At 52.9% G+C, this 57671-nt stretch carries 38 protein-coding genes (2 of these 38 only partly in view); 18 read left to right on the top strand and 20 right to left on the bottom strand.

Features of this window, described 5'->3' with window-relative positions; translation table 11 throughout:
- The 3 genes from dnaJ to AB1L42_RS02000 all read left to right on the top strand — a co-directional run.
- Positions 1-537, top strand: partial view of a molecular chaperone DnaJ gene (dnaJ, locus tag AB1L42_RS02010; protein WP_367050618.1) — the 3' portion only. Its footprint begins 582 nt before the window's first position; the window shows 537 of its 1119 coding nt (coding positions 583-1119); its start codon lies beyond the left edge, outside the window; it ends in the stop codon at positions 535-537.
- A 275-nt stretch (positions 538-812) separates the two neighbouring features.
- Positions 813-1385 carry a nucleotide exchange factor GrpE gene (gene grpE, locus AB1L42_RS02005; protein ID WP_367050616.1) on the top strand — a complete coding sequence of 191 codons (573 nt, stop codon included), beginning with the start codon at positions 813-815 and terminating at the stop codon, positions 1383-1385.
- A gap of 95 nt (positions 1386-1480) precedes the next feature.
- A complete protein-coding gene (locus AB1L42_RS02000) occupies positions 1481-1765 on the top strand; it encodes a zinc ribbon domain-containing protein (RefSeq protein ID WP_367050614.1) in 285 nt (94 codons plus the stop codon).
- 312 nt (positions 1766-2077) lie between these two features.
- Here the strand turns inward: AB1L42_RS02000 and AB1L42_RS01995 are convergent, their stop codons facing one another.
- Positions 2078-2734 (bottom strand): hypothetical protein, encoded by a 657-nt coding sequence (locus tag AB1L42_RS01995; RefSeq protein ID WP_367050612.1) that lies wholly within the window; start codon positions 2732-2734, stop codon positions 2078-2080.
- A gap of 457 nt (positions 2735-3191) precedes the next feature.
- On the opposite strand from AB1L42_RS01995, the gene AB1L42_RS01990 reads away from it, so the two are divergent.
- Complete coding sequence (locus tag AB1L42_RS01990; RefSeq protein ID WP_367050610.1) at positions 3192-4373, top strand: DUF3500 domain-containing protein; 1182 nt, start codon at positions 3192-3194, stop codon at positions 4371-4373.
- Positions 4374-4424: 51 nt separating this feature from the next.
- Here the strand turns inward: AB1L42_RS01990 and AB1L42_RS01985 are convergent, their stop codons facing one another.
- From AB1L42_RS01985 to glpK, 3 genes are all read right to left on the bottom strand, one after another.
- A complete protein-coding gene (locus tag AB1L42_RS01985; protein WP_367050608.1) occupies positions 4425-5546 on the bottom strand; it encodes an isoaspartyl peptidase/L-asparaginase in 1122 nt (373 codons plus the stop codon).
- Positions 5543-7036 carry a type VI secretion system contractile sheath large subunit gene (locus AB1L42_RS01980; RefSeq protein WP_367050606.1) on the bottom strand — a complete coding sequence of 498 codons (1494 nt, stop codon included), beginning with the start codon at positions 7034-7036 and terminating at the stop codon, positions 5543-5545. The genes AB1L42_RS01985 and AB1L42_RS01980 overlap by 4 nt, the downstream gene beginning before the upstream one ends.
- A 262-nt stretch (positions 7037-7298) precedes the next feature.
- A complete protein-coding gene (glpK, locus tag AB1L42_RS01975; protein WP_367050604.1) occupies positions 7299-8789 on the bottom strand; it encodes a glycerol kinase GlpK in 1491 nt (496 codons plus the stop codon).
- A 372-nt stretch (positions 8790-9161) separates the two neighbouring features.
- Here glpK and lpdA point away from each other — a divergent pair, with 372 nt between their 5' ends.
- Positions 9162-10586 (top strand): dihydrolipoyl dehydrogenase, encoded by a 1425-nt coding sequence (gene lpdA, locus AB1L42_RS01970; protein WP_367050602.1) that lies wholly within the window; start codon positions 9162-9164, stop codon positions 10584-10586.
- Between the two features lie 436 nt (positions 10587-11022).
- Here lpdA and AB1L42_RS01965 read toward each other — a convergent pair whose 3' ends face one another.
- The gene (locus AB1L42_RS01965; RefSeq protein WP_367050600.1) at positions 11023-11250 is read right to left on the bottom strand and encodes a carbon storage regulator; all 228 of its coding nucleotides are present in this window, start codon (positions 11248-11250) and stop codon (positions 11023-11025) included.
- Positions 11251-11833: 583 nt separating this feature from the next.
- On the opposite strand from AB1L42_RS01965, the gene dnaK reads away from it, so the two are divergent.
- Both dnaK and AB1L42_RS01955 read left to right on the top strand, forming a co-directional pair.
- A complete protein-coding gene (dnaK, locus tag AB1L42_RS01960) occupies positions 11834-13741 on the top strand; it encodes a molecular chaperone DnaK (protein ID WP_367050598.1) in 1908 nt (635 codons plus the stop codon).
- 192 nt (positions 13742-13933) lie between these two features.
- Positions 13934-15322 (top strand): heterodisulfide reductase-related iron-sulfur binding cluster, encoded by a 1389-nt coding sequence (locus AB1L42_RS01955; RefSeq protein ID WP_367050596.1) that lies wholly within the window; start codon positions 13934-13936, stop codon positions 15320-15322.
- Positions 15323-15468: 146 nt separating this feature from the next.
- Here the strand turns inward: AB1L42_RS01955 and AB1L42_RS01950 are convergent, their stop codons facing one another.
- Entirely contained in the window at positions 15469-16620 is a 1152-nt protein-coding gene (locus AB1L42_RS01950) for a hypothetical protein (protein ID WP_367050594.1), read from the bottom strand.
- A 473-nt stretch (positions 16621-17093) separates the two neighbouring features.
- On the opposite strand from AB1L42_RS01950, the gene rplU reads away from it, so the two are divergent.
- A complete protein-coding gene (gene rplU / locus AB1L42_RS01945) occupies positions 17094-17459 on the top strand; it encodes a 50S ribosomal protein L21 (protein ID WP_367050592.1) in 366 nt (121 codons plus the stop codon).
- A gap of 221 nt (positions 17460-17680) precedes the next feature.
- Here the strand turns inward: rplU and AB1L42_RS01940 are convergent, their stop codons facing one another.
- Positions 17681-18796 carry an aminotransferase class V-fold PLP-dependent enzyme gene (locus tag AB1L42_RS01940; RefSeq protein WP_367050590.1) on the bottom strand — a complete coding sequence of 372 codons (1116 nt, stop codon included), beginning with the start codon at positions 18794-18796 and terminating at the stop codon, positions 17681-17683.
- A 200-nt stretch (positions 18797-18996) separates the two neighbouring features.
- Here AB1L42_RS01940 and AB1L42_RS01935 point away from each other — a divergent pair, with 200 nt between their 5' ends.
- Positions 18997-19716 carry a lysophospholipid acyltransferase family protein gene (locus AB1L42_RS01935; RefSeq protein WP_367050588.1) on the top strand — a complete coding sequence of 240 codons (720 nt, stop codon included), beginning with the start codon at positions 18997-18999 and terminating at the stop codon, positions 19714-19716.
- A gap of 85 nt (positions 19717-19801) precedes the next feature.
- On the opposite strand, the gene AB1L42_RS01930 is transcribed toward AB1L42_RS01935, so the two are convergent.
- Entirely contained in the window at positions 19802-20362 is a 561-nt protein-coding gene (locus AB1L42_RS01930; RefSeq protein ID WP_367050586.1) for a hypothetical protein, read from the bottom strand.
- 160 nt (positions 20363-20522) lie between these two features.
- Positions 20523-21215 carry a tRNA (adenosine(37)-N6)-threonylcarbamoyltransferase complex dimerization subunit type 1 TsaB gene (gene tsaB, locus AB1L42_RS01925; protein ID WP_367050584.1) on the bottom strand — a complete coding sequence of 231 codons (693 nt, stop codon included), beginning with the start codon at positions 21213-21215 and terminating at the stop codon, positions 20523-20525.
- Positions 21216-21465: 250 nt separating this feature from the next.
- On the opposite strand from tsaB, the gene AB1L42_RS01920 reads away from it, so the two are divergent.
- Positions 21466-22767 (top strand): NAD(P)/FAD-dependent oxidoreductase, encoded by a 1302-nt coding sequence (locus AB1L42_RS01920; protein ID WP_367050582.1) that lies wholly within the window; start codon positions 21466-21468, stop codon positions 22765-22767.
- 76 nt (positions 22768-22843) lie between these two features.
- Here AB1L42_RS01920 and AB1L42_RS01915 read toward each other — a convergent pair whose 3' ends face one another.
- The 6 genes from AB1L42_RS01915 to AB1L42_RS01890 form a co-directional block, all read right to left on the bottom strand.
- A complete protein-coding gene (locus AB1L42_RS01915; protein ID WP_367050580.1) occupies positions 22844-26989 on the bottom strand; it encodes a c-type cytochrome in 4146 nt (1381 codons plus the stop codon).
- 83 nt (positions 26990-27072) lie between these two features.
- Entirely contained in the window at positions 27073-28677 is a 1605-nt protein-coding gene (locus tag AB1L42_RS01910) for an amidophosphoribosyltransferase (protein WP_367050578.1), read from the bottom strand.
- Positions 28678-28820: 143 nt separating this feature from the next.
- Positions 28821-31739, bottom strand: coding sequence for a PQQ-dependent sugar dehydrogenase (locus tag AB1L42_RS01905; RefSeq protein WP_367050575.1), 2919 nt, complete (start codon positions 31737-31739; stop codon positions 28821-28823).
- A gap of 178 nt (positions 31740-31917) precedes the next feature.
- Positions 31918-33648 carry an SMP-30/gluconolactonase/LRE family protein gene (locus tag AB1L42_RS01900; RefSeq protein WP_367050573.1) on the bottom strand — a complete coding sequence of 577 codons (1731 nt, stop codon included), beginning with the start codon at positions 33646-33648 and terminating at the stop codon, positions 31918-31920.
- A gap of 259 nt (positions 33649-33907) precedes the next feature.
- Positions 33908-34210, bottom strand: coding sequence for a Dabb family protein (locus tag AB1L42_RS01895; RefSeq protein ID WP_367050571.1), 303 nt, complete (start codon positions 34208-34210; stop codon positions 33908-33910).
- Between the two features lie 404 nt (positions 34211-34614).
- Positions 34615-35328 carry a CvpA family protein gene (locus tag AB1L42_RS01890; protein WP_367050569.1) on the bottom strand — a complete coding sequence of 238 codons (714 nt, stop codon included), beginning with the start codon at positions 35326-35328 and terminating at the stop codon, positions 34615-34617.
- 409 nt (positions 35329-35737) lie between these two features.
- Between AB1L42_RS01890 and AB1L42_RS01885 the strand changes: the two genes are divergently transcribed.
- The 3 genes from AB1L42_RS01885 (at position 35738) to AB1L42_RS01875 (ending at position 39183) form a co-directional block, all read left to right on the top strand.
- Positions 35738-36547 carry an HAD-IIB family hydrolase gene (locus AB1L42_RS01885; RefSeq protein ID WP_367050567.1) on the top strand — a complete coding sequence of 270 codons (810 nt, stop codon included), beginning with the start codon at positions 35738-35740 and terminating at the stop codon, positions 36545-36547.
- Positions 36548-36604: 57 nt separating this feature from the next.
- Positions 36605-37822, top strand: coding sequence for a glycosyl transferase (locus AB1L42_RS01880; protein ID WP_367050565.1), 1218 nt, complete (start codon positions 36605-36607; stop codon positions 37820-37822).
- Positions 37823-37953: 131 nt separating this feature from the next.
- Entirely contained in the window at positions 37954-39183 is a 1230-nt protein-coding gene (locus AB1L42_RS01875; RefSeq protein ID WP_367050563.1) for a cytochrome P450, read from the top strand.
- Positions 39184-39259: 76 nt separating this feature from the next.
- Here AB1L42_RS01875 and AB1L42_RS01870 read toward each other — a convergent pair whose 3' ends face one another.
- The 3 genes from AB1L42_RS01870 to AB1L42_RS01860 form a co-directional block, all read right to left on the bottom strand.
- Positions 39260-42571 carry a TlpA disulfide reductase family protein gene (locus AB1L42_RS01870; RefSeq protein WP_367050561.1) on the bottom strand — a complete coding sequence of 1104 codons (3312 nt, stop codon included), beginning with the start codon at positions 42569-42571 and terminating at the stop codon, positions 39260-39262.
- Positions 42572-42649: 78 nt separating this feature from the next.
- Positions 42650-43660, bottom strand: coding sequence for a prenyltransferase/squalene oxidase repeat-containing protein (locus AB1L42_RS01865; RefSeq protein ID WP_367050559.1), 1011 nt, complete (start codon positions 43658-43660; stop codon positions 42650-42652).
- A 122-nt stretch (positions 43661-43782) separates the two neighbouring features.
- Positions 43783-47067 (bottom strand): hypothetical protein, encoded by a 3285-nt coding sequence (locus AB1L42_RS01860; protein ID WP_367050556.1) that lies wholly within the window; start codon positions 47065-47067, stop codon positions 43783-43785.
- 644 nt (positions 47068-47711) lie between these two features.
- Between AB1L42_RS01860 and AB1L42_RS01855 the strand changes: the two genes are divergently transcribed.
- From AB1L42_RS01855 to AB1L42_RS01835, 5 genes are all read left to right on the top strand, one after another.
- A complete protein-coding gene (locus tag AB1L42_RS01855) occupies positions 47712-49241 on the top strand; it encodes a hypothetical protein (protein WP_367050554.1) in 1530 nt (509 codons plus the stop codon).
- A 313-nt stretch (positions 49242-49554) separates the two neighbouring features.
- Positions 49555-50598 carry a MoxR family ATPase gene (locus AB1L42_RS01850; RefSeq protein WP_367050552.1) on the top strand — a complete coding sequence of 348 codons (1044 nt, stop codon included), beginning with the start codon at positions 49555-49557 and terminating at the stop codon, positions 50596-50598.
- A 102-nt stretch (positions 50599-50700) separates the two neighbouring features.
- On the top strand, positions 50701-51594 hold the full coding sequence (locus tag AB1L42_RS01845; RefSeq protein ID WP_367050550.1) for a DUF58 domain-containing protein: 894 nt from the start codon (positions 50701-50703) through the stop codon (positions 51592-51594).
- A gap of 75 nt (positions 51595-51669) precedes the next feature.
- Complete coding sequence (locus AB1L42_RS01840; protein ID WP_367050548.1) at positions 51670-53688, top strand: BatA domain-containing protein; 2019 nt, start codon at positions 51670-51672, stop codon at positions 53686-53688.
- Positions 53685-55928, top strand: coding sequence for a hypothetical protein (locus AB1L42_RS01835; RefSeq protein WP_367050546.1), 2244 nt, complete (start codon positions 53685-53687; stop codon positions 55926-55928). The genes AB1L42_RS01840 and AB1L42_RS01835 overlap by 4 nt, the downstream gene beginning before the upstream one ends.
- 58 nt (positions 55929-55986) lie before the next feature.
- Here the strand turns inward: AB1L42_RS01835 and AB1L42_RS01830 are convergent, their stop codons facing one another.
- Together AB1L42_RS01830 and AB1L42_RS01825 are read right to left on the bottom strand one after the other, a co-directional pair.
- On the bottom strand, positions 55987-56928 hold the full coding sequence (locus AB1L42_RS01830; protein ID WP_367050544.1) for a hypothetical protein: 942 nt from the start codon (positions 56926-56928) through the stop codon (positions 55987-55989).
- A 24-nt stretch (positions 56929-56952) separates the two neighbouring features.
- Positions 56953-57671, bottom strand: the 3' portion of a protein-coding gene (locus tag AB1L42_RS01825; RefSeq protein WP_367050542.1) for a DUF1501 domain-containing protein. Its footprint extends 649 nt past the window's final position; 719 of the gene's 1368 nt are visible here — the last part of the coding sequence; its start codon lies beyond the right edge, outside the window; the stop codon is at positions 56953-56955.

Here is a 57671-nt window from a genome sequence, read left to right as displayed (position 1 = left end):
CACAAGTGTAAAGTCTGCTACGGGTCCGGTCAGGAAGATGAAACGGTCACACGCACGGTCACGATTCCAGCTGGAATCGACACCGGTCAACATCTTTGTCTCAGAGGTGAAGGAGAAGCTGGACCGAATGGTGGTCCTCGTGGCGATCTTTACATCGAAATTCGTGTCAACGAGCACCCCCTGTTTCACCGAGAAGGCCCGCACTTGCTGTGTGAGATTCCAATCTCGTACTCGCAGGCAGCCTTGGGCGCCCGGATTACTGTGCCGTTGATCGATGGCCAAGACACATTAGTGATTCCTGCAGGAACGCAGCCGGGGCAGATGTTTAAGTTACGCGGCAAAGGCATGCCCGACCCGAACGGTCGTCCACGCGGTGACATGCACATCGAAATCAAAGTCGTCGTACCCAAACGTTTGACCGAAGAACATCGTGAATTGATTGAGAAACTTGCGGAGATCGAGCACGTTGATGTGCATCCGCATCAGAAGTCCTGGTTTGAGAAAATCAAAGACCTCGTCACCGGGGCAGACGACTAGCAACGGACTTAATCGTCCAGACTGCAACTGTTAGAACCATTTCTAACGATCACGAACAACAGCGTTTTCCTGATGTGTTGGCCAGTTAGAGATTAAGGCAACATTCAACGAGAGGTGACCAATACGGGTGTGATTGAACGGGAACTTGCTTGCGATTCAAGTTTTCAATCACGAAATCGAGGGTCAGCAACGTCGAAACAATTAAGCGATGGAATAATTTCGCCGGGTCGAATGAATGATCGCGGTGAAGCGTAATTCGGAGAGCAATACAGATCATGTCACAGGACAAATCACCAGGCACCCACGACGAAGATCTCTTCGAGGAACAACCTCAAGCCTCAGCTGAGGAAGAGGTCGCAAGCGAGAGTGTCGAAGAGGTGGTGGAAACGCCTCTCGCCAAAGCAGAACGCGAGCGAGACGAGTTTCGCGATCAGTTTCTTCGCCTCGCTGCGGAAATGGAAAACTTTCGTAAGCGGACCGCACGTGAGCGCGACGACGAACGCAAATACGCCAGCTACGGTCTTCTCTATGACTTGCTGCCTGCCCTAGACAACCTGCAGCGTGGAATCGATGCTGCTGGGAGCGATGACAGCTCGGAGAATGTGTTAACCGGCGTGCAGATGGTTCTCAAACAGTTTGACGAAATTCTGAAGCGGCATGGAGTGGAATCGATTGCTTCTTTGGGTGAGCAGTTCGATCCGAATTTTCATGAAGCTTTGCAACAGAGACCTGATGGCAGCGTGCCTCCGATGACGGTCGTTCAGGAACTGGAGCGCGGCTACAAGCTCCACGAACGCGTTTTGCGTCCGAGCAAAGTGATTGTCTCTTCGCAGCCAGCCGGCGAATAATTTGAGAAGTGTTTGCAACAGCAACCACTGAGCACATTGAATGTGAAGCGTTCAAACACCCATTGAGTCAAACACAGTTTTTTACGAGTTCATCAATGCCGACATACGATTACCAATGCAGTAGCTGCGATCATACTTGGGAAGCGTTTGAATCGATCAAAGCGAAGCCAAAACGCAAGTGCCCTGAATGTGGACGAAACACCGCGAAGCGAATGATCGGTCCCGGTGCAGGAATTATCTTCAAAGGGTCCGGATTCTATCAGACGGACTATCGATCTGACTCTTACAAGAAAGACGCGGCTGCAGATAAGAAATCAAAAGAGCCTGCCAAGTCGGAGTCGAAGTCAGACTCGAAACCCTCTTCATCTTCCAGCGACTAGAGCAAGTTGCTCTTTCCGATGCACTTGCTTGGGCGGTCTTGTTCCTCAAAGAGCTGTGTTTGCTCGTGCGAGTCAGTGCAAGCCAGATTTGAACGTGTTCTAAATCAACTGGTTGCCAGTCGATTGGTTCATTTGAGTTTGTTGGCAACCGAAGAGTGCTTAGAACAAACGGAGTTGTGTTTGGGGACGGAGTCCCGCTCTTGATCATCGATGATAAAATGAAAAGACTCGTGAGATCACGTATTGATCTCACGAGTCTTTCTTTTCAACTGCCGTGATTGATGTAACAAGGTCAACCACCTTTCGCGGCATCTATCGTACAAGTTCAAAGATGCCTTTGATTGGCTGCAAAGTCGCCTTTCGAGTCACGAAGACCTTGCGGTGGTTTATGTCATTAACCGTAATGTCAATTGCTTGTCGCGAGAAGACGTCCGTTGAAAACACCTCATTTGTTCTGTTCTTGTCCTCGGCGATGAAGAGTTCGAACGTGTGCTTTCCGGTATTGAAGATTCGATAGATAGCGTCTTCGCTGGAATATGTGAGATCGGCAAGCATCACGGGAAGGTGGCTGTCCGCGATCGATCGAGGAAAGTTAAAACGACCGGATTTTCGGTCGTTATTTAAGACCGTTCCATCGGTATCGCGGACGAGTTCCCAAATCCCTTTGATGTCTTCATTGGCAGCTGTTTGATTTTCTGCGAGGACTTCGATTCCTTCCAGAAACGTCATCGGGTCGGTCGTCGGACCGACGGCAACGTCGATACACATCGTTGGGTACAAGATCTGATCAACAGCTTGCGCACCTGAGTCGTATGCGTTTCGAATCTCAATCTTCTTCCGCAACGGTGAAGCACGATCGGTGGAGTTAAAGAACCGATAGATGGCTCCTTCTCCGTGATAGATCAATCGACGTGTTTCGCTGCTCATTGCTGCCACGTCGATGATGAAGATTCCGTTGCGTATCGTCATGGTCTTCTCCTGCACTTGAAGGTCGGGATGAATTCAAGACGCGAAGAGCCGCTCGCAGAATGGCGTTTGGCCCAACTGGTATGCGAGCCTAGCACCGATCTGATTTGACAACACGATTCGACAACAAGATGAAATCGACTGGTCGGTCATTCCCGGTTCGATACGACCACCGATGGGTCGAATTGAGAACACGGGAAGTTGTGTTTCATCGAGTGTCCATGTCACAGAAAAGTAATGCCCACACAAATTGAACGTAGGGGAATCGCCTTGCAAGTTCAAGCTGGAGCGGTGTGAGTCTTCATCTGATACCTTGTGGAACTCTCATCAATGAGGGTATGTTGAAGTTGTCATCTCACTCGCGTTCTTTGCTCGATGAAGAACTTCGCAGTAGCCAGTTTGAAATCTGCGGGTTGAGTGAGAGCATCGTTATCATCTCATCAATCGTCGGGGATTCCCAATGGTCATCGTTCGTCAATTTTCAGTGCTCACAGTGGTCGGTGTGATCCTGTTGTTGAGCATCGTCAGTCTGGCACAACAGCGTGGTCGTGGAAGAGGTGATGATTCACTGGGGCAACCGTTTCGTGGCGTTTCGATTGGAGGAGACATCGAACCTGGGCTCTTCGAAATTGAATCGACGGGAGTAACAACCGCTCCAGTCGTCGAAGCAGCCAACGCATTTCTTGCGAGCCTAAGCGAACCTCAACGTGAGAAAACCACATTTCCAGTCGACGATCTCGAATGGAGAAAGTGGGACAATCGCCACTCTCCACCACGTCAGGGCGTTGGCTTCGACGAAATGTCTGAGCAGCAGCGGAATCTGGCGTTCGGTCTGATGAAGGCAAGTCTCAGCGCACGCGGATTGAAGTTGTCGAAAGACATCATGAAGCTGAACGGGACACTCGCGGAACTTGCAGACAATTACGATGAATATGGGGAGTGGTTGTACTGGATCACAATCATGGGCGATCCATCGGAAAGCGAACCGTGGGGATGGCAGGTTGACGGGCATCATCTGGTGATCAATTACTTTGTGCTTGGCGATCAGGTCGTGATGTCTCCAGTCTTTCTGGGAAGCGAACCGATTCGAGCAACGAGCGGCAAATTCGCCGGAACAGAAGTGATGCAAGCTGCGCAGGACAAAGGGCTCGATTTTGTCTTGTCTCTTGATAGCGATCAAAAGGCGAAAGCGGTTGTCTCGTCAACGAAACCGGGCAACAACAACCTTGGCGAAGCTTACAAGGACAACATCGATCTTCCGGAAGAAGGGCTTTTGGTCTCCGAGCTACGACCGGAGCAGAAGGAGCTTCTTCTAGTTGTCATTGAAGAGTTCATCGGCAACATGCGGTCAGAACATGCAGCCGTAAAAATGAGTGAAGTGAAAGAGCATCTCGATCGCACACGGTTTGTCTGGGTAGGAGGAACCAGCGACGAAGATGTCTATTATTACCGCATTCAAAGCCCGGTCGTCATGATTGAATTTGATCATCAACGACGCGTTGCACCGTTTCGAACATCTGAGCCGACGCGAGATCACATTCATGCGGTCATTCGAACGCCCAACGGCAACGACTACGGAAAAGACCTGCTGAGGCAACACCTTGAACAGCATCATTCGAAAGAGAGCACCAACAGCAACTAACTGGTCTCAGAATCTAACGGCAGTTAGTTTCGACCGTCAGTGAGTAACGATTCAATCTTTGACGTGAATTTCGAAGCGGCCGTTGGAATCAGCGGCCGCTCGACTCATTCCGGGGGTGTTGAATCCGATGACGATGTGGCCTGCATGGTCGATCGCAATCACTCCTCCGCGAATCGGATGTTCGGTACTGTTTAGGACCTCGCGGACAGCGTCCTGCAGCGATGAACCTTTGTAGTTCATGCGTGCAGAGATATCGTAGGCAATCGCATTGCGGATGAAGTCCTCACCAACTCCGGTGCACGAGACTCCGCACGTGGCGTTGTCTGCAAACGTCCCTGCCCCAGCGATGGGAGAATCACCGAGTCGACCGAACGCTTTGTTCGTCAGTCCGCCGGTGGATGTCGCGGCGGCGATGTTTCCGGACTGGTCCCAAGCGACACAGCCGACTGTCCCCATCGAATCATCTTCCTGTTGCTCGAGAGCTTTTTTCGTGCGCTCAAGTGCTTGCTGCTGGTGTTCGGTTGCGAAGTAAGTGTTGGGGACGATTTCGATCGAGGTGTCCTCTTCGAACTTTCGGGCGAAGTCCTCAGCACCTGCGGTGACGAGCAGCACATGTGGGGTTTCAGTCATGACCAGTCGGGCAAGTGAAATCGGATTCTTGACGATGCTCACTCCCCCAACCGCTCCGGTCGCACGGTTTCGTCCGTCCATGATTGTGGCGTCAAGTTCGTGCTTCCCATCCGCGTTGCAGACCGCTCCTCGCCCGGCGTTAAAGTGCTCGGAGTCTTCAAGAATTCGGACGACTGCTTCAACGGTCTCAAGACTTGACCGCCCCTCTTTCAACATTGTCGTTCCGTGCTCAAGAGCCTGGTTCAGAACCTGAGTACGTTGTTCAATCCATTCCGGTGAAGTCGGGATGCCCCCTGCTCCACCGTGAATGACGATCGCATATTGAACTTCTTTTGGATCGTCGGCGGGCTGTGCGAACGCACTTCTTTCGAGGCCAAGATGGGTTGCGGCGAAAGTTGCAAGAACGAGAAGAACCGCACGCAAGAATTGAATTTTTTCGCGAAGAGAACGATGTCGCTGCGGATGATTGGAGGAGAGATGGGCATTGTTCGTCATGAGCACTCGTCCCTTGCGAAGAGGTTGACTGCGGTGATGTTGTTTCATTGCGAACTCCACATTCCATGGAGCAGTGAGTCTGAATCAGACAGCGACCGGATCGCGTCGAATCGAACTGCCCCGTCGTTCTTCAATGACCGACAGACTGAAAGCCCCTGTGCAGCCATTCGCTCCGCCCCGCGATTAACGAGAAATAGTTCACCGCATGCTTTCAGAACTTCTTCTCCCTGATCATCGTAGTAGTGAAGCGGGAGTCGTTCGATTTGTCCTGCGAGTGCCTCCTGAAGATCCCATCCGTTTTCCAGGTAGCTTTGACCGATGACACAAGCAGCAGCGAAGGCGGAATTCACCCACAGATAGGCATCGTGATCATTTCCATCAGGAAGTTCGTCGAACGCAAAGCTCTCGATGGGATCAGTCTCAGAGCCGTAAACTCTGCGGCCAAGAAACCTTGGCATCGTTACACAAATGAAGCGTGTCGCGGAGAGTTGCCTGAGTGCAGTCCATTGCTGCGATTCCTCTTCAGACAGCCCGGTCCATTCGTCTGGATCAACACAGCTTCCAAAACTCGAGCAACCGATGACCTCGGATGTTGCCCCTGCAACAAACGTGGAGCCAGCTGATTGACAGATCTTTGCGATCCTGGCCAGCAGTGTTGTGTCGTCAAGAGAAGCACTGAAAGCGAAGTCACCGACGACGATTGACCATGGAGACTCACCCTCGGCCGATGGGGTTTCAACGAGCAGCTTGTATAGCGAAGTCTGTTCAAGCTGATCGGTCTCCTTGAGTTGCTGACGAAGGGCATCGAGTTCGAGGTGCAGAACTTCGATCTGCAGAGATCGTCCGGTTTCCAGTCGTTGTGTCAGGAACCGAATTCCCGACCAGGTGGATTCGAGGCTTTGAAATTTCGGATGATGCAGCACTCTTCGCATTGTTTGGCTGATCACTTCATCGATCTGTTCGATCCATTCGGTCTGTTTCGGATCGGCTTTGGCGACGAGGTGCGGTGCGACGAGTTGGCGAACATACTGGTCCCAGTCAAATTGATCGTTAAGCACCTGTTCTTCGAGCGGAGTCTGTCTGGCCTGGGTGAGATTGACCGCTTGATCAAGCAGGCTCGCTGCCTCGTCAGTGCTGGTGGTGCTCTGCTCTGTTGTTGAAGTCTGTGAAGGAGCGTCTGTTTCCTTGAGCGAGTCCAATTCCTCGCGAAACGTTTTGGGATCGAGCATCCGTTTTCTGCGGAGCCGAAGTGCGTCGAACAGTTCGACCGACTGGACGAGTCGGTCCGGGTGAAAGTCGTCGAATGCCTTGATCGGGACATTCACAGTGGGGCCGTTTTCGTCCAGCTGGAATTGTGCTCGCACGCCAAGTTTTTGAATCGCTTCGTCGAGATCGTCACAGTCGACGGCGATCGGATTTGCGGACGGCTTTGTCGCGCCGAGATCAGCAAGGACTAGAATTCGGAAAGGCGCCGATGGATCAAGCTGCGGCGGATTCTTGTCCGGGAGTTCGTTTCCCGAGTACAGCGTGACAGACATTGACGGGACTCCAGACGGTTCTCAGAATGGTTGTGCGAGATCAGAGGCACTTTTGAAGTCTATCACAGCCCTCCAAATCAACTCCTCTAGATCTTAACCGTTTTGTGGTCATTGCGTCATAGGCGACACGCTGATCGATGCACGATTTCGAAATGATTCGTTGAACGCTTTTCATAGCGTCTAAAGCAGTGTCGCAATTCCGGCTGCTGTGTTCGATTGCAGAAGAGAGCCGAGGCACACGCCGAACGACAATGAAAGTTGACTAGTCGCGAATCCAGCCTCTCGCGGCTCGGACTGCATGATGCCAGTCGGATGACAGATTGTCACGCTGACTGACAGGCATCGCCGGTTGAAACTCGCGGTCAAGAGACCAGTGTTGCGCGATCTCGTTCATGTCGGCGTACACTCCCGTAGCAAGTCCAGCCAGGAATGCCGCTCCAAGAGCGGTCGTCTCCTGAATTTTGGGGCGAAGCACCGGAACGCCCAACAAGCCCGCCTGAAATGAGAGAAGTGCATTATTCACGGTGGCACCACCGTCGACTTTCAAGCGAGTCAGTTTGACTCCCGACTCCTGCTGCATCGCGTCAAGGACATCCATCGACTGAAATGCCATTGATTGAATGGCAGCCCGGGCGATGTGTCCAGAGGTCGTTCCGCGTGTGATTCCGATGATCGTACCGCGAGCAGATGAATCCCAATATGGAGTTCCCAGTCCGACAAAGGCAGGAACGAAGTAGACGCCGCCGTTGTCATGGACAGTCTTACACAACTCTGTGATTTGGGACGATTCTTCGATGATCCCAAGCCCATCACGCAGCCACTGGACCACTGCCCCGGCGATAAAAACTGACCCTTCGAGGCAGTAGGTCGTTTTGTCTCCAATCTTCCAACCGATCGTCGTCAGAAGCCCAAGCTCAGACGTCACTGCCTGGTCACCGGTATTCAAGAGCATGAAACAACCGGTTCCATACGTGTTCTTGGCATCGCCGGGCGAAAAACACGCCTGTCCGAACGTCGCTGCCTGTTGGTCGCCTGCACATCCAGCGATCGGAATCTCCCTGCCGAAGATTGAAGGATCCGAGTGGCCAATGATCTCCGAGGAAGGAGTCACTTTCGGAAGCATACATTCCGGAATTTTGAGGAGGTCCAGCAGTTCACGGTCCCACTCCTGAGTGTGAATATTGAACAGCATTGTGCGCGATGCGTTGGTGACGTCTGTCGCATGCACTCGACCGTTCGTGAGTCTCCAAATGAGAAAACTGTCGACCGTTCCGAAGAGAATTTGCCCCTGCTCTGCACGTCTTCTCAGGCCTGAAATGTTGTCGAGCAAATATTGGATTTTTGTGCCGGAGAAATACGCATCAATCACGAGACCGGTTTTCGATCGAATTAAGCTGTCGAGTTGATCAGCTTTCAATCGCTTGCAAATCGGGTCTGTGATACGGCTCTGCCAGACGACCGCATTGCAAACCGGTTGCCCCGATTTTTTGTCCCAAAGAACGACCGTTTCCCGTTGATTGGCGATTCCAATGGCGGCAATTTCCGAATCCGGAATTGCGTCCGTGTCGAGAGCCTGTTTCGCCGTTTCGATCTGAGATTTCCAGATGGCTTCAGGATCGTGTTCGACGTGTCCCGGGGAGGGAAAGATCTGTTCGAACTCCTGTTGAGCTGATGACGCAGCATTTCCCTGTTCATCGAAGACGATCGCTCGACTGGATGTGGTTCCCTGATCAAGCGCCAACAGGTATTTCATATTCGTCCTCGATCGACTTTCGACTCAATGGGGTCGTGAGTATCTCTTTGCGTGATTTGAACTGCAGCTGACAAAATGCCGTCAGTCATGTTCAGGATTGGGGGCACTTTTCTGGCAGCGTGTATTGAGCACTGTCCACAGCTCGTGGTCCGCTGCTCAAAGATCTCGGGCTGCTGACTTCGGCTCAGGTTGTTCCATTATCGGGGAGGCTGATTGTGAACTTCAATCTTCAGGGCCAGATTTCATCGGAGGAGTTCGATCTGTTCGGACTTCTTTGTCGGAAAAGAGGTTCTGGATCGGGCCCTAACTTTCCCTCGGCGAAATGATGCTTTATTGTGTCGAACTTCGACCACCGTTGCAGAAAGAACCGTCATGCCGAATGATTCAAATCACGCTCAACTCGTCGTTCTTGGAGGGGGACCTGGCGGTTATCCAGCTGCCTTCGAAGCTGCAGATCACGGGATGCAGGTTGTTCTCGTCGATCAGGATGCTCGTCCGGGTGGAGTTTGTCTGAATCGCGGATGTATTCCTTCTAAGGCGTTGCTGCACCTCGCTAAACTGATTCATGAAGCAGACGAAGCGAAGGATTGGGGACTGACTTTCACAGCTCCGGAAATCGACCTCGACAAGATTCGAGATTTCAAAGACTCCGTCATCACGAAAATGACCGGGGGAATCAAACAACTGTGCGATGCTCGAGGTGTCAAACTCGTGCAGGCTCGCGGCGAATTTCTGAATTCATCGACGCTTAAACTGACAGCTCCCGATGGGACAGAATCGGAACTGACTTTCGATCACTGCATCGTCGCTGTCGGCTCTCGACCCGCATTCCCGAAGTTCCTCGACATCGGCGATGACCGCGTCATGGATTCCACGGGCGCGCTTTCTCTTCCAGATATTCCCAAGAAGCTGTTGGTGGTCGGCGGAGGTTATATCGGTCTGGAGATGGGATCTGTCTACTCTGCTCTGGGCTCGGAAGTGACCGTCGTCGAAATGGCTGACGACATTCTTCTCGGGGCCGATCGAGATCTCGTGAAGCCCCTGCGAAAACGGCTCGACAAGCAGTTTCGGGCGATTTACACGAGCACTAAGCTGAACTCGCTGAAAGCAACGGACGATGGAATTGTTGCTGAATTCGAAGGCAAAGGCGTTGAAACACCTCAGACCTTCGATCGCGTTCTTGTTTCAGTCGGACGAATTCCAAACGGTCACGGAATCGGCCTGGAGACGACTTCGGTCAAAGTGACCGAACGTGGGTTCATTGAAGTCGACCGCAACATGCGGACTGCGGATTCCAAGATCATGGCGATTGGAGATGTCGCTGGAGAGCCGATGCTCGCCCACAAAGCGACACGCGAAGCCAAAGTGGCTGTCGAGACATTGCTCGGTGAACCTGCAGAATTCGATAACGTGGCAATTCCCGCTGTTGTCTTTACAGATCCGGAAGTTGCCTGGTGCGGAGTCACTGAAAGTCAGGCCAAAGAACAGGGACTGAACATCAACGTCGTCCGGTTCCCATGGGCAGCTTCTGGCCGTGCTCAGACAATCGGTCGACCGGAAGGAATCACGAAGCTCATCGTCGATGCTGAAACCGATCGCATTCTCGGAATGGGAATTGTCGGTCCTGGAGCAGGCGAATTGATCGCTGAAGGTGTGTTGGCGGTTGAGACAGCTACTGTTGCCCGTGATCTGGCTGAGAGTATTCACGCTCACCCAACACTGTCGGAGACGATTATGGAGTCTGCCGAAGGTGCTTACGCTCAGGCAACACACTTCGTGCGACCTAAACGAAAATAGGCCAATTTGATCGCTTCAAGACGATTGACTGAACTCGACTTCACTCGAGACCCATTACCTCGGCCTACTGGTTCTAGTTAAGCAAGGTTGAGCAGTCTCGGGTGGCAAAGCAGATGTGCAAAAAAATTCCGCCGTCGGCAGAAAACTGCCGACACGGCGGAACTTGGAAAAATGAGATTGTATCACGTCTTTGAGGAATGTCTTCCTCGGATTCAGCACTCGACGCAGAGCCACTATCGTCGAATGACAATGGCTCCATATTCAAACTCGAAAGAGTGTCAGTCAAATTCCAAAATGGAAAGAAGTCTGATACGGCATCACTACGAGGAAGTGTCCTCGAAATGGGACTGCTCTCAGCAGCAGTGAGCGATTCGCATTTGGAGTCAACGCAATGGAATTGATCCTGAACGATTCGCTTTTCAGGATCGCATGTTAATTACGAAGCACTCACAAAGCGTGAACTTGCTCGTCCACTTGTTTGCTCTGAGGTGACTGCGTCTGCTTGAGCATTCATTCGCTCAGCGACTTCGCCTCGAAGAATTCTCATGACTTCGGGGGCGTCGATGCAAAGCTTCACACGGTTTCCGGACAACTCCGAAACTTTGATGACAATCTCGTCACCGATGTGAATTTCTTCGCCCTTTTTTCGAGTCAAAACCAACATCTTCCGCTCCTTGGTACCTGTGGTTGCATTGAGAATGAATTGCTGTCCGTCTTATGATCCATCTATCGTTTGACGCGATCAGCTTTCGGTATTGTACGCCCCTCTGCAGGAAAAAGACCAAAGCAGAATCGTTTTTGTAGAATTTTCTAACTCACCGATTTCGATTCGTTGTAAGTCTTTATAAATTCTATTGTTGTGGGATTTTCAAAATCTGGAATCAGTGTTCTCCTCAAAAATGGCTTGGACGCTGAGCGGTCACTTTGACTGGTCAACTTCCGCTCAGGGTGCGGCAATGCGAGTGAGTGGTCCATAATGATGCACCCGATTTTGCAGCACCCTGGATTTTCGAATCGATGTGCTTGGAGCGCAATTTTGGCAGTCAGTCAGTCTGTCACACTTCTGATTGGATGTGCCACACTGGCAGTTGAACTGTGATGTTGGGGTGTTTTCTGTTGTCGTAAGTGTTTTGAGATTAGTGTCTTACGCGAAGTTTTCTGGTTGGGCCAATCTTGGCGCAATCTTTGCCTATTGGGATGTGAGCAAACATAAACTCACTACCACAATTTTTGTGCGAGGATAATCAATGGCAGTATCAGAAAAGGTCATCGGAATCGACTTGGGGACGACGAACTCCGTTGTCTCCGTGATGGAAGGTGGCGAGGCGAAAGTGATCGCCAACCAAGAAGGGGCACGAACGACTCCGAGTGTTGTGGCATTTAACGACAAAGGAGACGTTCTGGTCGGCGAGCCTGCGAAACGGCAAGCTGTGACCAACCCGGAAAACACGATCTACTCCGTGAAGCGTTTCATGGGCCGACGACACAGCGAAGTCCAATCGGAAGAAAAGATCGTCCCATATAAAGTCATCGGCGGATCCGATGATTACGTCAAAATTGACGTGAACGGGAAAGAGTTCACTCCTCCGGAGATCTCGGCAAAAGTCTTGATGAAATTGAAAGACGCCGCCGAAAGCTATCTCGGGCATCGAGTCAACAAGGCAGTGATTACTGTTCCGGCATACTTTAATGACGCCCAGCGTCAGGCGACGAAAGATGCTGGTCAAATCGCCGGGCTGGAAGTGAGTCGGATCATCAACGAACCGACCGCGGCAGCTCTCGCTTACGGACTTGAAAAGAAAAAGGACGAGAAGATCGTCGTCTTCGACCTCGGTGGAGGGACGTTTGACGTTTCGATCCTCGAAGTGGAAGAAGGATCTGTCGAAGTTCTTTCAACCAATGGAGACACCCATCTGGGGGGAGACGATTTCGACGAAGAACTGATCAACTACGTTGCCGACGAGTTCAAGTCGAAAGAAGGCCTCGACCTGCGTGAGCAGCCAATGGCTCTTCAGCGTTTGCGAGAGGCTTGCGAGAAAGCCAAGAAGGAGTTGTCGACGCTGCAAAGCACTGAGATCAACCTTCCCTTCATTCACGAAGCGAAGCACTTGCAGGTGACCATCAGCCGTTCAAAATTTGAGCAGCTGATCGATCCACTCGTCGATCGTTGTAAGAAGCCAGTCGAGTTGGCGTTAAAAGATGCCAAACTCAGCCCGAGCGACATTGATGAGATCGTTCTCGTCGGTGGTTCGACACGTGTTCCTCTCGTCGTTGAACTTGTGAAGAAGATCTTCAACGGCAAAGAGCCTCACAAAGGTGTTAACCCTGACGAAGTCGTCTCCGTGGGGGCTGCGATTCAAGGCGGTATCATCGCCGGTGACGTCAAAGACGTTGTGCTGCTGGACGTGACTCCACTGTCACTCGGAATCGAAACCGAGGGCGGGGTCATGACAGCACTCGTCGAGCGAAACACCACGATCCCGGTCACCAAGTCGGAAGTCTTTTCGACCGCTGCGGACAATCAGTCGGCAGTGACCGTCAGCGTGTTTCAGGGGGAACGACCGATGGCTCGCGATAACCGCTTGCTCGATCAGTTCAACCTCGAAGGGATTCCGGCAGCTCCGCGTGGCGTTCCACAGATTGAAGTCACTTTCGATATCGATGTGAACGGGATCCTGAACGTTTCCGCTCGAGATAAGGGAACCGGGAAGGAACACAAAGTCACGATTCAACAATCCAGTGGATTGTCTGAAACCGAAATCGAAGAGATGCGAAAAGATGCCGAATCGCATGCCGATGAGGACAAGAAACGCAAAGAACTGGCTGAAGTCCGAAACCAGGCTTCGAACTTTGTCTACCAGACAGAGAAGACGCTGAAAGAGCACGCCGACAAACTCGACGACTCTTCGAAGACAGCCATCGAATCTGCGATTCAGAAGGTCAAGGATGCCGAAGGCGGCGAGGATGCAGCTGCGATCAAGTCAGCTCTGGAAGACCTCGAACAAGCGACTCACGCATTGAGTAAGCACATCTACGAAGCATCGAATGCTGCAGGTGGAGCTGAAGGTGCTGAGCCGGGAGCGGCTCCAGAAGCAGACGGCAGTGCCGCAGCTGATGACGATGTCATCGATGCAGAGTTTGAAAAGAAAGAGTAACTCTTTCGAGAGTTGGCTCATGAAGCTCTCACACTTCAAATTCAGGCCCGGACGCGAGTTGTCGCGTCCGGGCTTATTTTATATCACGCGGAATTGATCGGTAGTCGCGTTTCACTCTGCAAACTACAATCGTCGACTGATCTCCTCACGATGTTTTTTTGCACCCGCCACATCAGACTGTTGTGAAACTTCATGAACTCACCGCGCACCAGCCCGGCCGAAATACCATCCGTTGACAGCCAGACAGGACCGCAGATATCAGAGTGTGCGAACTCGACGGCTGAGGTTCCCGGGTTGTTCTACGAGCGGTTTCTTGACTGCGTTCACTGTGGTCTCTGTACTTCCGCTTGTCCCACGTACCTTGAGACCGGTAACGAGAACGACAGCCCGCGCGGACGCATTTATCTGATGCGTGCGGTGACCGACAATCGGCTGGAACTGACCGATTCGGTCGCCCGCCATCTCGATCTTTGTCTCGACTGTCGCAGCTGCGAATCAGCCTGTCCTTCGGGCGTCGAATATGGACGATTGATCGAACCGTTTCGAGTGGCGATGCACACGGACGCGAAGACCGGCAAGCCAAAATTAGATTGGTTTCAGCGATGGGTTTTGCATGGGCTGTTTCCGTATCCCAAAAGAGTTCGACTCGCACTCTGGCCGGCATGGGTGATGCAAAAGCTCGGGATTGATCGGCTAATGGAGACGATCGGTCTCACTAAATTGCTTCCGGGCAAGTTGCAGAGGATGCATCGTCTCTTGCCACCACTTCAACATCGTGAGCCGCCGCTGCCGGAATTTCTCCCAGCCCATGGACCGGTTCGAGCGACAGTCGGTCTGTTCACTGGATGTGTTGCTGATGCGATGTTTCACCATGTCAATTGGGCGACCGCTCGGGTGCTTCAAGAGAATGGCTGTAATGTTGTCATTCCCCGAAGTCAGGGGTGCTGTGGCGCGATTCACTACCATTCGGGAAGTGCTTCACCGGCCATGGATTTAGCCATTCAGAATGCGAAGTCTTTCGCGAAAGCTGGTGTCGACGCTGTCATCGCAAATGTCGCGGGCTGCGGTTCGATGCTTAAGGACTATGGGCACATTGCGGAAGAGCTGGATGTACCAGCTGAAGAACGAGAGTTGCTGACTCAGTGTGCTTCTTCTATCAAAGATGTCTCGGAGTTTCTCTCTGAACTGGGGCCCATTCCTCCCAAGCATCCATTGTCGACAAATGTGACCTATCACGATGCTTGCCATCTCTGTCACGCACAGCAGATTCGATCACAACCGCGAGAGCTTCTCAGCCTCATTCCTGAGTTAACTGTCTCTCCGTTGATCGAATCAGAAATCTGCTGCGGAGCTGCCGGGTCGTACAATCTGACCGAACCGGAGATGGCTGATCGTCTGGGACGCCGGAAAGTGAAGAACATCCTCGACACAGGGGCGGAAGCTGTCGTGATGGGCAATGCGGGATGCTCGCTGCAAATTCAGTCGGTGCTGCGCTCCGAGGGACGAGACGATGTTGGAGTCTACCACCCAATGGAACTGCTCGACATGAGCTATCGCGGCGTCGGGTTGGCGAAGCAGTAGTCTTGAGGCAATCCGCTCAGATGTCTGCAGGGAGCGTCAGTTACTCACTGAGAGATGTCGGTAGATCATGCATTGCTGGCAACGTGTATCAGTTCTCAAACTGAACACGTTGCTATGATGGCTGGCAAGTGAAACAAGCAGGCGATTTAGCGCACAGCCACGGCTGTCGTACCTGCATCCTGGATTGGTGTTGGTTTCGCTTTTGATCGAGCCAGAGCTGGGAAACTTGCTGTTGATGCTTCGACCAGAATTCGTCGACGCTCCGCTTTCAGCTGTACGACGGTTGTCGATTTGATTTCGAGGGGCTCAACTCGAACTTCAGGTGGCAAGACGAGATCTGCTTCTTCGTCATCCACGGATTGAGGTTCGGCGTCGGCAGGATCTCGAAGCGACCGAATGAACGGAGGCAGCGTCGAACTGTTCTCAGTGTTGTCAGCTGGTGCTGAACTGCGAGATTCCGGTAAGTTCTGGATTTCGAATGGCGGAACAACCTCTTCCAATTCACCGGGAGCAGCATCGCCGCCGGCTTCGACTCCCTCTTCTCCACCAATTTCTGGTCCGACGAACGGTGGAGCGTCGCTTCCGCCAACTTCCCCTCCAACAGGAGTGACTTCGGCAGGCCGACTTCCGGTTTCCGCCCACTCAGGTGGTTCGGTTGTCGCTGGGCCGAGTTGTGCCTCTGGTTGAACGGGAGCGTCATCTTCGCGGCGACGAACTGGTTCGAAACTGTCGTCGAGATCGCCCTCGTCTTCATTCTGATAGGTCTGTGGAACAACCTCGCTCCCTTCAGGTTCCGAAGGAGCAGGTGCCGACTCGGTCGGTTCTGGCTCAGGAGAGTAGTTCGCCCCTGAATCAATCGACGAATTAGCACCTGATGGAGTGACAGTCGAGGCGCTGCCGCTGACGTCACATGGTCCCCCTGTTCCGCACGCTCCGCCGCATGGCGAACATCCGCACGGTGCACAGGTGTTGCAGCCATCGAAGTACCCTGCTCCGCCTGAGTAAGTCGCGGGAGCGTAATAGGTTGCGTACGGTTGCGGTGACCACATGCCTGCTCGTGGGCCGTACCCGGTGTAGTAATTCCCGCCCGGCCAGTATCCCGTTTGGTACATCGGGGCTGGGGTTGCAGGGTAACCGTACCCATATGGCGCCTGATTGAAGACAGGTCCGTATCCGAAGATCGCATTGTATGTCCAAGGAATCACGCCCGCCTCGACTGGCTGGGCAGAGGCCAAGCATGTTCCGAGAAGTGTCGCGAACAGACACGTCTTGAAGTTGCGAGTGGCGAAATTCAACATAGAAATCCTCGCTTCGGAAGGTTTTGATGTTTCCGGTTGCGGTTATGGGCATCTGTTTCTTGAGTGAATCTTAGCAGAAAGTCTAACTTTCCGAGTCAGCGAGTCAAAGAGATTGCGGATCAATTCCCTCGTTTGTAAGAAAGGGTGGGGATTTGCAAGTCGTGGGGATTGGGAAAAGACGTACGGTCAGTGAATCCTGATTCGCTTTCTTCGGATGTCTTTCGAATGGGCGGAATGAAGGTAGCGTTTCCCTACTGAACATCAGGTCAGGCTGTGTCTGCCAGTTGGACGAGCGGGACGTCAGGAAAAGTGCAGATTTGTTTAAATCCGACGCTCGCATTCTTTACCGGAATATTCTACCTTTCGCGATTCGCTGGACAGTCGACCATTGGGTCGAGATTCCGGCCTGAGCGCCGGAAGGAGAGATTGTCTCTCCCCCCAATTCAGAACACGTGGAAGTCGAGAGCTGAAAAATGTTTGCGATCATTGAAGACAGTGGTCATCAATTGCGGGTCGAAGAAGGTCAAACCCTCGTTGTTGATCTTCGCAAGGAAGCAGAATTGGGACAGACGATCACTTTTGACCGTGTTCTGCTGGCAAACGGTGGTGCTGATAGCATCATCGGTGCTCCTGCCATCGACGGTGCAACTGTTGAAGCCGAGGTCGTTGATGACCTCGTCAAAGGACCGAAACTGGAAGTCCAGAAGTTCCGTCGCCGTAAGAACTCACGCCGACACACAGGACACCGCCAGAAATACACAGGCGTTAAGATCACCGCGATCAACGTTCCGAATCTCGTTGTCAAAGAGAAGTCGGAAGAAGCTCCTGCGGCTGAGTAATTGAAGCCGAGCCATTGAATTTGCTCGCTTGCTGAGCAATCAAGCGCAGCGAGCAAGGCAATAACGATCTGTGCATCTCAATTCAAATAATGGATTGAGCTGACACAACTGGAGATACTGAATCGGGGACGAGAAGTCATTGAGGCTTCTCGTCCTTTTTGCATTTCGAGGAGTCGGCTGGCTCTTCGCGAATGACTTCTGGGCAACGGCGACATCATCCATTAACTCGCGATGAGTGCAGACTGCAGTGCTTCACATGTGAAGTCGATCTCGGCATCGTTTGTCAACGGGCCAACGCTCAGTCGGATCACACCCTGCTCTGACGTTCCGAGGGTCTCGTGAGCGATCGGGGCACATTGAAACCCTGCCGAAACGATCGAACCCCGTTGTTCGAGTGAATTGGCGAATTCACCGGGAGAGACGCCATCGACAATCCAGGCCACCGTCGGAAGTCGAGCGTGCAAAGGGTTCCGGCTCACAATTTCGATGCGAGAGTCGGCCTTGAGCACTTCCTCGATGCGGCCAATCTTTGCGCGGGCACGGTCGAGCCTTTTGCCAGTCTCCTCTCTTTCTAGCCAATCAATTGCGGCTGCAAGTCCTTCCATCGCAATTCGGTCGACGGAACCGGTGTCACAGTAGCTGGGACGTGTCGCCTTGTTGTCAGCAGACGGCGGCTCGATTGAGCATGACGCACTTTGACAGTTCATCTCCGCTTGTGGGGAACAGTACAATCCACCGATCCCCCACGGCGATTGAAGCCCTTTGTGGGCCGCGAAGGCGACGAAATCGACTGAAGACCTCGAGAGATCGAGATCGAACCATCCCGCAACTTGGGCAGCGTCGAGTAGAAATGGCACTCCGTGCCGTCGGCAAAGTTCTCCCACTTCTTTCCATGGGAGAAGATCACCAGTGACGTTGCAGGCTGCTGTCATCGCCACGAGTTTGACGCGACCGGATTTCAGAGACGACTCCAGCGACTCAAGATCAATCAGGCTGTCGTCCGTTGGAGGAATAACTCGAGTCACCACTCCGTGTTCGCCGAGTTTGTTGAGTGGCCGCAGCAACGCATGGTGTTCGAAACCGCTCGTCAGGACTTCGTCACCTGGTTGAAGCAGTTGATCGAAAATCGCCAGCGACAGTGCCGATGTGCAGCCGGGAGTCAGCAGCAAGTCGTCTCGATTCGGGATACCGAAGAACTCAGCGATGCGGCTGTGACACGCGTCGAATCTCTTTCCCCAGTTTTCCGGAGTCTCACAAAGTGCCTGTTGAACCGCTCTCTGGACGACATCCGGTTTGGGCCAACTCGTGCCAGCATGATTCAGGTAGACGGAGTTCATGTGCGATTTTGAAGCAGGAAAGACTGCGGTTTTGATGACGAACGAGAAATTGGAGCGACGATCGTGCCTCCTTCCGCGAGGAGCGTCAGTCTATCAAATAGGAATTGGCGATTCTTGGTCGAGTCGCTACAGTCCCCGCATCCAAGGAAAGAACGGAACACTTTGCTGGTGATGCTGCCAGGGAACGGCGGAGAGAGACTGTGCGAATTCGTAGCGAGTTTATGGTGGGTGTCGCGTCCCGGATGCTTGTCTGGGTGATGCGACTTCTGTTCCTCACTGTGCGTGTTAAGAAGTTTGTGGCTGTCCCCGGAGCGACGCCAGATCATCAGAATGGCGAGAACTGCCATTCATTCAGCATTTGGCATGATTCGCTGCTGGTGACGATTTTCATTGTGCGGCGACCGCGGATGTTTGCCCTCGTCGGACGTCATCGAGACGGGAGCTACGTTTCGAATGTGCTGCGAGCGGTTGGAATTCGCCCGGTTCGCGGGTCAAGTTCACGCGGTGGAGCACAAGCTGCGGCAGAACTGATTCAACAGAGTCGAGGACACGATCTGGCGATGACTCCCGATGGTCCACGCGGTCCGCGTCGACAAATGAAGCCGGGATGTGCGTTCGTCGCTTCGCACACTGAAAAGCCTGTTGTCCCGATGGCCTTCAGTTGCTCGCGAGCGTGGCATGTTCGAGGCAGCTGGACCGATCTGATGATCCCCAAGCCGTTTTCGACAGTGTATGCCCTCGCGGGGCCACCGATTCCAATTTTAAAAGGAGCGAGCCGAGCTGATCTCGTCAGGGCGACGCGAGAGATTCAAGCGGAGATGGACCGGCTGAATGAGATTGCCGTACGTCTCGCGGCAGGCGAAACTCTCGATGTGGCGGAATTGTTAACGCGCCCAGAGGATCAGAGCATCGCTGCCTAGAGCTGAGTTCTTGATCCAACCCGATTCTGTGAGATTGAAGCTTCGTAATTGTTTTCGTCGAGTGCTGCGAAGCGATAAGAACGGTCTATTCGAAGAACCAGATCATTCCACAGAATCCGGCGACGACCAGCATGATAAAGAGAACCTGCAGTGCGGTGGTGGCGAATCGGATCAGCGGTGATCTTGTGTCTTCAATTTTGTTCGCTGAAGAATTACGAACCGGTTGTCGGGTGACTTCGATGTCCTCGATCGGAATCCAGGCTCGCTTGGGCATTGCGGTGCGCGGGACGAATTTTAGGAATTCAACGCGGTATTCGAAGGCTTCGTCTTTTTGTCCGTCGATCTGAAGTGCAGGTTCCTGCTCCCTCTTGACGATTCGACCTTCCACGATTGATCCGGCGAGCTCAGGAATCAGCAAGTCCAGCAGGACTCGATCCTGTTCAATCGACCGATACGACTTGATCACCGCCCCGGTGTTCGAGAGGTCGATCGTCCAAATTCGTTGCGGAGGGCACACTGGTGCGAATCCTTTGTCGGGCAGCGAATAGATTGCTCCCGTCGTCCGAAAGTTCGTCGTCAGCTCGCGCCGCTTTTCGACAATGTCACTCCATGCCGAAAGTTTTTCCGAGGCCGATGCGCTCGCCATTGCTGAGATCATTGTGTTGTTCCAATCTTAGTCATACGTGTCTGATTGGAACTTAGGTTCAAAAGAGTTTTGATTGATCGAGCAATTTTTAATTTTCGCGAACAACCTGACCAGACCGTGCGGATGTTTCGGATATGTGGAGTTTTCGAAACGCAGTATTCTACTTTTCTGCGAGTTTTTTCTCGTCAGCTTTTTCTTCAGCAGCGCTCCTACGCAAGTAGGTCGGTTTCAGGGTCCAGCAGTCGTCAACGTCCTGATTGTTAAGACGCTGAACGCCAATACCTGCGATGAGTCGAGCTTGTGGAAGATGGATGCTTTCCGGGGCCGAACGACAGCTCTGAAACAGCGGATGTGTCTTTTCGATTCCCGGTCCGGTCAGTAAATCACTTGATTTGAGGCGTTCTCTGAGTGTGTGGGCTTCGACAATGTGTGGTTTTTGAAGAGTTTCTACGGTTAAACTGTCATGGATGCGATAAGCACCTGCGAACACATCTCCGCGGAGTGCATCGTCGATCACCCAGACTGTGGAGTCTTTCTCCTGTGTCGCAAGAGCGATGGCGGCGAACGTATCGATCCCGACAACCGGGATTTTCAGAGAGTATGCCAGTGTTTTTGCGCATACCACTCCAACCCGAAGGCCAGTAAAACTGCCCGGTCCAAGACTGACAGCAACTCCATCAATTTGATTGATTGAGAGAGAATGATCGGAAACGAGTTGTCCGATTTCTGGAATCAGCGTGCGGGCATGACGACGTCCCGTCGCAGCTAATTCGCATTCTCCAAGCAGATTTCCGTCTCTCAACAGAGAGATGCTGCCCGATCGACCGGACGTCTCGATTCCGAGAACGATCATCGCAGTCTCCTCAAATCGGTGAATTCTTGATCAAGAGATCTTGTTGGGCAGTTGGGCATGTCGTTGTAGAATATGGGAAAGAGAGACTTTGCAGTGAACTCAGTCGACAGAATTACGGTTCTGGATCACAATCACAATTGTCGTCACCCGAAAATCTCACCAATGGCGACATTCCATTTTACCCACCACTATTGATTGCTCACTGAATTTGATCCTGACCATCCTCCTCAGTACGAGTGCATAAGATTCCATGATTCAATCATCCTACGCACCTGATCACAGCTACTCCCCTGACCTTGCTTCGAGTTACGATGTCGTCGTCATTGGAGCTGGACCTGCTGGCTCGACCGTCGCTGCGCTGGTGGCTTCAGAAGGACATTCCGTTCTCGTCCTCGAGCGCTCGACAATTCCCCGTTTTCACGTGGGTGAGTCGCTCATTCCTGAAACTTACTGGCCGCTCAAGCGACTCGGACTGATCGACACGCTGAAAGCGAGTGCCTTTCCGAAGAAGTTCAGCGTTCAGTTTGTTTCTGATGGATGGAAAGAATCTGCGCCGTTTTACTTCGATGAAAACGATCCCCATGAGAGTTCGCAGACCTGGCAGGTCGAACGGGCTGATTTCGACAAAATGCTTGTCGATAATGCTGTTGAACGTGGTGCGACCGTGCGGACACGTGCTCAAGTGCTCGAAGTTCTCTTCGAAGAGGAACGAGCAACGGGCGTGAAGGTGAAGTTGAGCTCCGAGAACGGTGAAAGCGAGACGCGTGAAATCCGATCGAAGGTTGTCGTCGATTGTTCTGGAAACTCGGCGTTCTTATCAAACCGTTTGAAGCTTCGCATTCCTGATCCGTACCTGCGAAAAGGAACTGTCTGGTCATACTTCAAGGGTGCCCTCCGTGATCCAGGGAAGGATGAAGGGGCGACTCTGATCATGCAGACGGAAGATAAGAAGAGTTGGTTCTGGTACATCCCGCTGCGAGAAGATGTTGTCAGCGTTGGGTGCACTGGCTCGATGGGATACATGTTCTCCAAAGGCAGCACACCCGAAGAGACATTTCAGCGAGAGCTTGACCGGTGTCCAGCGATGGCGAAGCGTCTGGAGCCGTCTGAACGCTGTCTCGATTTCTTCACGACCAAGGATTACTCGTATCGGTCATCGCAAGCTGCCGGAGAAGGCTGGGTACTGTGTGGCGATGCCTTCGGGTTCATCGACCCGGTTTATTCCTCTGGGGTCTTTCTGGCACTCAAGGGAGGCGAGTATGTTGCCGATTCGGTGAACGAAGCACTCCAGAACGGAGATCTGACGGGCGATACGCTCGGACGTTGGCGAGCAGAGTATTCCGCGGGGATCGACAACTTCCGAAAACTGGTCTACGCGTTTTACGCCCCGGATTTCAGTTTCGCTTCGTTCATGAAGGAACATCCGCAATACAAGCCGAACGTTGTCTCAATTCTGATTGGCGACGTCTTCCGTCCAGAAGTGGCAGAGATCTTCACCGCTATGGGCGAAGTCTTCCCTCCAACAGAAGAAAACGCCGACGTGGCTCGCTGAACCGGTCGATTGTTATTGGATCAGACTTCAAACTGAAACTGATCCAGCAAGTGATACTAACGCCGAGGACTGTTGCTCAGTCTTCGGCGTTTTCGTTTGTGTCTGCCACAAGCTTGTTGATGGTGTAGGCTGCGAATGACGGGAAGAGTTCCTCGCTGTTGTCGTCTCTCTCGTCGAAGTCAACGTTCAGCTCGTAGACGAATTCCGGTCGCAGATCGGAGATGCTCAACGTCACAACTGTGCGGTCATCAGACAGTTCAATTCCGTCGATCGGTGGAGTGTAACGTCCTGAATCTTCAGTCGCGTAAGAGCCTTGCCAAACGCGTGTGTATCCGGACAGTGAATAGGCGTCTTTCGACGTTGCGGAAACAGGATTAACAGGGGCGATGAATTCGATCTCGAATCCCTTGCTAGTTAGACGCAGCTCACGGATTCCGTTACCCCGCTGCTCGGTCGGAGTCAACTGAACGATCTCCCCAACGTTGGGGCCGCCGAGCCATCCGGAATCGAAAATGCTTCCGACATAAATTGTGCCATCTTCGTCGGCATATCCACAGATCGGACCGAGAAAGGTGTCGAGTTCTGTGCTCCAGGTTGCTTTCGAAAACGGATAACAGGCCCCTTGGAGTTCTCCATCGACTTCCTGAGTAGTGAATCGAATCAGGAACTTGCTGTTGTATTCGCATCCCAGACCATGTCCGGCGAACGGGCTGCCGATGTCTTCAGGGAGAAAGAAGATGCCGTTCACGCTGCGTGTCCAGGGATGCGGTACCTGAATAGTTGCTCTTCTGGGGTTATCGACTCCAGCCAGATCGCTTCGAGCCGGAACTCCGTAAGCACCCCCTTCGACGATGTGATTGATCTCGTTGAAGGTGTTTTGGACCCCTTGCTGGTCGCTGGCAAACAGACGCCCCTGACCGTCGAAAGCAACCCCGATTGGATACCGCAATTCGCTGGCGAAGCGTTCTTTTGTGCCATCGGAGCCAGCCCGAATGATAGAGCCTCTCCACTTGCTGAAATTCGGATCGCGCTCCGGTTGGGAGTAGTCGCTTCCGGTGGCGACGAAGAGTTCTCCGTTCGTCCCTCGCACAGGACCGGTGACCCAGTCGTGGTAGTTGTCGGTATGTCCCCATCCGTCAGTGATGATCTCGCGAATATCAGCTCGGCCGTCGCCGTTCGTATCGATGAGACGCAGCAACTCCGGTTTGTGGACGACGAGTAAGTCATTTCCATCAGCCAGCACACCGAAGGCAGCGGAGAGACCCTCCTCGACTAATCTCACTTGATCTTCGAGGCGATCCTGATCCGTATCGGTGATTCGCCAGACATCTCCCTTGAGAGAGGCGACGACGAGGTGGCCTTGAGCGTCTCGACCGATCGCCGTCGGCATCATGGATGTTGTGACCGGTAATCGTTTTCCTGAATACCCCGGAACAGTGGTGACCGGAGCCGTTGAAGCCAGGACCTCCGGTCGATCGGGATATCCGATCAATTGAACTTCTCGCGGAGTGCTGTAATTGACTTTCAGCGGAACTCCGGGCTGCATGACAAAAACGTTTCCTTCCGATGAGCTCACTTGCCGAACGGATTCGTCAGTAACACCAATTGATGCGTCGAATCTCAAGTCGAGATCGTTCTGAATCAATAGGCCCAACTGATATCCATCGGGTGTTTCACCGGCGGAGATTTCACGAGTCAAACCAACAACGCCGGACTCTTCTGTCGGTTGCAATCTCTCTTCGACGCGAATCACGAATGGAGCATCGTTGAAGAGAAAGTTGAGATCGTAGACGAGACGAACCCCTGCACCGTCAGTTTCGTACTGCACGAGATGTGCGAGACGATCGGGGTCTACTCGCTCGAATTGTTTGATCGATTCGTTCTTCTGATCGACGAGGACAAAATCGGGGACGCTTTTCCAACCGGGCGTGAACGAGGTGCCGGCCATGTCCCAGTACCAGCTTTTCCCTTCGGTTCGCTGTCGTGCGAAGTCGCCGAATCGCCAGTCTCGAATTTCTGCGCGGTCGAGATCAAAGAGAATGCTGTGATGATTCGGGAATCCGACTGCGAACGCGCGAGGGACCGGCTCAAAATCAGCATTCTCTTTGCTGTATTCTTTGGGAAGAGTGAAGACATCGCGAATGATGCGCGGAGCGGATTCACTGGCCACTTGCCAAAGCTGTTCGACCTGCGCCGGGTTTGAAGGCGGTTCGAAATCTGAATCAGTGACAGCTTTCCAAAGCGCGGTCAATTGGGTTTCCACGTGACCGTCAAGCACTCCTGGGACAGGCTTGGTGTAAGATGGCATCTCCATTCCCGGAATCACCCGCAGCGGAGCGCGTGTCCAACGGAGGTAATATTCCGGACGCAGTCGAGAACCGATCGCTGAGAGATCTGATCCACGTGTACCGATCGCAGTGTTCTTGGGAACGTAGTCGTCAATCTGATGGCAGGCGATGCAGCTGAATCCCCCTGCCCCGACAAGGTTTCTTCCGGTCAGGAGCAACTCTTCGCGGTCGAGCTCAACATCGTCCATCTGAGATGCTCCTCCTTCAGGAACACGGTCGTGTTCGATGAGGAGGGTTTTGAGTGCGTCGAGGTGTTCGGGCGAATGATTGAATTGAGGCATTCTGACCATCAGCCAGTCTGCGCGGATGCGATCCTGTTTGCCTGAGAGAGCGGTGTCGAGCACATCATCTCGCAGCTTGTCGCCGATGGCGTTAAGGCTGGGCGGAATGATTTCTTGAGTGCGACCCACGAGTTGAGGAAACGTCGTCGCGATGTCGTTTGCAATGGAACGAATTCCGGAGACGGAACCTCGCGAGTGACATGCGAGACATTGGCTGCGGTTGAGAACCTGTTGCCCCAGGTGGAATTTTGACTCTGGCGATCCCGACAATGTCGACATCGATTCGACCAATGCACGAATTGGCTCGATGTCGAGAGTCTTATAATGCGGCCGATGACGCTGCGGATCTGCGGGAAGTGCAAGACACGATTTTTCCCAATCAATGTCTGGAGAACTCAATGCAATGGCTGGAGTCGCCGAGGGTTCGATGGCTGGGATCTTGTGACAATTGCTGCATTGAAGCTTCAGAACGAGTTCACGGCCACGGTCGGCTTGCTCTGATGTGGGGCGTGGGTTGGGAGTTCCGAACTTCGATTTGGAGTCTTTTCCGAGAGAAGAAAGATAATCGGCCAGCGCTCCGCGTTCGGACCGGCTGAGCTGAAAGATTGGCATTCGGTGTTGAGGATTGAGTCTGTCCGGAACTGCAAGCCACGTGGCGATCCAGTCCTTCGAACGCTTGTTTCCGATGTTTGTCAGCGACCCACCCGAATACGAATTCGCTGTCCCGAGCCCATCTTTCTCGTGGCAGGCTAGGCAGCCCAAAGAATGGAAGAGTTGCGCTCCGTCAGGCTTTCCCTTTTTGTATTCCACTTTCGGAGATGTCATCAGATCGAAGGGCGCTTCGAGGCGATGCAGATAAGCCGCGATGTCTTCTGCCTGATCCTGAGTTAGACCGAAGTCAGGCATTTTGTCGTGCTTGGCTTCCGGGTGTGTTCCAAGAAGCTTGTTGACGATCCATTCTGGATTGGTCCCGGATACACTTCCCCAGAGTGCAGGAGCGGCGAAAGCTTCGTCGAGTGTTTCCGAGTTGCGATGGCAGTTCGCACAGCGAAAGGCGTCGAACAGTTCTGCACCGAGTTGCTGGTGACGTGCGTCCGAGCTGTCTTCCTCGTGAAACAAGAGATGTGCGGGAATCGGCTCGACCGCAAATTCTTCGCTCGCCCAAAAGAGTTTGAGTTCTGCCTGCGCTGCTGTCGGAGTGTATTCGACTTCAAGTTCGCGAAACCCCGGCGAGATTTGGACAGGTTGACCGGAGATCCAAGCGGACTCGGCGGAATTCGCTTCGAGAACGAGTTCGCCATCGACGAGGACGCGAAGTTTTCCGGAAACCTGAGCAGAGAACTGATAAGGAGTGAGAGACCGAATCAGGATTTGGCCTCGCCAAGTGCCCTCCCACGGCATCTCTTCAGTGCGTGAAAACCCGTCGGGGCCGAATCTTCCCCAATCGAATGAAATGTCTTCGAAGACTTGCTGCGTCGATCCGTGTTCGTCTTGAAAGGTCGCAATTAAACCGCGTTGCAGCTCGTCGTCTTGTGCCAGCAGGGGGAGCGAGTTTCCGGTCAACAGAATCAGGGCGAGCAGATAGAGACGCATCTTGAGTCCACTTTCTGAGGCGGGATCTCGGACAGAGAAGAAACTCCCCGAGGGCATCTCTGATCCAAGTTGTCGCGGAAGGTCTAAATTGTCGATGGAGGCAATACCGGGGAGTCGGTTCCCTCGACAAGTCGTCGAGACCCTCCATTCTCGGAGCAGGAACTCTGAACGTTCAGCGAAAGATCGTACAATCGCTGCCCTGCTTCTGTGGGATATTCGCCAGTCAGGCAGGCCTGACAAAGATTTTCAGAGTCTGTGTTCACAGCTTTGGAAATCGACGAGATGGGCAGATAACGCAGTGAATCCGCGTTGAAGTGCCGGGCCATCTCTTCTTCCATTTCACGAGTAATTTCGATGGAGCCATCCGTGAATCGGGGAGCGAAGAGGTCGCCAACGTCGGGCATGTCGATTCCGTAAAAACACGGAGCCATGATTGGCGGACAAGCGACGCGCACATGAACTTCGGCAGCTTTTCCGCGTGTGCGAATTTGTTCGACGAGAACTTTCATCGTTGTTGAACGGACGATTGTGTCGTCGACGAGAAAGACCTTCTTGCCTTCCAGAACTTCGGGCAGCGGGATGTATTTCATCCGTGCTTTGGCATCACGATCTTCGCTTTCGATGAATGTTCGTCCCAGCGCTCGATGACGCATCAACCCTTCGAGGCAAGGGATACTCATTTCGAAGGCCATTCCCTCAGCAGCTGCTTTGGCGGTGTCCGGGACGGGGACGACAATGGCGTTTTCCTTCGATTCTGTTTCCTGTTTGGCGAGTTCTTCACCGAGTGTTTTGCGAGTGAGGTACACGCTTTGACCGTCGAGTCGGCTACAGACGTTGGCGAAGTAAATCCATTCGAAGAAGCAGTGAGATCGCACCGCAGAACGTGAATATTCTTCGACTCGAAGGACTCCGTCTTGAATGGTGACGGCACTCCCCGGTGCAAGATCGCGGATCTCCGAAGTGTCAAACCCGAGGTTGGTGAGGGCCACGCTCTCACTGGCAGCGGCGAAGAATCCGTCCCGGTCTGCGTAACACAACGGGCGAAATCCTTGCGGGTCGCGAGAGACGAACATATCTCCCCGGGCGTTCAAATACGCGATGTTGTATGCCCCATCGAGGCGAATTGAGATCGCTGAGAGCAGATCTCGCATTTTGATGTCAGGACGTACTGAGAGAACCTGACTGATCAGGTGCATCAGTGTTTCGGTATCTGTTTCCCGGGCCAGATGAAAGTCGCCGCCTGAAGTGATTTCGTTACGGAGTTCTGCGTAGTTGGCGAGTTGTCCGTTAAAGCCGAAAGCAAACCATTTCCGTTTTTCGAGATGGGCACGTTCGAATGGCTGGGCGTTGTTCGGGTCGTCTTTTCCGCAGGTTGCATAGCGGACGTGACCGATTGCAGCTGGGCCGGAGTGTCTTTCCATCAAGTCCTGATATTTGTTCTTTCGACTCATTCGAAAGGCTTCAGAGACCAGCCCCAGACGTTTGTGTGTGAGCAGCAGCTCCTTGTCGTCCGGTTTGAAAGTCGTCATCCCGGCGGCGAGTTGACCGCGATTCTGGATGTCCAGCAGCATCCGTGGAACCATGCGTGAGACTTGGTTCTTAGTGTGGCTCGACGAAATGGGGCACTGCTCGGGCTGTCCATACTGGTAGACAGCGACGATGCCGCATTCATGATTCAGCTCAGACATGAAAAGTCGTCCAAAGGCGGGGATGGAGCGGACGTGATTCGAACACCCACAATGTTAATGGCAGAAGAAGTGATTTCCACCGGGTGACCTGGACTCGGGAGCAATTTTGACGAATCGAAACCGATTCGCAGCAACATCCTGAACTAATGAAGCGATTTGAGGTAGTCGACGAGGTCGATTAACTCCTGAGCTGTCATTTCTCTCGTCAGAAGGTCCGGCATCATGGAACGGGGTTGAGTCACCATGACTTCAATTTCGCTTCGTGGGACTCGAATTTCAGCTCCAGTTGCATCTTTCAAAATCAGAGAATCTTTCTCTTCAGAATGGACAACTCCCGAGACAATCTTGCCGGAAACTGTTTCGATCGTTCGCAATGCGTACTTCTGATCGATCTTCTCAGATGGATTCAAGATGCTGGACAGAATTTCTTCCCGGCTGCGGATCTTCCCGAGTGTTGAGAGATCCGGGCCGACTTCTCGTCCGACCATACCCACGGTATGGCAGTTTCGACAGGTGATTCCTTGACCGGAGCGAAACAGTTCTGCTCCTCGTTCCGGATCTCCCTGCTGGGCGAGAATTGCGTCGGAATCGACATGTGCCCCGAGTGTAGCGACTCGTTCTTCCGGAGCAAGAAATCGTTCGTACAATCCTCGAATGTGGGCAGGAGCTACTTGAGCCCATTGACTTGCTGCGCGGGTTCTCTGATCGAAATCTTCAAGGGAAGTGAAGCTGTCGGCGAGGGCCAGATGCTTTGAAGTGGGGAGTTCCTCCGCCTCAGTCACGAGTCGATCGACGGATTCACTCAGACCTTGCTCGATGAGACTCGCTGTGAATTCCAGATCGGAAACGTCTGGTGTGCCAGCTTCTGGGGGCATTGACAAGATCCACTCACGGATCAGGCTAAGCCCTTTCTCGTCCGTCAGTTGTGACCCGAGATGCGGCATATGTCCGCGGCCGACGGTTGCAAGTCGATAGTAAAGGACGGATCGATACGGATTCCCAGAAGCGATGATTTTGGCGCCAGCGATTCCGAAGGTTCCCTGCGTCGGAGCGGTATCTATCAATCGCGTTCTGTCGATCGGCAAATGGAACGGCAATTCAATCGGCGCCGTTCCCCCACCCTCTCGGCGATGGCAGTGCGCACAATTGATCGCTAGATAACTTCTGGCTCGTGTCTCAAGTGGAGCGGAGTCATCGACGGCAGCCATGACTTTCGATCGTTGATTCGCAGGAACGGGACGATCAAAGATACCGAGTCCCACGAGTTCCTCGAGAGTGCTTTCAGTCGGTTCGCTCACGGAATCGAGGTTCGCAAAATCGAACCCGACGGCGTTTCCAGCACGAGGCGTGTGGCAAGTTGCGCATTCAGCTCGGGAGTGAATTCTCCATTCGATCTTCCTGCGATTCTCAGGGGTCTCAGGATTGGTGACATTGAGAGTCAGAAACGAACCTTCAGCTGGAGCTAGAAATGCGTCTGACTCCTGTTCATCCCAAACGTACGAATAGGGATTCCAGTTGAGTCCGTCAAAATGGAGAAGTTGCGTCTCGATCTTTTGCCATCCGACATTCCCGTTCTGCTCCGTGAACTGTTCGAGAGTCTTGGCGAAGACCGTTCCGGACGGAAACTCCCAGCGGTCGCGGTTTTGCTTCCAAGAGATGGAACCCTCACCGGGAATGGCAAACTGATACGTCGCACGTGCACCATCTGCCCACATATGTGTGTTTGGTGAGTACGAAATCACTCCCGGCGCATTGACCAGAATCGGGCTGACAGATTGGTACAGTCCGGTTTGGCTGAGTTGGCGAGGGAAGTCAGAAGATGTGTCCGATTGGGGATTTGGCTTCAAGCGATAAATTCCGCCCGCGTAGTCGAGGACAATCAGTTCTCCACGCTCGTCGATTCCGAAAGTGATGATGGCTAAATTTGACGATGCGAGTTCCTGAATCGATTCAACTTCGTCGCCATCATTCGTGATCCCCCAGATCTTTCCGGTGACGTAGTCTCCGTAGATATAGTGTCCGGCAAGATCAGGAAGTTCCTCTCCGTAGTAGACGAACCCACCAGTCACCGACCGTGCTTCGGTATGCGGATGTTCCACAATCGGAGGCTGAATTTCTCCCGGCCCCTGAACAATGTCGGTGCGAATTGGTTGTGAGCCCTCTTTGATGCTCCAGCCGTAGTTCTCGCCCCGCTCGACGCGAAAGACAAGTTCCCACAGCTCCCAACCGACGTCGCCGCACCAGAGTTCGCCGGTTTCGCGGTCGAAGCTGATCTTCCATGGATTGCGAAATCCAAACGCCCAGACTTCGGGTCGAGCGCCAGGAATATCGAGAAACGGGTTGTCGCCCGGGATGGAATACAGCTTGTCCTCAGTGGGATGATCCACATCGATCCGCATGATGGTGGAGCGTAGATCCTTTAAATCCTGGCCGACGTCTTGAGAGTCTGGAGGAAATGGACCGGAGCCATCACCTGCGGTGACGTACAACATTCGGTCTGGACCGAACTTCAGGCAGGCTCCGTTATGACCTCCGCAAGGCCAGCGAATCAGAACTTCTTCACTGGCCGGATCAATTTGAGGTGTTCCGTTGTTGCGGTTGAGTCGAAAACGCGAGACGAAAGTTCCGTCGGGAGTTGAGTTCGGGAGAACGTAAGACAGAAACAGTTGCTGGTTGGTCTCGTAGTCCGGATGGAATTCGATTCCGTAAGACCGCTCGTGATTCTCGATCGTAGCATGAGCATCATGGACGAGGATGGGTTCATCTTCTGACGACGGATCGAGGCAGAACAGTTTTCCATCAAGTTGAAGAATGAACCATAATCCAGTTCCCGGTTCGACTGCGAAGTCGACCGGGTTCTGAAATTGAATCGACGGGAGGACACGCTCGACCGTGTAAGGAAGCGGAGGTTCGGGTGATCCAATAACGCGAGATGTCGTCCACAGCTCACGGGGTGATTCAGCGTAAAGTGGTTCAACAGTTCCGAAAATGCTCGACGTTAGAATGCCGAACAGGATGAGACAGTGTTGTCCGAAGAATCGACTCGCGAACCGCTCTGACATGCAATGCTCCAATGGAGACCGAGTGAGAGCATGATGCTCTTGGCTGTGCACTCGAATGGAATGAGTCACATGAATGGAATTGAATTGCCTTCTGCAAACTCGCGAGAAGAAACTCGCGAATCGCAGCATCGATCAAATTGAACACGTTGGTGCGAGTGCACCGTAACTTTCGAAAGGTTTAGTCTTTTGAAAGTTGAGCCTGGAAAAACTCGTCCATGTCCTTCGCCATTTCATCGAACCATGGAAGTTGATTCCAGCAGCCATGCTTTCCATCGCTGTAGACTTTCACGTCGGTCCACACTCCGTGTTCCGTTAATTTGTCTCGAGACGGTGCATTGCGTTCCGGATGATCATGTTCGCCAACCATGAACAGGATGGGTGCACTCTGTGAGGTAATCTGCAAATGAGCGTCAGCCAGCTTGTACAGATTCAGGTCTTCATCAATTGTCTTTCCGAGCCACGCATTGCTGTTGGAGACTGCGGGCTGATTTCTCGATCTGTCAGCCACACTGCCTGTCGTCATTTCCATCGGGCCAGCCATGACGATTGCCGCCTGAATCGAAGACGACTGGTCTTCCCACCCACCTTTTTCGGTCAGTTGTGGATTTTGTGATCCGGTGGCCATCAGACCGACGAGATGCCCTCCGGCAGAACCACCGACAGCGCCGATCCGCTCGGGATCGATTCCGAATTGCTTGGCATTTGCTCGCAAAAATCTGACCGCAGCAAAGCAGTCATAAATCGCTGCCGGAAAATGGGCTTCGTCGCCAAGACGATATTCAATGGCAGCCGTGACGTATCCGAGAGTTGCCAGTCGAACGGCGAGAGCACGGAATTTTGACTTGTCTCCCTTGAGCCATCCCCCACCATGAACCACAACAATTGCAGGGAGCGGTCCATCAGCCGTCTTCGGGCGAAACACATCCATCAGCAGCTTGCGAGTTCCATCCTCGCTATAGACGACGTCCAAGTTTGATTCGACGTTATTGGGAATCGCGGTTGATGGTCGATTCTTGGATGGTGGTTGTTTCTTTGGGTCGGAAGGCGGATTAGGAGACCGTCCGCTGACAGTCATGCGTTGCTGGTAAAGGCCGCCGAAACAGGTGATGTAAAGCGATCGCATGTCTGTATCGCCAAACCCGCAATTGATCGGTCGAGTAGGAGTGACGATCTCGTCGAGCTTTTCACCGCTGGGACTCCAGATCCAGACCGAAGTTGGTCCCGCGCAGTAAATGTTCCCTGCGCGGTCAACTGTCAATCCGTCAGCTCCGAGTTCCGGACCGGCGTCCATCCTCGCGAACTCTTTCCCCTGGCCTGTCGCTCCGGGTTTTGTGATGGGATAGGCCCAGATCACTTTGGGTTTGTATGCAGAGACGTAAAGCGTCTTCTCATCGGGCGAGAGAATGAGACCGTTCGGGGTTTCAATATTCTCGACAGCGACGTGTTCGGTTCCATCCGGAGCGATGTAAACAACCTGGCCTTGTCGAGTCAGAGTGACATAACATCCGCCGAAATGATCGACGACGAGGTCGTTGGGTCGTCGGACGGGTTTGTCTGAAGAATCGAGTACGGCAACGGTCCGTTCTTCCTTCCCGTTGAACGCGATGATTTTGGCATTCCCATTGTCCGAGAGGAACAATTCTCCGTTATTGAAATAGCTGGCGCTGAATCGCCCGGTCGCCAGTCCAGAATCGGAGAGACGGGACTGTTTGGGAGACCAACGTTTGAGTATTTCTCCTTTGACGTCCGGAACGAACAGAGTGCTTTGACCGTCCCAGGCGGGGCCGTCACAAAGCTCGAAATCGGTGGTTACCTCTGCTAGTGGAACGGACCGGTCGACCGGTGATTGGGCCTGACAGATCGCGCTGAAAATCAAACAGAGCGGAATCGCACTCAATACGGACTTCATTTCAGGTCCTCTTCGGCAATCAGCCAGACGAATAAATTGTTCGTTGCCACTTCGGTTGTCAGTGCCACTTTGTTTCGTGTGAGGTCGCCAAGTGGGGCTGTTCTCATTGTGGCCGATTTAATGCTTCACAAACCACCACGCGAGCCAGCAGAGCAGCGGAAACACCAAAAACATCATCACCAGTGCAATAATGTTCGCGCGAGGATTGTCAGGCCATCGTGCCATTGACGGGAACTTTCTCAAATCGTTTTCAAGCGTTTCAGCAGTTGGAATCAAAGACGCGAACTTGCTTCCAACTCGCTTTGTTGTCGTCAATGAAGCGGAGATGAGCTTCGGCAACCTGATAGTCGTCGTGAGCCTGCCGAGTATCGAAGACCACGTGCAGAGCGACGTGATACATCCGGTCATTGACAGGTCGGGCGAGTTCATCTTCACACTTGCCCGCAGCGAAGAAGGTCACACCAGGATGATTCTTCAAGTACTTGTTGCACTCCTGAACCATGTGGTCCACGGCACTCTCACTTGGATCATTAAGCGTAAAGTAAACGTTGTGAACGATCATCTGGGATGGTCTTTCGAGTTGTTAGGTATTGTCTCATTCGTCTTGAATGAGGACGTCTTATTATCGGGTGAAAGCCGACTCTGAACTGAGCCGTTGATTCTGAAGTCTTCGGATCGAAATGAGTGATCCTGAAATCACATCACAGCTCGAAGAATTCGCCACACGAATTCCAGTTCGCTGATCCGTCGGGAGTATATCGAAGTAAGGCAGCGATCTCATCAAGTCGGGAACACAAGACTCAGATTTTTCGCGATGTTCTCGGTCGATCGCTTCCCAAAACGCAGGAATGCGGAGAAACCCGATGCAGAGACTTTTGAAGCAGTTGGCGACTGATCAAAGCCACAAACGTAGCATTTTCTCAGAATAAATGAATTTCGGAGAACGTGAGTCGGTGTGAAAACGGTCTAAAAAGAATTGCCAGGTCCACCTGCTGGTGCGGCTCCTCCTCGTTCGTTCGATTGCAAACCGGGGAGTTCGATTCGATTCTTGCCTGTTGTGTACATTTCTCGACGCGCAGCGTAGCGGATCGGGAAAGATGACCAGACACGATTCGTGGAGAGGTCCGAGGGGATCGCTGGATACATCGCACCATCGAAAATTGGAACAGTTCCGTCCGCGTTACGGCGTGAGAGTGAGTGTTCAGAGACGTACTGAGTGAAGGCCAACCATTGACGGTCAGGGGCTGCGATTCCAAAGAGGTTGTTCGCTTCGGGCTGGAATCCCATGAACGATCGTGGAAGCGGGGCGACATGCAGCGACGTCAGCAGAATCGCCATCGTCAGGTAGCCGGTTGCAAATCCAAACGTCCAACGAGCGGGCTCATAGAAAAGGTCGCTGACTTGCGCGTAGGTGGGGAATAACCATTCTCCCAGGAATCGCAAGCCGGTAACCGAAGCAGCGAAAATCCCAAGTAAAGCAATGATGTCCCAGCGGTTCTGCCACTCGTAGGAAGCAAACACGTTTGCCCCGAGGAAGTTTGCGAGTGGCTCGAAAAAGTTCATCGCGATCAGGCCCGACAGTAACACGCTGAGAAAAGTCATGCCCGCACTGACTGGTCCGTCGCTGGCCACGCAAACGGTAACGATCACGATGATGAGCAACAGAGCGAGTGGTATCATAGTGATGAATGTCTAGATCAGATGTCGAATTGGTCTTCACAAGTCGGTACGAGCAAATCGCTGAATGCTCGTTCAAACAAATCATGCAACTGTTCAAGCGACAACAACATGCTCAATTCAGTTGCAACTTCCAAGAGATGCATAAATGTTGATGCCTATTGGAATGGATATTCTCAAAGTGGTCAATCACCCTTGCCTGTTCAGAGTCGAAAGTGCCCGGTTTGTTGTGTTTCGAGAGTTTCGTATCTACTTAGAAGTTGGACATTGAACTTGTGAAATTCGTCCTCATCCGCAAAGGTTTCGGCGTCTCGACGCACTCGCTTTGTGGAATGCCCTCTCCTCGAAATTTCACAGCCCCGGCGTTGATCACCTGCTCACATCATACATGAATGTCATCTCGGACGCTGCCATGAAGTCTCTTCAGAATCTGATCGTGTTCACAGACCTTGATGGCTGTCTGCTCAATAAATCCGATTACAGCTATCAGGATGCCCTGCCCGCTTTGAAACGACTGAAGGAACTGCACGTTCCTCTCGTTCTCTGTTCGAGCAAGACGCAATCGGAAATGAGACCGCTCGCCATCGAACTTGAACTGGAAACTCCCATCACTTGTGAGAACGGCGGAGTCGTCTGCTGGAATGATGATGAGAAAACCGTCCTGGGAGCGGACCGCGCGGAAATTCTCGATGTTCTCACTTCTCTGAAGTCCAAGTACACATTCGAGTCGTTTCGTGATCTTGGGTTGTCGGGAGTGATGAAGGCGACGGATCTTCCTGAAGAAAAAGCGAAGCGGGCACTCAACCGATTCGCGACAGAACCATTGCTGTGGAAGGACTCGATGGAAAAAATCGAGGCATTTCGAAATGAGTTGGAAGGTCGCGGTCTGACGCTCACGCAGGGAGGTCGATTCTGGCATGTGGCTGGTCAGACGACGAAGGGGCTGGCCATGGATAAAGTAGTTCAGCGGTTGACTCCTCCTTCTTCTGGGGAGTGGATCACGGTGGCCATCGGTGACAGTCCCATTGACGAATCCATGCTTGAACGAGCGGCTTATCCACGAGTCATCCCCTGGCCAAGTGGAGAAATCGGGATTCCCCTATCGACCCCTCGATATGTGGTAGCGCCGCTGCCGGGAGCTGCCGGTTGGAGAGCGACAGTCGAGTCTCTTCTGGACGAATTGTCGGAATCTGGCCATGATGGGAGCAGCGTTCGTTCTTAGATCTGTCTGCGTGAGGTGTGGGCGGTCGTAATTTCCTTCTATTTGAGACGTTCGATTATGGCGGATTTTGTCCAGAATGGAGTCATTGGAACTCTTCATAACCTGCGGTCGCGGACCACTGAAGACCTTGAATCTGATCTCCACGAATGGTCATCTCAGACACCGATGGCTCTCGTTCTGCCAAGTCTGTACTCCGAACTCGAAGGTCCTGCGCTTGAGCGAATCATCGATGAACTGACTCAAGCGACGTACGTGAACGAAATTATCATCGGGCTGGATCGCGCGAATGAATCCCAATTCGAACACGCGAAGAAGTTCTTCTCCCGCCTTCCGCAACGTCATGTGATTCTCTGGAACGATGGGCCTCGATTGCGGGAAGTCGATCGCCGCCTCTCGGAACAGGACCTGGCCCCGACGGAGCCCGGGAAGGGACGCAACGTCTGGTATTGCATGGGCTATTTCCTCGCGTCTGGCAAGTCAGAAGCTGTCGCTTTGCATGATTGCGACATCGTCACCTACGAACGCGACATGCTCGCCAGACTCTTCTATCCGGTCGTTCATCCGCAGTTCAATTATGTCTTCTGCAAGGGATACTACTACCGAGCTGCACAGGGCCGATTGAACGGCCGCGTGGTTCGACTGCTCGTGGCTCCGTTGATTCGCGCGATGCAAATTACTCTCGGCGACAACGACTATCTCGATTTCATGGGAAGCTTCCGGTATCCGCTTGCAGGTGAGTTTTCGATGAAAGCGGAAGTGGTTCCGTCTTTGAGAATTCCTTCCGACTGGGGGTTGGAGATTGGAACACTTTCCGAGATGTATCGGAATTATTCCCATCACCGAATCTGTCAGGTCGACATCGCGGATGCTTACGATCACAAACATCAGGATCTCTCCCCGCAAGATGCTGCCAAGGGGCTGAATCGAATGTGCATCGACATTTGCAAAGCACTGATTCGCAAGTTGGCGGTGAACGGAGTCGTTTTCTCTCCGGAACTCTTGCGAACACTGAAAGCTTGTTATTACCGCACCGCTCTTGATCTAGTGGATCATTACTACAACGATGCTGTGATGAGCGGGCTGACGCTGGATCGTCACAGAGAAGAGGCGACGGTCGAACTCTTTGGGCAAGGTTTAATGCAAGCGGGCGAGGCATTCTTGAACAAACCGCATGACGCGCCGTTCATCGCAAGTTGGTCTCGAGCGATCAGCGCCATGCCGGATGTATTTGAAATGATTCTGGATGCCGTCAAAAGCGATCAGGAAACTGCATAGCGATCTACTGGAGTGTGATCGACTGGGAAGCGAACCGAATCTCCGTGGACTGCGTCTTTCCTGGTAGCTCGATTTATTCAAGGGAGTGTGTGGGCAATAGCAGGCTCTCAGTATCAAGAGGAGTGCGCATCGTGGATTCTCAGCGACTCGATTTGATCAGTCCACAGTTCAAGAACGCTCCGCACGAAACCTATCGGCGGATGCGGGAACAGGGTGATGTCATCCGGGCGAGAATTCCTATTCTCGGCAAGGTCTGGGTATGTACGACGCATCAGGCCTGCTCCGAAATGCTTAAGGATCAGGAACTGTTCGTTCGTGAACCGGGACGGGCGGGCAAGCGCAGCGTCGTGTGGTTCTTGAATTTTCTGCCCCGTAGAGTGCAAGAACTCAGCGACAACATGATGAGCTACGACGGAGAAGATCACCGTCGTCTGCGGGGTCTTGTCGACAAAGCCTTCCAGCGACAAAGCGTCTCGAAGCTGCAACCACGATTGACGGAAATTGCCAGCGGTTTCGTTCAAGATCTTCCGCAGCACGCTGACTCGTCCGGAGTGGTCGACCTCATCCCCCACTTGACGCGTCCGTTCCCGCTGGAGGTGATTTCGGAACTCCTCGGCCTGCCGGAAGAAGATCGACCTCAGTTCGCTAACTGGGGAACGAGGCTGGCGACAATCCGATCACTACCTACGATGTTGGCTGCAGGGCGCGGAATCTGGAAGCTGCGAAATTATCTTGTCGAGCAAATTGACGAGTGTCGTGCGAATCCCCGACCGGGACTTCTTTCTGATCTCGTTCATGTTGAACAGGATGGCCATAGGTTGAGTTCGCGTGAATTGATTGCGATGGCTTTCCTTCTTTTGGTCGCTGGGCATGAGACAACGGTGCACCTCATCACCGGAGCGATCTTCGCGTTGTTGAACGAACCTGAGCAAAAGGCGCAATTGTTGAGTGACTGGGATCTCGCAACAAGTGCTGTCGACGAAACTCTTCGCTACGTTTCTCCGATCGAAATGAGTAAGGGGCGTTTTGCTACTCGGGATGTCGAGTGGCACGGACAGCAGCTCAAACGAGGCCAAATGATCATGGCAATGATCGGTTCAGCGAATCATGATCCAGCCCGGTTTCCCGATCCGGAAACCTTCGACATCACTCGATCTCCGAATTTACACTTGTCGTTCGGCTCGGGGATTCACACTTGTCTCGGGATGCAGTTGGCACGCGCCGAAGCTGCCACCGCACTACAGCGGTTGTTCACGGCATACCCAAACTTGCAGCTTGCGGATCCCTCGGAACCTGCTCCGTGGACGAAAAGACTGGGAATCCGCACGCTTTCATCTCTCAAGGTTCGATTGACCGACTAATAGAAATAGTGCTTTCGGTCATTCTGTTTGCGAAAGAATGCTGTTCTTGAAAGTTGAGCGAGAAATCGTCGCGAGTTTATTCCTCGGGTGTTTCTTTGCTTTCGTCGTCGGCGTCTGGTGTCGGACGTTCCCAGGTTCCGTCGAGAATCTGTTGGATGGTCGTTCGCATTTCGATTCCGCCGTTCTCGCGATATCCAACGTGAACAGATTCGATGACGTTTCCGGGGCTGAGAATGACGGTATGAGGAATGCCTGAGACGGCGAACTCGGAAGCGACGCTGCCTGCACTGTCCATGGCCACTTGAGGAGTCCATCCGTTGAGTGCAAGAAAGGCCCGGACCTCTTGTGGCGTCTCCTGCAGGTTCACTGCGACGAATAAAACGTCCTCCGGATCGAATTCCGCAGTCGCAGCGATGTAATCAGGGAGTGCCTCAACACATGGTCCGCACCACGTCGCCCAGAAGTCGAGGACGACGACCTTATCGATGTGGTCACGAATCCGAAATGTGTTTCCATCGATGCCAGCCAGTTCAAACGGGACCGATTCTGTGCCGATCAGTTTGGAACCTTCCACGTTGCTTCCTGATTCCGGAATGTCCCAATCCGGTTCTTTGGCGAACGTCGGAACCCATTGCGAATAAGCGATCGGTCCTTGTTCTTGCGTGAGTTCACCGAGCAGGACTTCGTCAATCGCCTGGATCGGAATGCGACACTCACCGAAATGTGGAGCACTTCCGATCAACTGATCACCTTGCACGTCGGTCGGCGACATGCTGAATCTCAAATGGTCCTCAAAGGTCAATTGCATTCCTTCACGCAGTCTGTTGTCGCTCTCAGTTTCCTGCTCAGCTTCTGGTTCGTCCATCTCAGTGTGCGATGGGGGATGGAGCCAGATGACCGCCGCGATCAACTCACGTGAAAAAGGAAACTCTTCGAGTTGAGATTCGAATTGAACCGTTTCTTCGTCGATGTGTTTCAGGTTGCCCCTGAGTAGATCTCCGTTTCGTGCCATGAGGACGTGATTCGACGGACGTTCTCTGCGAAAGCGAGGAATGAGGAGCGTCCGATTTCGCGTCTCTTCGACAATAAATTGTTTGACGGACGTTCCATCGAGATTTCTGACTTCGAATTCGGAGATCATGATGCCGCGAGTCAGCGGGTTCGATCCGTATGCTGTGTTTCTTGTGATTGAATTAATGTTGGCTTTGAAAGTCAGACTCTTGCCGATTCGCTTGCGTTGGTCGATGGGAACGGACTTAAGAAGTTGTCCATCGACAATGACATGAATTTCTCCATCGCGAACTGATAGAGAGACTTCCACAGATCCCTTTTCTGAATCAATGAACGTTTGTCGTCCTTCGCCGCCAGCATTCATTCGAAGTTGCCGAATCTGCATACCGTTGCCAGCATCGATCATGGGATCGAAGTCTTCGACCCAGAGTTTTGTTCCATTGAGCATGATCTTCAGATTCGTGGCATCGCGTGGATTTCCCAAACGTTCACCGTACAACTGAAGCTGCAGGTCAGAGTGTTGCTGAGCTCCCCAATCGAGTCGAAAACGAACTTCATCCCCGGTCAGGATATCTGGATGACCGTAAGACGCTGTTGTTTTCATGATCAGCCGGTCTCCTTCGTTTCTCGTCCCGCCAAGCATTCGTTTCCAACCATCATCTTCGAATCCACGTTGAAAAACTCGCTCGGGCACGGACAGTTCGACCGCTTTGACAACGTCCGTTGAGATCTCGGTGATGTTCGAAAACGGCACTTCCAAATCAATGCTGTCGTCTCGAACCGCGTGCAGAATGCAGGGAACGACATCTCCGTTGCGAAGATAAAGGAAGTCGGGATAGCCCTCATCGAATTTGCTGCTTTCAGCTGGCTTGTCTCCTCGAATGAAACGAGCATTGCCTGCAATTGCCAGAGCGCTCGGCTGGCGCCCGCCTGTTGGAATCCACGAGACCGGCGGAGACGTATCGTTGGAGATAACGAGTTTTCCGTTCAGCGTTCCGCCTGGGTAGACAAGCTTGTCGGGAGTTTCGAGAGACTGCGGGTCGCTGATGAGTTGGATTCGTTGAAGTCCTGTTAGAGAAGCGACAACAGGAGCTTCGGACCATTCGACAGCAACTTTGATTTGCTCGTTCTCGACACCTGTAACTTTGCCTGAGACAACTGCTCCAGTTTGCCAACTCACCTGATCGACTTCACGAAGCGGAGACGCTTCCGGATCATCATTGACGACGATCGTTTCAATCTGGTCGATGGAGAACTCGACTGGCTCCTGATCGTCTTCTCCCGGAAGGCTGGCAATTTCGCCGGATTGAATCTGGGGCACTTCGCCGTAGAGAATGGTCCCGTCGGTCAAGTGGATGCGGCTCGTCCCGGTCTTCAATGGTTTCGGTAGACTTCCATTCCAGCGGTCGACTCGAACGTATTTGAGAGTGAGGTCGCCGTCTCGGTTCCAAACCTGGAGTCCCTTCGGTTCGTATTCAGGCTCTGCTTTTTCTGGATCTCCTTTGAGTTCCCCAAGTTTGACACCTGAATGCGAAAAGACTTGGACGGTGTGGTTTTTCTGATCGACGAACATGTGAAGATGAACGCGCTTTTGATCTTCTTCGAGGGTTGCCAGTTCTTTGAACTGAAATCCGGAAAGCAGAACGAGAATTTCTTCCCAGCTTTCAACGCGTAAGCTCATTTCTCGACTCTCGCCGAGTGCGAAAGTGAATGACGGTCGTTTTGACTGTGATTCAATGACAAACTCAACTTCAACCCGATCAGCGAAATCGAGACTGCGATAAACGCCACGATTTCCCGAATCGGTGATCAGTTCCCCGTTGGGCTGTTCCGTCCAACCAAAGGAGTCTTCTTGAGAACGTGGTGTTGACCAACCTTTCACTCCGCGTGGTCCCTGGTAAATCAAATCCGGGGTGTCGACGCGTTTGACGTGTTCAACGTGATCGCGAAGGACCGAAAACGGGGAAAAACGATCGCTTTCGAATAGGAGAGAAGTTTCCGTCGCACCGATCAGATTTCCAAACAGAACGTCTCCGTTGCGGAGCGAGATCCGAAAGGTATCGTGACTCAGGGGAAGTGCATCGACTTTGGGAAATTGGATCGCGGAGAGGGCTGACCGCTCGATTTGAAGCGGATCAACAAACAATGGAGATCGCCAGGTGAGCGTTTCTTCGTCGGCGGAAACAAGCGTTCCGTTTAACGAATCTCCTTCTTGCCAATACAACCGCGTGGTTAACTGATCCTCTGCGAACGAATTGAGGACAAGACTCAGAGCGAGCAGAAAAGCCGCTGTCACAATCGTGAGTAGCGGATGGTATCGTCCTCGGCGTCGGATTTGCCGCTGTTCCTGAGAAGCTGGTAAGCGGTTCGAAGTCATAATTCACTTTCGCTTATGAACTCGATGCAGTTGAACTTCGCGAGAAGTGACGCAGATCGAGATTGTATTCTCTGTCCGTCAGCGTTCGTAGATGGGGAGAAATCGATAGTTGAGAGCCATTGCCAGCATGGACATGGCTGTCCCGTAAGCTTCTCCGTGCGAACTTTGAAAACTCCCGTCATCTCTCTGGAGTGCTGAGAGTTGTTTGACTGTGATGTTGTTCCACTTTTGCCATGCTTCAAAGTCTCCTTGAAACAATGACTGAGCCATGTAATACCGAAAGTAAAAAGGGTAGCCGTTTTCGAATGTTTCTAGTGAGGACGTCAATTGCATCATCACCCCGCGGTACTGAGCCAGATCTTTGCGGTGTCCGATCGCCATCACCAGCCCGGAAATGGCTTGAAGATTCCTGGAACCTCCTCCTCCAATTCCTGAGTACCCAACGCTGCCTTGCCGAGTGGTCATCTTTTCGAAGTAGTCGAGGCCTTTGTCGATCACTTCGTTCGGGACATTGATGCCAGCGTTCCGCGCTGCCAGTAATCCCATCAGGACTGCACCGGAAACTGATGTGTCCGCATCGGTCGATTGTGGCGAGTACCGCCACGCTCCCCAGGGATTGCTCTTTTGAGATGTCGCAGCACAGCCGACGGCGAGTTCGAGTGCTTCGCCAATTGTGCGTTGGTCGTTGGCATCCGGTTCTCCAGCCCAGAGAAGTTCGTCGTCGAGAACTCCGTACACTTCTGCAAGTCCGAGCATTGCGAAGCCGTGGTGATACATGCTGCCCGGAAGGTATCCGGTTTTTTCGTCCTGCCCGCGAATGAGATGTCGGACAGCACTTCGGATGTTTTCTCGATACTTACCGAAGTTTGGATCTTCTCCGCTGGCCAGGAATGCCATGATGCACATCCCAGTGATTCCGGAGTTTCCAACTCCTCCATGACCAATCGAAGAGCCGCCCCAACTTCCATCGGGTTGCTGGTTTCTGACCAGCCATTGAAGTCCGCGTTCGTAGATTTCCTCAACTTCCGGAGGAACAGCATCGCCGTAACGCAGTTCCGATTCCTGTGCTGAACAGATCGAGAAACTCAAAAAAAAGATGGTCCAGATCACCACACTGTGAAAAAGTGAGTGTCTGCTTCTGATGAGCGCGACGTTCATTGATTGGGGCTTTCAATGCGCTGAAATTCGGGTGACGTCAAAGCGGTCGAAAGCTAATTCGTAGTGCGGCCTTCGAGGGCATGGAAGAATGCGTCGAGGCCGTCGCGGAACTCTTCAGGAAGTTTCTCGACTGAGACTCCGCTCGATTGTTCGACCTCACGCTGTTCAACTTTCGCATTCGGATCATGTCCGGGCCCCATCAAAGCGAGAGCTGCGGTGGATGTTGTTCCTCCACCTCCTCCGCCGGGAGTCGATCCACCTCCACCACCTCCGCCATTGGGATTGGCGCGTTTCGACTGGAGGAGCCATTCAATTGCTTCCGTTTCTGCTCCGATGGCTTCAGGTCCGGTGTCCGGTTCACTGAGAATTTGCGTCGCGTCCGCCATCGCGTTGCTGGCCATTGAAACGAGATACAATTCCTTACCGAATTTCTTGGCCCCGTCAGGTATGGCTCGAATGTCGTTCATGACGGTTTGAGTACGTTCATGAATCGAGTCTTGCGTCTCGGATTGCTTCTTGGCGCGCTGATCATAGATGTCGACAGCAACAGCTTCACGAGATTGTTCGAGGGAACGAGTTTCTTCCCGGAGGTCCATTTCTGCTTCGATGATCCGCATCACTTCCAGAACAATTTCCGGAGGCAAACTGTCTGCTGGACCACCTTGGCATTGTCCGCACTTCGAGGCACTGACGAGTTCTTCGCCCCAACGGTCGAAGGTGTCTGCCCAGAATTCGGCATGAACGATCGATTCTCCGGCGAGGTTATCTCGAACGCGGTCACTGAGTTGATTCAGATTTTTAATTGTGTCGAGCTCTTTCATCTCGTCCAGAATTCTGAGCAATTTGTCGTCCCGTTTTCGGCCGTAATAGGCTTCGAGGTCAGTCTGAATGTTCCAGGCATTCTCACTTTGAGTGACTTCGGATTCAGCGATCAGGGCCATCGTTTCGGACTGTCGGTCGTCCAACTCCTTCTGTTCGACGCCGAACCCCTTGAAGAGAGTTCGATTGAGGTTCTTGGCAATTTCAAGTTGTTTTCTCGAGGCTGCTTTGAAGCGTTTGACGAAGGTGCTGTTCTCGAGATCGTCGAGGATGTCCTGCATCTGCTCGCGCAGCTTGTTGAAGTCTTCGATCAGTTTCGCCTGCACTTCGACAGCTTGATCAATCTGCTGCTGCGGGCCGGGCTGTTGAGGTTTCTTTTCTCCTTGGGGACCGCCCATCAATGTCGTCTGAGGCAACGTCAGCTTGCCTGTGCTTCCCTTCTTCGGCGGCTTGGGCTCACCATCCCCCTGCTCTTCCTGATTCGCCTTATTGAAACCTTGTTCAACGTCTGAGAGCGATGGAGCTTTCGGGACCGGTTTTTCCTCAGCACTCGCTTCTCCCGAACCCGGTTTTTGATTGCGGTTGTTACCCGCCGTAGGAGCGGTTGGAGAAGGAGATTCCGAACCGGGAGTCGCAGGCTTCGCGACGGTTTTGGCCGACTCGTTTAGCAGGTCAGCGATGGATGGCATTCGCTTGTCGGCCATTTCTCTCATCTGTTTGAGAGTCTCTGCGAAGAGTTCGAGATGACCGACGAGCATCTCAGGATTCTTGACCGCCTGGTTGATGAGTCGTTCACCCGCATCGGTGACGGCGTTCAATTTCGTCGCGTTGGCTTTCTCAGCGGAAGCTTGTCGACGGATACGGCTTTGTGTGGCTGACTGCTGCAGCGATTCGTTATCGAGTCGGCGCAGTGCGCGATTTTCATCGTGTAAGCGGACTTCTTCTTCGTAAACGTCATCCGCATGGCTGGCCCATCTTCGCAGCTGGTTGGCAATCCAGATGGCGTGATCCTGCGGTGTCATCACATGCAAGATGTAAGGAGCGGAGTACGTTCGCTCTCCATCGGGCTGAAAGTCCTCTGCGTAAGCTCGAACTTGCAGAGTTTGCGGAGTGATGTTGTCCGTCTCAGCACAGAAGCTTGTTGTTCCATTGAGTCGAGTCAATTCGTAATCGCCGCGCAGAACCGGCTTCTCACCTCGATCGGGATTCGGGTTCCGAACCGGGTCAATGATCCCGGACCACTCGAGTCCGAGAATCTTCAATCCAAAGTCGTCTGTTGCAGAGACTTCGAAGTTGATCACCTCTGTTGAAAGAACGACCTGATTGGGATCGATTTGCATACATCCGACGGTCGGAGCGGAGTCTTCGACGGCATTCATTCGCAGCTGAAAATCATCTTTGGCTGTGAGGCCCAAAGTGTCTTGCCAGTCAAATGAAACGGTCTGAGTCGAGTCGACGTGAAATTTGTTGGGAAGAATTTGAGTCGACTGAATCTTTGCTTCTTCCCCGTTCACGCGAGCGGACTCAAGTTCGCGATTGATCGTCGCGACGAATTCTGCAGTGGAGCCCTCAACGACGGAAATCACTCCGCCTCGCACATCGATTTCAAGCGGTTTGGAGTAATTCAGATAATCCGGGAGATGCACCAGTGCCTGGATTTCCTTAAGTTCCGGACGGGGCTCCGGATGAATTTGGATCGTGTGACGCGCATCACCGATTCTCAGATTGAGAGCTGATTCCGAAGTTAACGGCGGGACTGTGAAGTCGTATTGGTCGTCCTCGCGTTTGGTCGAAACCTGTTCTCGCAGAGCGTCGGTGTGAATCGATCCCTGATCAGGTGACCATTGAGTTGTTGGAGAAAGTTTGGCGGTCAGCGGAAACTCTTCTCCGAGCGGAACGACCATTTCTTCAGGGAGGGTATCGAGTTGAGCGAACGTGAAACGTTTGATGTCGCTCCATGGAGCCAACCAGCGTCCGAGTGCGTTTGCTCCGGCAGCCGGGACGACGATTAGACAAAGCAGCATCAGCGCTGCAGGAATTGCGGCCGTTCTCATCCAGAACTTATGACGAGGCTCGGGAACTGCATCGGAGAGATCGCGGTCGCGCATGACTTCGTCGACTTGGTCGATGGCTGCTTGTCGCAAGGTCCGACTGTCAGTGGACGCTGACTCGCTTTGGGCAAGTTCGACGATCCCCAGCAACTGATCTCCGAGTGCTGGGAAGTTGTGTCGAACGAGGCCAGCAACCTGTTCCATTCTGCGAGTGCCCCACAACCAGCGGTGACATTTGAATGGAAACGAAACCGCAAGCCCAACGCTTCCGAGAACGAGAATCGTTCCTCGCACGATGGCGGGGGTGTCGAAAATACGATCAAGAGCGAAGACCGCAAGATAGGACAGGATCAATCCAAAGAGCCCGGCCAACAGGCCTTCGGCAACTTTGATCATTCGAACCCGTTGACGAAAATCGCTGAGGCGCTGCGTCGTGTTGGGGGGGAGTCCGTGTTCTTGGCCTGTCATCGAGACTGCATCCTCGTAAGGTATCGGGTTCGAATTCCGTGCCTGCCTTGAGTTAGGAAAGTCGTACGAATCTCACTTCCGCGTGGGGTGCTGCAAACAGAGGAACTCATGGTGCGGTCGATTTAGGTCCGATGGGAAAAGTGATGACGATAGATCGTGCTGTCTTTCTCCAGTCGTTTGCACCCTGTTGTTTCCAGTTTGCTTATGTCCCCGAGTTGAGGTCTCTCATTCCGAAAAATGAACTGCTTGACGAAAGTCTGTACGACAAAGCTGGGCAAACCGATTACAGAAAATTCCTTCGTTCCGCAGATTTTTTTGCAACTTCTGAAAGGTTCAGACGTAGTGACCCACAGAAACGTTGCACAGAACCCTCAAAAAACTCTGGTTGAATATATCGTGAGTCGATCATCCTCACCAGAAGAAAGATGAAAATTGCGACTCTCTTCAGACGGCGCTTGCGAAGCGGAGAGTCCGAGCAGAGAATCATGACATGTCGGCTCAGGAGGGATTCTAGCTTTCTCAGAAGTCGACACGTTGAGGTCAAGCGACTCCCAGTCGCGTCCGAGGAGACGGAAAATTTGATCTTCAGCTTGCCGTTTCGAGTTCATTCGTAACAGGCAATGACATTTTTAAGAGGCAATCACATGCGGTACGTGCAGGTGGCCGTTGGTGTGTTGGTGATCGGTGCTTCACAATCGCCATGGCAGGTGTACGCAGATGAACCGGCGGGCCCCGGATTCTTCCAGCAACTGGCGGAGGCCATCGAAGACGTTGTCGAGGAAGTCGTCGGCCCACGTCAACCTGCCATGCGCTTTGTTGCTCCCGGAAATGTTCCCCAGGCGATCCCTGAAGGAGAAATCGAAGATCGAAAAGAGCGGCTCGAACACTATCTCCAATCTGCTGCGACGTGGGTCGATGCTGTCGTCACGCTGACGCCAGAACAAAAACAGAAGCTCGACGAATTTCATCTCGAACTCGTCACCACTTCTCAGGAGAACTTTGTTAAGTCGACCGGCCCCAGAGATGCGCAGAAGCCGTTGACTGATTTTGCTCCGATTCGATTCGTTGGGAAGTCCGGTGCTGGCTACCTGGCCACCGGCTACGACTGGATTCAATTTATGAAGACACTGCTGGACGAGGACCAGCAGCGGACGTTTCAAACCGCATTACTTGAGCGACAGGAGCGTTTGAGAGATGCGTTGATTGGACACCTCGTCAATCAGATTGATGAAGAACTCTTTCTGACGGCTGATCAACGAGAAGAGTTTCGGCAGGAATTCATTCCCAAAATGGTTCCGGGAGAAACGAGGCTCTTCTCACTCAATCCGCAGAATTATTACATCGAGTATGAATCACTCGAAAATCTGCTCTCCAGCTTGCCTGACAACGTCTTTCGTCCGGCTCAACTGAAGCGGTTTGGTGATCTCGTCCAGGGATCACGATCCGGGAATCAGAACGAACAGTATGTCACGTTTATGGCCAATGAGGGCGTTGACGGTTGGCAGAAGAAACTCGAGGAGCTCCACGAGCATCAGCAGAAGCGGCTGAAACGCTCGATAAACGTTCGCATCGAATTCTGGGAAGCGACCGGAGACTTGAGTGAAGAGGATCTGCGAGTTCTTAACGTCGCGGGACGGGGATGTGTTGTTTATATCCTGGAGAAATGGAAAAAAACTCATCGAGCAAGTGTCGCGGGTTGGGAGGAGACCGTTGCTCTGAATCCGAACGTCAACTTTGGATTTAGCATTCAGGTTCCTGAAACATCAGAAATTGATTCTCATCAACTCTGGGTCACTTCCCTCGATCGCTGTATCGACGGCTCAAGCGAAATCGATCGAGAACGATCGGCAATGTTGGAACGGGCAGCTGCTGAATATCTTGTTTCGCTGCTTGATCGAGAACTTTGGTTGACCGAAGTCCAGTTCCAGCAACTCGTCGAACTGATGTTGGCCCGAATGCCTCGGACACTCAAGACCAATCAGGCATACATCCAAGAACTGATTCTACTGACAGTCCCCATTGCAAATATTGATGAGGCTCAATGGGATGAAATTCTCAACGAGCGACAGGAGGAGGCCTTAGAAGCTCTCCGCGGTCACTTTCAGTTTCAAGGAGACTACGTGTCAATTCAAATGCGAAATATGGGCCAGTTTCAGTTTGTCATTCCACGTTAAGTGAGAGGTCTTGTCGTGTTTAAAGAGTTGTCGATTCATTAAGACTCTTACGAAATCTGTTTATGTTAGATTTTCACTCGAGAATGCACGAAACTGCGAACCGATTTGCAACTCATGAATCACCCGCCTGCGAGCAGCAAATTTGACTCATTTCCAATGCCATCTCATGTCTGCAGGCATCTTCCGTGAGTTGACAAACCAGGCTGCTTCAATCAAAACGCCATCGAAGACAAACGAAATCGTTGATTAGTGACACGTCGGACAACTCACACCCCGGTCGACATCTTTCTCTCAACTCTTGATTAGGATAGCAATGAACCCGGAATCTGCGACCACTCAGGAACTTCATGAGGATGATGTCAGTGCGATCGATGAACTGAGAAAGCGGTATCAGGAGCTGAAGGAAGAGCTGGGACGAGTCATCGTCGGTCAGGAGAAAGTTGTCGAACAACTGGCGATCTGCCTGTTTGCACAGGGCCACTCGCTGCTGATGGGGGTTCCCGGGCTGGCGAAAACGATGTTGGTCCGTCGGCTTGCGGAAACGATGTCTTTGTCGTTCAGCCGAATTCAGTTCACGCCGGATTTGATGCCGATGGACATCACCGGAACGGACATTCTTCAAGAAACACACGATGGCCGCCGGGAGTTTGAATTCGTCAAAGGGCCGGTGTTTGCCAACATCGTGCTCGCGGATGAAATCAACCGGGCTCCATCAAAGACTCAAGCGGCGATGCTGGAAGCGATGCAAGAACATCGCGTGACTGTCGTCGGAAGACCTTACGAGTTGACGCCCCCCTTCTTCGTTCTGGCGACGCAGAATCCAGTTGAGCAAGAGGGAACTTATCCGCTTCCCGAAGCGCAGCTTGATCGATTCATGTTTCTGATTACCGTCGACTATCCCAGTCGTGCGGAGGAAATTGAAATCGCGCGAACGACGACCGGGGCGAGTCTTCCTCAACTCGGGGAGATTATGGATGCTGAGACCGTGTTGAGGTTCCAGAGTCTCGTGCGTCGACTTCCCGTTCCACAGCATATCTACGAATACGCTGTCGATCTTGTGCGTCGAACGCGACCAAATGTTGACGAATCCCCCGACTGGTTGAAACCTCTCGTTGCGTGGGGAGCTGGTCCGCGGGCGGTGCAGTATCTCATTCTCGGAGCGAAATCACACGCGGCACTTCATGGAAGTTACATGGCACGCTTAGATGATTTGTTAGCAGTTGCTGAGCCGGTATTAACCCACCGGATTCTGACGAACTTTAATGCCGAGTCAGAAGGGATACGAAGCAATGACGTGATTCGCAGACTTGTCGAAGGATTAAACGCAGAAGTCAGCGGCAAGTCTCGCGGGAGTTAATTTCTCCGGGCCGAAAGTGCTGCCACTAGAGCAATCTCTTTGCGAACACGAGACCCGTTTCCTTCATTTCAGTGACTACTCGGATTGACTGGCAATATCTGAATGCGAGATTTCATCGACCCCAAAGTCATTTCCCGGCTTTCCGCACTTCCGATCGATGCACGCATGCCGATGATCGGTAGTGTCTCCGGTCGGCATCGGAGTCCAACGCGCGGTTCCAGCCTCGAGTTTTCCGAGTACCGAAAATATGTCCCCGGAGATGATACACGCCGACTCGACTGGCGAGCGTGGGGGCGCAGCGATCGGTTCTTCATTAAGGAATATGAAGCGGACACGAATCTACGACTGTGCCTGATCGTCGATGTGAGCGGGTCGATGAATTTTGGAATCGACGGGACCCAGGAAGTCGGTCAACGGAAGATTGACTACGCACGGAAACTTGCCGGCACGCTTGCTTACCTCGCTTCGAGTCAGGGTGATGCAGTCGGTCTGTATTGTGCTGCAGAAGACTTTCGCCGTGAGATTCCTCCCAAGCGAAGCGGCGCGCATTTGCGATTCATTCTCGATGAGTTAGGAGAAATTGAAGGCAAAGGTGAGACGGGACTGGCTGAGGCTCTGCATCAGGCAGCGGAGCGAATTGCACAGCGGGCGCTGGTTGTCATTATTTCAGATTTGTTTTTGGAGCCGGAGTCACTGAAGAGTGCTTTTCAGCATCTACGATTCCGCAAGCACGATGTGGCTGTCTTTCACCTGCTCGAACAGAACGAGATAGATTTTCAGTTTGATCGTCCGATGCGTTTTCAGGATCTGGAAGGAGCAGCTCCAATGCTGGTCGATCCGACGACGATTGCCAAGCAGTACCGACAGGCGGTGCAGGCTTACCTTTCGGCTTTGACGACCATCGTTCGCGATTCCGCAATTGATTACCATCGCGTGACGATTGCCGAAGACTACTCGGATGTGTTGGTGCGGTTCCTGTTGGCTCGCAAGCTCTAAAACATTCTCGTGCAGTTTGTGTGCATCCATTGAAATTAAAGCCTGAGAAGCTGCGTCGATTCGACGGACGACTTTATGACATTCCTGCAGCCGTACATTTTGTTTGCACTCCCGCTGATCGCGCTGCCGATTCTGATCCATTTGATCAATCAGAATCGACACAAGACGATCCATTGGGCAGCGACAATGTTTCTGGTGCAAGCGAAACGCATGTCGAAGGGCATTGCTCGGCTCCGCTATCTGTTGATTATGCTTGCACGCATGCTGGCGATTGCCGGATTGATATTCGCTGTCAGTCGGCCAATGGCTGGCGGATGGCTGGGTCTGACATCAGGGAGTGCTCCGGAAACGACGATCATTGTTCTCGATCGCTCCGTCAGCATGGAACAGAAAGGACCGGGGACCTCACTCTCGAAACGGGAAACCGCTCTCGAGAAACTCTCGCAACTGCTTGCGGAGACCGGCGGCGATTCCCGGTTGATTCTTTTCGAAACAACAAGTCTGGAACCGCTCGAATTGACATCAGCAGCCGATCTCGCTGATCTGCCTCAGACCGGCCCGACATCAATGGCGAGTGATATTCCGAGTCTACTGCAGTCCGTGGCGGACTACGTGATTGCCAATGAAAGTGGTCGCACAGATATCTGGGTCTGTTCTGATCTTCGACAAAACGACTGGGATCCCTCTGGAGGACGCTGGGAAGCGATCCGTTCTCAGCTGTCAGATCGAGAAGGTCTCCGATTTTACTTGCTCTCGTATCCCGAAGTCTCTCCATCGAATCTGGCTGTCAGTGTTTCAGGCGTTCACCGACGTGAAACGTCCGGCGGTGCGGAACTGGTGATGGACCTGAAGCTCACCCGCGACTCCAATGAAGAAATTGATCGAGCTGTTCCGATCAGCTTCGTCATCAACGGAGCCAGGTCAACGCTGGACGTCGAGATCGCAGGCACAGAGATGGTTCGCAACGGATATACGATTCCGATTGATCGCGAATCCAAGGAAGGCTGGGGACGACTCGAAATCCCGGGCGACGACAATCCCGGTGATAACTCATACGAATTGACATACGCGGAACCCGCGACTCAGCAAACGGTGATTGTCTCTGATGATCCCGACAACACGGAACTCTTTCGTCTCGCTGCGCAAACTCCGGTCGATCGCACGTTGACGTATGAAACCGTGACGATGTCATCTTCTGAAACGGCAGCACTTCCATGGGATGAAACAGCTTTGATCTTATGGCAAGCTCCCCTTCCCGACGCGGCAATTGCTGCTCAACTGGAGGCATTTGTCCGGTCGGGCCGAACGGTCATCTTCTTCCCACCAGGAATCCCGACCGATGCAGAATTTCTAGGTGCAAAGTGGGGAGATTGGATTGAGTCGTCGGAGGTGGACGGATTTTCTGTCGAGCGCTGGCGGACCGATTCTGATCTTCTCGCCAACTCAATGAGCGGCACTCCGCTGCCGGTTGGAGAGATTGTAGTTCGTAAATATTGTGACCTCGAAGCTGTGGAATCCACGATGCTGGCTCAACTCGGTGACGGTGTTCCGCTGTTGTCGAGAGTTGTGACGACCCAAGGAGCGGCTTATTTCTGCACAACATTGCCGATGTCTCCTCATTCAAATCTGGCCGACAACGGCATCGTCTTTTTCATCATGACGCATCGGGCACTGGCGAGTGGCGCGGCGGTCCTCGGAGCCTCTCGCAACCTCATTGCTGGTGCGACGAGCTTTCAGGACGTCTCAGATTGGGTTCCTCTCGACGATTCGACATCGGAAGTTCTCGTTTCTCAGCGTCCATTTAATTCGGGAGTCTATCAGTCGAAGGATTCGCTGGTGGCGATCAATCGACCGCTGGCGGAGGACACCGGGGCGATCGTCTCGGAAGAGAGTCTCGAACAGGTCTTGAGTGGGCTGAATTACGTCATCATCGACGATCAGGCTGGAAGTCAGTCTGCACTCGCGAATGAAGTCTGGAGAACATTTCTGATCGCAATGATCATTGCGCTTTTGCTGGAGGCCGTTCTATGTCTGCCTGATCGAGAGACTGCTGCCACCACTATCACTCAAACCCCAGTCATGACATCGGTATGACGTTTCATTGGACTGCTACAACCCTGCTGATTTCGGTGCTCGTTCTGCTTCTGGCAGCCGGGTGCTGCTTCATCAGTTGGCGTCGAAGTGGCTTTACGCGGTCGATGGGTATTCTGGAAGCTCTGCGATTTCTGCTGGTGCTGATGGCTATCCTGACCCTCAATCAACCTGAAGTGACGCAGGAATACCAGCCGGAAGAACAACCGACTCTGGTGGTGATGTACGATGTGTCGGAGAGCATGCAGACGCAGGATGTGATCGATCCTGAAAGGCCCGCTGGAACACCGCTGCGCCGTATGGATCGAATCCAGGAATTTGTCCAGTCGGCGAATGTCGACAGTGACCCGACTTCCGAAAGCTCTGAGGAAGCAGACGTCGATCTCCCCGAGATATGGACCGGGATGAGCGATCAGATAAAGGTCGTCTTCGAACCGTTTTCGTCCACTCTGACGGATGCATCTCGCGGAACGGATTTGAATGAAGCCTTGAAGTCAGCTTTTGGGCTGCACTCCAATCTTCGAGGGATCGTGTTGATTTCAGATGGGGACTGGAACACAGGAACGACGCCGGCCGAAGCAGCGACGGAATTGCGAATGCGGAATGTTCCCGTCTTCGCCGTGGCAGTCGGGAGCGAAGATCGTTTGCCCGATGTTCAGCTTGTGAATATTGATGCACCGACTTTCGGAATCGCTGGCAAGACGATGCGAATTCCTTTTCGAATCAACAACTGGCTTCCCAAAGCTCAGGAACTCTCCGTGACTCTGACCGGGACCAACGATGCTCCGGTATCGAAAACAGTCCGTGTGCAAGGGATGGGAGAGTTCCGCGATACGCTCAACTGGCGTCCAACAAAGACCGGCGACTACACGCTTCGACTCGAGATTCCGGTTGCGGATGAAGAGTCGAATCCTGAGAACAACTTCATCGAGTTTCCCATCAAAATTCAAAACGAAACACTCAAGGTTTTGATTGTGGAATCCTATCCGCGATGGGAGTACCGCTATCTCCGCAATGCCCTCGAACGCGATCCCGGTGTTGATGTTCACTGCCTGTTGTTTCATCCCGATCTGGAAAGTGTCGGGGGCGGACGCGGTTATCTCGAACAGTTTCCGGGTGAAGAAGAACTCTTCGATTACGACGTCGTGTTTCTCGGTGATGTCGGAGTCGAAGCTTCGCAGCTAACGATTGAAGAAACCGAACAGATCCGGCAGCTGGTGAGAAATCATGCTGGCGGTCTGGTCTTTTTACCTGGTTTCCGTGGAAAGCAGGAGACCCTGCTCGCAACTGAGCTGGAGGAGCTGTATCCGGTCATTGTTGATGCGGCGAGTCCGCGTGGTCACGGGCTTCCCGTACCGGCCCGTTTCTCGCTCACGGAAAGTGGCCGACGCAGCCAACTCACTCGATTAGAAGTGAATGAACGTGAGAACGAACAGGTCTGGAGCAATCTTCCAGGCTTTCAGTGGTATGCATCCGCGCTTCGTTCAAAGATCGGCGGAGAGGTCCTCGCGGTTCACGAAACGGAATCGACTCGATTCGGACGAGTGCCGTTGATCGTCGCGCGCACCTTCGGGACAGGCAAGGTGCTCTTCATGGGGACTGACGGAGCTTGGCGCTGGCGAAAGGGTGTCGAAGACTTGTACCACTATCGGTTCTGGGGACAGGTTGTGCGTTGGATGGCGTACCAGCGGAACATGTCGCAAGGCGAATCGATGAGGCTGTTCTACTCGCCGGATCGTCCCGAAGCAGGCAACGTTCTGACACTGAATGCCAATGTTTCCGGACCATCAGGAGAGCCATTGCAAACCGGGACTGTCGTCTCTCAGATCACTTCTCCCTCTGGCAAGGTCGAGACGCTGCGATTGCAGACAACGGATGAGGAATCGTGGGGGCTGTTTACCGGCATGTTTACTCCCGAAGAAGGCGGCAACTACACGGTGCTGACAACTTGCACCGAGACCGGTGCCCAGCTTGAGACGACGATCTCTGTGACCGGCGGTGAACGGGAAGTGATCGGCGACCCAGCCCGAGTCGATGTGCTTCGCGAAATCGCCACGATCAGCCGGGGAGAAGTGACTGATCCTTCTCAAATGAAACAACTCGTTGACCAGCTCTCTCAACTTGAGGAACCCGAGCCCATCGCGCGTCGCCTGAGAGTGTGGGCTCATCCACTTTGGGGAGGACTGATGATTCTCTTGCTCGCTGTGTTCTGGTCCGGGCGAAAACTGGCTGGGCTTGCCTGATGGCTCGCTTCGTGTTGAAGCGAACGTGCGGGACCAGCACTTCATCACGCAGGCAGCGTTATCGGTCGAATGCCGTTTCAGGAAGAGTGACTCTTCGTAGCTGACCATTCTGTCCACCGAGATAAAGGACCTGTCCGTTCGGGTGGACTGCCAGCGATGTACACCATGAAAGATCGCTTTGCTCTTCAAACAAGATCTTTGTCGAGATTGAGTCAACTTCAAAGACTCGACCTGAAGCTGTGACGGTGACAATGCTGTCGTGACCTGGTCGCCATTGAATTGCAATCGGCGACTCTTCCAGTTCGAGGAATCGAACCATGCGGCCAATTGTTGGCTGCCAGAACCGCACCGTTCTGTCCTCACTGATCGAAGCGATCATGGGAAGCCCCGGGGATTCCGGACGAACGCTCAGCCCGGTTACTGTCTTGCGATGATTGTTGAGCGATCGAATCAGGGTTGCCTCAACTGGGTTCCAGACCCGTAGATTCTGATCGATTCCCGAGCTGACGAGCAATTTGTCTTGATCAATAAATCGGAGACACAGCACACCCTTGGAATGTCCTTCGAAGAGTTGCAATGGCTTGTCGGCTTTCACATCGCTCAGTGCGACGTGTCTGTCCATGCTGGCGGAAGCGATGGTTCGGGAATCGAGGGACCAGCAGATGTCGTAAATCGAATCCTCATGTGGATGTAGTAACCCTTCCGGATTTCGAGTGGGCCAGTCCAGCAGTTGAATTTGTCCGCTCTCTCCCGGGTTGCCGCCAGCGATGGCTAATGACTTGCCGTCGGGTGAAAACGCCAATGCATGAACAGCCGAAAACGGAACAGCGACTTCTTCCTCAATCGCGAAATCGTCCAGTGTTCGGATTGCGACCCCACGCTGAGAACCAGTGACCAATTTCGTGTGATCGGGCGAGAAAACGATCAAAGTAACAGGTGGTTCAATTGCTTTGAGAACTGAATTTGGAAGCAATAGAGTGAGCAGTAACGTCAATCTCAACACAAGAATTCTCACGTCACAGGGTCAGGCAATCAGTTCGTTCACGACTTGAGCTTCCGGAGGCGTTAAGCGAACAGGACGTCCGTCAGGCGTTTGAAGTTCGAGTTTCGGATCGATGCCCAGAAGCGTATAAATCGTCGCAGCGAGGTCACTCGGAGTGACGGGGCGATCCTTCGGAGACTCACCGGATGCATCGCTGGCTCCGATGACTTGCCCTCCTCGAACTCCGCCTCCGGCGAGTGCGACGCTAAATACTCGCGGCCAATGATCGCGGCCTCCATTCACATTCAGCTTAGGCGTTCTTCCAAACTCTCCCATCACGATGATCAGCGTTTCATCCAGCAGTCGGCGATCTTTCAGATCTTGAATAAGTGCTGACAAAGCATGATCGAGTGAAGGAATGAGACCGACTGGAGTTCGGGCTCCTGTGTAGCCTTCTTTCAGTCGAGTATACAAGTCGTTGTGTGTATCCCATCCGTGATGATTGACGGTAACGAAGCGGACGCCATTCTCAATCAGTCGTCGTGCTAGCAGGCAACTCTGACCGACCGACTTCGGACCGTACCGCGAACGAACTTCCGCGGGTTCGTCTTGAAGGTTAAAGGCTGCCTGTGCTTCGCTGGATGAGATGAGATCAAACGCCCGCTCTAAGTCCGGGTCGACCACGTTTGAAGAACTCCGCTGCCCGTTCGCGATGCTGTTCATGCGGTCGAGTTCGGTTGTAAAGTGGCGGCGGCGATTCA

This window comes from Thalassoglobus sp. JC818 (genome assembly GCF_040717535.1).
Lineage (GTDB): Bacteria > Planctomycetota > Planctomycetia > Planctomycetales > Planctomycetaceae > Thalassoglobus.
Note: the sequence above shows the minus strand (reverse complement) of the source record. Positions and strands in the feature narration are given on the sequence as shown.

What these genes read in the sequence shown, in the direction of transcription:
- grpE (WP_367050616.1), top strand. Translation starts at nt 813, where the DNA reads ATGTCACAGGACAAATCACCAGGCACCCACGACGAAGATCTCTTCGAG.
- AB1L42_RS02000 (WP_367050614.1), top strand. Translation starts at nt 1,481, where the DNA reads ATGCCGACATACGATTACCAATGCAGTAGCTGCGATCATACTTGGGAA.
- AB1L42_RS01995 (WP_367050612.1), bottom strand. Translation starts at nt 2,734, where the DNA reads ATGACGATACGCAACGGAATCTTCATCATCGACGTGGCAGCAATGAGC.
- AB1L42_RS01990 (WP_367050610.1), top strand. Translation starts at nt 3,192, where the DNA reads ATGGTCATCGTTCGTCAATTTTCAGTGCTCACAGTGGTCGGTGTGATC.
- AB1L42_RS01985 (WP_367050608.1), bottom strand. Translation starts at nt 5,546, where the DNA reads ATGAAACAACATCACCGCAGTCAACCTCTTCGCAAGGGACGAGTGCTC.
- AB1L42_RS01980 (WP_367050606.1), bottom strand. Translation starts at nt 7,036, where the DNA reads ATGTCTGTCACGCTGTACTCGGGAAACGAACTCCCGGACAAGAATCCG.
- glpK (WP_367050604.1), bottom strand. Translation starts at nt 8,789, where the DNA reads ATGAAATACCTGTTGGCGCTTGATCAGGGAACCACATCCAGTCGAGCG.
- lpdA (WP_367050602.1), top strand. Translation starts at nt 9,162, where the DNA reads ATGCCGAATGATTCAAATCACGCTCAACTCGTCGTTCTTGGAGGGGGA.
- AB1L42_RS01965 (WP_367050600.1), bottom strand. Translation starts at nt 11,250, where the DNA reads ATGTTGGTTTTGACTCGAAAAAAGGGCGAAGAAATTCACATCGGTGAC.
- dnaK (WP_367050598.1), top strand. Translation starts at nt 11,834, where the DNA reads ATGGCAGTATCAGAAAAGGTCATCGGAATCGACTTGGGGACGACGAAC.
- AB1L42_RS01955 (WP_367050596.1), top strand. Translation starts at nt 13,934, where the DNA reads ATGAACTCACCGCGCACCAGCCCGGCCGAAATACCATCCGTTGACAGC.
- AB1L42_RS01950 (WP_367050594.1), bottom strand. Translation starts at nt 16,620, where the DNA reads ATGTTGAATTTCGCCACTCGCAACTTCAAGACGTGTCTGTTCGCGACA.
- rplU (WP_367050592.1), top strand. Translation starts at nt 17,094, where the DNA reads ATGTTTGCGATCATTGAAGACAGTGGTCATCAATTGCGGGTCGAAGAA.
- AB1L42_RS01940 (WP_367050590.1), bottom strand. Translation starts at nt 18,796, where the DNA reads ATGAACTCCGTCTACCTGAATCATGCTGGCACGAGTTGGCCCAAACCG.
- AB1L42_RS01930 (WP_367050586.1), bottom strand. Translation starts at nt 20,362, where the DNA reads ATGGCGAGCGCATCGGCCTCGGAAAAACTTTCGGCATGGAGTGACATT.
- tsaB (WP_367050584.1), bottom strand. Translation starts at nt 21,215, where the DNA reads ATGATCGTTCTCGGAATCGAGACGTCCGGTCGATCGGGCAGCATCTCT.
- AB1L42_RS01920 (WP_367050582.1), top strand. Translation starts at nt 21,466, where the DNA reads ATGATTCAATCATCCTACGCACCTGATCACAGCTACTCCCCTGACCTT.
- AB1L42_RS01915 (WP_367050580.1), bottom strand. Translation starts at nt 26,989, where the DNA reads ATGCGTCTCTATCTGCTCGCCCTGATTCTGTTGACCGGAAACTCGCTC.
- AB1L42_RS01910 (WP_367050578.1), bottom strand. Translation starts at nt 28,677, where the DNA reads ATGTCTGAGCTGAATCATGAATGCGGCATCGTCGCTGTCTACCAGTAT.
- AB1L42_RS01905 (WP_367050575.1), bottom strand. Translation starts at nt 31,739, where the DNA reads ATGTCAGAGCGGTTCGCGAGTCGATTCTTCGGACAACACTGTCTCATC.
- AB1L42_RS01900 (WP_367050573.1), bottom strand. Translation starts at nt 33,648, where the DNA reads ATGAAGTCCGTATTGAGTGCGATTCCGCTCTGTTTGATTTTCAGCGCG.
- AB1L42_RS01895 (WP_367050571.1), bottom strand. Translation starts at nt 34,210, where the DNA reads ATGATCGTTCACAACGTTTACTTTACGCTTAATGATCCAAGTGAGAGT.
- AB1L42_RS01890 (WP_367050569.1), bottom strand. Translation starts at nt 35,328, where the DNA reads ATGATACCACTCGCTCTGTTGCTCATCATCGTGATCGTTACCGTTTGC.
- AB1L42_RS01885 (WP_367050567.1), top strand. Translation starts at nt 35,738, where the DNA reads ATGAAGTCTCTTCAGAATCTGATCGTGTTCACAGACCTTGATGGCTGT.
- AB1L42_RS01880 (WP_367050565.1), top strand. Translation starts at nt 36,605, where the DNA reads ATGGCGGATTTTGTCCAGAATGGAGTCATTGGAACTCTTCATAACCTG.
- AB1L42_RS01870 (WP_367050561.1), bottom strand. Translation starts at nt 42,571, where the DNA reads ATGACTTCGAACCGCTTACCAGCTTCTCAGGAACAGCGGCAAATCCGA.
- AB1L42_RS01860 (WP_367050556.1), bottom strand. Translation starts at nt 47,067, where the DNA reads ATGACAGGCCAAGAACACGGACTCCCCCCCAACACGACGCAGCGCCTC.
- AB1L42_RS01855 (WP_367050554.1), top strand. Translation starts at nt 47,712, where the DNA reads ATGCGGTACGTGCAGGTGGCCGTTGGTGTGTTGGTGATCGGTGCTTCA.
- AB1L42_RS01850 (WP_367050552.1), top strand. Translation starts at nt 49,555, where the DNA reads ATGAACCCGGAATCTGCGACCACTCAGGAACTTCATGAGGATGATGTC.
- AB1L42_RS01845 (WP_367050550.1), top strand. Translation starts at nt 50,701, where the DNA reads ATGCGAGATTTCATCGACCCCAAAGTCATTTCCCGGCTTTCCGCACTT.
- AB1L42_RS01840 (WP_367050548.1), top strand. Translation starts at nt 51,670, where the DNA reads ATGACATTCCTGCAGCCGTACATTTTGTTTGCACTCCCGCTGATCGCG.
- AB1L42_RS01835 (WP_367050546.1), top strand. Translation starts at nt 53,685, where the DNA reads ATGACGTTTCATTGGACTGCTACAACCCTGCTGATTTCGGTGCTCGTT.